Here is a 57,671-nt window from a genome sequence, read left to right on the forward strand (position 1 = left end):
GGAAGATTAATTCCATCCAGTGCAGTCTACGAAAAGCTAAAACTTGTGTAGATACCAATGCCCAGTGGGAGAGTGAAATGACTTAAGCCGAATCATTCGTGTTCAACTGCTTAGTGCCCGATGGCTGATGGGCCCAACCCAATGATCTTCAATGCGCCAAATGTCTGATCGAGAAAGAGCACCATGGTGTGCTTAAGAAAAAAGCCCTCAACGGTACATTACCGTTGAGGGCCTAGCAGGTTCAGAAGTCTTATGCTTTGGAACGGGATTCGCAAAAGCGAAGGTGACCGTCTTGGAGCGAAGTCTTCTATAAGGTTACTGGTTCAGGGCTGTATCGATGACTTCGTTGCTCGCTCGAGTACCGAGGGCTCCCCAAAGGCCGTAAGGGCTTTTCGATCCTGGCGCCGAGCCTGGATGCGAAGTGTTGATCGCGGTGTTGTTGCGAACGGTTGGGTGACGTGAGTCGCCTGCTTCCACCGAGTCGGTCATAAAGACGACAGCGCCGTCGCCCATCAAGACGTGGACGCCGCCTTGGTGACGACTGCTTGGGGGCAGGACTCCGGTATCGAAGTCGCCGCCGCCGCCGATGCAAACCTCGCGGTTCGGTCCCAACATGGTGGTCATGCTGGTGTAAGTGGGGCAGGAGTCTGTCCAGCGGTAGCCGCGTTTCCAGCCGGTGCTAACCAATCCAGGGTTAGACGTGTTCCCAACCGAGGGGTCCCAGAATCGGGGGCGTTCTGGATCGATCAGGTTTGCGTCTTGGCAGGCCGAAGGATTGTCGTGGATGTTCGTCCAGCCGATGTTGAAGTAAGGCTCGGTGCGGACGTCGCGGTCACCGAGGCCGGTAGCGATTTCGCCGGCCGCGATCGTGTTCGACAAACCGTCAAGTACGTCGCGGAACTTCATCGCTCGTCGGTTGTAGAAGAAACCACGGTTAGATGCATTCGCTTGAGCAATATGGCCTTGGTTCCAGGTGTTGTTTTCCCAACGCCAGAATCCGTGATTCACCCAGTCGGTTGCATCGCCGATACATGCGGCGTAGTTGGTGCGAGCCAGTCCGGGAGGCGAAACGCCAGGATCCGATGGGCATCGCAGCGTTGGCAATTGAGTTAGCCATGGTTCATAGGTGCCGTGCCATGGGTGGGGGCCCATCGCGGGAAAGTCAAGCGTTCCGTCGCCGTTGGCATCGTATGACGAGGAAATCTTGTCCCAGATACCTTGCTGCTCCATAAACGGAGTCAAGCCAATCAGCCAGCTCAAGCGGTGCCGGTTGTTCGCTTGAAGGTCGGTGCTGCCGATTTGCCCGTTGGTGCCAAGGTGGTAGGTACCACCGGCCTGCTTCGGAAGGCTTTTGTAGGCCGAGTGATAGTTATGAAGGGCAAGTCCAATTTGCTTGAAGTTATTGCTGCAGCTCATGCGGCGGGCTGCTTCGCGAGCGGCTTGGACGGCAGGAAGTAGCAATCCTACAAGGATGCCGATAATTGCAATTACAACTAGAAGTTCAACCAGGGTAAAGCCGCTACGCGACTTACTTAGTGGAGTTTGTGCCATGCAAACATGTTCTCCGGGGAAAGGGAAAATTAGTTAAAAGGAAGGGACGGAGTATTTAACTTAGGTGTAAAGTATTTGGCCTATCCTAAATGCTCCAGTTCACTTGCGAATTCCTCCGAAGTTGTTCGCAGAGATCGGTCAGGCACGTTCCCACAATGGGGAACGAAGATCCCTTGCCCACCTTTCGAGAATCGAAAGACCCTGACTAGTGGACCCTCCTTTGGCGGTCGCCTGAAATTATGGCGTTCAACGGAACCGCAAAGCCCGATTGGGGTTCAACTGTTTAAACAGCCCCTTATTTTCATATCGCGTCACCTATGCTCTCTGAGACCGTAAGCCAATCGCCAAGGATGGTAGAAACACTGCTGGCATCACTTTATCTGCCGCGGTGGAACACTTCGATGCAACTGATCGGGAACGGTGAGACGCTAAAGATCCCAGTCGGAACCGCCGGGTTGGTCGTTGTCCAGGGCGGCGAGGTGACGGTTTCGTTGGCCGGTTCCAGCGAGTCGATTAAACTGGCGGCTGCCGATCACGCCGTCTCAACCGGATCTCAAGATGCCGAAATCCGTCCTGTCTCGGGCGCGGCGAAAGTTCTTGTGGCAACCTTCGATGCGATCGGCTTGGAACACAATCGCATTGACAAGCTTTTGCCACCGCTGACGTTGGTTCAGTCACGGGAATACGAAAGTCTGATGCGCACCAATGGGTTGTTGGAAAACGCAACCCGCTCGGGGCTAAACGCTGACAATTGGGGCGACCAGCTGATCATCAGCAAGCTGGCCGAAGCGATCTTGTTGCAAGCGCTCGCGACCGAACTAGATCGATCGATTCCCGATCTTTATGACATGCCCCAGGAATTGATGGAGGCATTGTCGGATCGCAATATCGGGCCGGTGATTCGAAAGATCTGGTCTGACCCTTCGTTGCCGTGGACCGTTCCAATGATGGCTCGGTTGGCGAGATTGTCGAGGTCGACGTTCGCCGAACGCTTCCGTTCCCTTGTCGGCGAGCCTCCGTTGCGCCACCTCACGGAGGTGCGGATGAAGCTCGCGTGTCGCTTGTTGTCCGAAGGCGGGCTTGGCGTTACCGCGATTGGCCGGATGGTCGGCTACGAAAACGGTTCTTCGTTCAGCAATTCGTTTAAGAAGTGGTCGAATCTTTCTCCACTCGAGTTTCGCAAACAGGCGCATAATGGCGCAGATGAGAAGGCCGTCGAGGGGGCGTCCGAACCGGACGTGCCGTCAGGGCAGCCAGCATACTGAGGTGTGTCTCGCCCCGTCACTCGCTTCTAACGGGCGGTGTTTCAGAAACCGATTAGCCTGGTTTGGAACAAGGCTCGGACCTAACGGAATCAGCGTCGGGCGTTTGGTCTCTGCATCGCGGTTCCGCCGAGGCGAGGGCCAGTCGGCGAAACCTGAACAGCAAAAGCAGGGCGGAACGAACGTGAGTGTTCGTCGTGCCTGTTACCGAGATTGGGTATCGCTACTTGAGTGTTCAATCGTTGTAGCGGTCAAAGGTTGAGGAGCAGGGGCGACCAACGTTTCTAAGAACGCGATGATTGCGTCACGCCCGGGTTTGGGAAGCGACAGAAAGCGGTCGCGTGTCGCGGCGGATTCTCCTCCGTGAAGGGTGATCGCTTCAAGCAACGTTTCGGCGCGTCCGTCGTGCATGTAGGGGGCCGAATCGGCGACGCCCCAGAGCGGCGGTGTTCGCCATTCTTCATTAAACCGTGTCGGTTCGAAGCGAAGTCGAAGATACTTATCAAGCCAAACCGAGGTGGTCGTCGTATCTTCGAATTCACCTAATAGGTCTCGTGAAATTCGCATGTTCGACTCTCGGCTGGCGACGCCACCAATATTAATCCTCTCGAGGTTCTTCGTTTCGCTTGTTTCATGAATCTTGTCCGTCGATCGTGGCGCAAGCAAGACCATCTGCGACGGGTAGTCAGGAGCTTCGAAAGATAAGCCACCGGCAAGGTTTCGGCTCGACACGGGGGTACCAGATCTGTTGCGTGACGACCTCTGGTAGGGCGAGTAGCCTCGGGTGCCGCGGCCGTTGCCTGCGCCGCTTGCCGCTGGGTTGAAGTCAACCGACATTGCCTGTTCGAGGGTCTCGCTCTGGATTTCTGTCGAAGGTCCGTAGTAAGCCCCCATGGATGTTTCCAGGCCGGTGCCTTGACCGCTGATCCGCCGAGTTTCCGAGAGTCTTGGGCTCGTTTCAATCGTTGCCTTTCGGATGTAGGGTTCGGCATGGTTAAGGTCCATCAAGCCGGAGCCCATTTCGTGGAGCAGCAGGTCCGTGTAGGCGCCTTTTGCGGGACCGAGGTCCGGCACATGGCAGACGGCGCACCCGACAGATGCGAACAACTGTTCGCCTTGCAAGACCACCTGTCGGTCATCGGCATCCTCTGGGATTCGGCGGGTCGGGACCGGAAGTGCGGCAAGGTAATCACGCATCGCAAGGACTTGTTCGTCGCTGATATCGACTGACGGATTGCGATAGTTCGGGTCGGTGGGGTCGGTGGGTTGGGGGCGACGTTTCGTTTTCAAACCGACTTCGTTCGCGCAAGCTTGATCGGTAAACTCTGCGAGTGACGCAAGGTTGGCTCGCCATCCGAATTTCCCATAGCGTCCGTCCCGAAGCGTCGAGGGGCGGCCACTGATTTCCGGATGCTTTGACTGAATGGAGACTTGTTGTTTAAGTACTCGGTCCGGGACTTGATCGAGCAGTCCGGCGCCAAATAGTGCGGTGGTGTTGCGTTGATAAAGTCGGGCCTGAGCGGTGATGGTGTATTCGCCAATTTGGTTTTGGATCTGAATCGGATACGCGTTGGCGAGGCGTACCTCGGCGGCATTTTTCAGGCCGCCTTCGTCCGCAAACTTGGCGGGGAGCAGTTCAATCAATTTTGTCCTGCTGGAATCATACGCAGACGTCCCACCAAAGTGAGAGATCGCGCAGGTGTTAATGATTGTCCCGTCGGACAAGCGAAAGCCCGGATGAAGTGACGTGATCATGGTTGCCAATACATCCGGTGTCACGCGACCGCCGTCGATTCGCATCTTTTCAATCCCGATGGTCTTGGCATTGAATCGTGCATCACCGCCACCGCCTGCGCCGCCTTGGTGATGGCAGCCGACGCACGAACTTGCGTTGAAGAGCGGTCCCAGGCCATCGCTACCAAGCCGAGGGTTACCGCTGGTCCACTGATGCTCAAACAGTCGTTTACCTTGAACGATGTTGGCTTGATGCTCTGCGACCGGAACATTCGCCGCAGGCGATGCGGCATCGGACGCGGCGTTTGGAACCAATAGTGTGGCGCAGCATGCCACCCACAACGTCGTCTTCATCAAGATTCGCCTCACGTTTGAAGATTTACTGAGAAAGTCATCCTGGGACACAACCAGGCTGAGGCGTCATAGGAGGCATTTGACGCGTACTGATTTGGCTGGCTTTCCCCATCCAGCAGTTTCGCTGAACGCCGAGCACAATTTCACTTTAGGGGGACGGCACCCCCGTGTCAATGAAATTGCCGGCGTATTTTGACCGGGCGGTGAATATCACAAGCGGATCGTTTAGGTGCCTCAGAATTTCTTTTTTTCACCGGTCCAAAAGTGTTTGCATGATGGTGTTTGCAGGCCGGTGATCTACCCGCAATGCTCGCTCCGGTTTGTGGCTAATGCTTCGTTCCAAGTCGGTTTTAGGATTCGCCGTATGGCGTTGGCCATGGCGTCGTCGCAATCACCGGGGCGAACGCCAGTCGGCTGATGAGCCGAACTCGTTTTTTCGAATGGAACGAAGTACTTGTTGTCGGCCGAGTGGCTACGTTCGCAGTGTCAACAAAAACCGAAGCGTTAGTTCGGTCCCAAGTCCTGCAAGGCTGAGTTGATGTTACCGACATAGACCATTGCGATCCGCATGATGAAGAACACGAGTAGGCCCATCACGGAGATCCAAATGACTCCGGTGACAATGCCCGATATCGTTCGCATCGCCATTTGTGAACGGGCTTCGTATTCATCGGCAATATGCTCGATCGATTCGCTTTCGGTTCCTGACAGTTCGGATACTTCGACTAACTGCAAGAATGTATCGGGAAAGATATCTGTTAAACGCAGCGCTTCGGACATCGTTGAACCGCGTTCTTGGATCGCTACCTTCACTGTTTCGGCGCCGCTTTCGTAGTAATCGCTGCCGGTGCTCGCCAAGGCAAGCTTGACACTGCGGATCGGATCCAGTCCGGCCCCGATCGCGATCGCAAGGATGCGTGTGAATCTTGCCAGTGTGATCGTTTGAAGTGCCGGGCCAAGTTTGGGAATCAGGTAGAACACCGGGACCAGATTGTGCACGCCGCCGAGGTTTTGCCGAAACCCATAGATCACCGCTGCGATGATGGCGGCAAAACAGGCGATGTACAGCCAGAACACCAGCACGCCCGATGTGCCACGTAATCCCAGCCCGAGGATGTCGGTCAGTTCTCCGCCGCCGACAGGGGTGAGGATGCCCATGATCCAGATGACGATCGAGAGCACACCGATGGCAAGGACCAACTGAATCACCGGCCATGCGATCGATGACATGAACTGTCGCCGCAGTTTCACTTGTTGTTCGTAGTGTTCGGCTAGCGTCAGAAACGTCCGCTCGAGTTTGCCGGTTGACTCGCCGACATGAGTCATCGCGATCATCAGCCGAGGAAAAAAATTGGACTGCTTCTGCATCGCTTCGTGGATTTGGAAGCCCGATTTGATCTCTTCGAGCAACTCTGAAAGTGCTGCTTTCTGTCGGGGAGAGCCATACTTGGTTTCCGCTTCGAGCAACATCAGTAGGCTCGCGCCTGCTCGCAGTCCGACGCCCAGTCGTCGACAGAACGCACCGGCGGCAGAGATCGGCATCTTGCTAAACATTAGGGACGTTTGGTTGCTGGGGCATGGTGATGCCGAGTCGTACGAGTAGCGGCATGGCGTGGATTGGCATCGTGTTGCTCGCGGTGTGATCGCGTCGAGGCCCACGGGTTACGACGGCTCTCCGCCGGGGGCCCATTGTCAACGCGAACGCCGCAGCGACAATGGCCAGGGGGCGACATTCACACCAGTTTTTCTGCGGGCTTTTGATCGCCGAAGCGACATGTGCAGAGGGGGCGGGTCGCAGCGATTTATTGATCAAAACGGGACGCAACGACGGAATTTTGCTGATTTGATTATCTACCGATCGCTCCGGTGGTTGTTCGAATGCCGTCGAACGACGAACATGCCTGTTCAAGGAACGACCACCCCACTTTCCTCCATTTGACCAATCATGACTTCCTCGTCTGAATCGGGGCCCGCGGATTCGTTCGCCGGTCCCTGCGCGGTCGTGCTCGCGGCCGGCAAAGGCACTCGCATGAAGAGTGATTTGCCGAAAGTTTTGTGCCCTGTTGTCGATCGCCCGATGATTCATTTTGTGATCGACGCGTTGGAAAAAGCCGGCATCCATCGGCAGATCGTTGTCGTTGGCTATGAAGCTGATGCGGTAAAAAAGGAGCTTGGGTCGCGGCCGGACTCGAACATAGATTTCGTACTCCAGGCGGAGCAACTGGGCACCGGTCACGCCGTTCAGTGCTGCCGGGAACAACTTGAGCATCAGTCGGGGCCGACGATCGTCGTTGCCGGCGACTCGCCACTGATTCAGCCGAACAGCCTTCAGACGCTGCTCAATCATTTTAACCAGACCAATCCCGCGTTGCTTTTGGGGACACTTAAAAAGGACGACCCAACCGGTTTGGGGAGGATCGTTCGTAGTGCAGATGGACAATTCACCGGGATCGTCGAACACAAAGACGCGACGCCCGAGCAATTGGAAATCTGTGAAGTCAACATGAGCACGTACCTGTTCAACACCCCCGATTTGCTCGAGTCGCTGGGACGGTTGAAGAACGATAACGCTCAAGCGGAATACTATCTGACCGACTGCGCGCGATTGCTTTACGAAGCCGGTCGACCTGTGGAAGCCCTGCCCGCACTTCAACCTTGCGAGTCGCTTTCGATCAACAATCCGGACGAGTTGCGTCTGGTCGATGAAACTATGCGGAAGATGGGATATGCGTGAGCTAAAGATTTTCAGCGGCCGGGCCAATCCCGAACTGGCGATGAAGATCTGTCGCCACTTGCACTTAGAGCCCGCTGCGATCTCGCTGGGGAAATTTCCCGACGGTGAGAATTTTTGCAAGTTGGATGAAGACGTTCGTGGTCGCGACGTTTTCTTGGTCCAGCCGACGTGCCCGCCAGTCAACGACAACTTATTCGAGTTGTTGGTGATGATCGATTGCTGTAAGCGTGCTAGCGCCGAGCGAATCACCGCGGTGATTCCATACTACGGGTACGCTCGCCAGGATCGCAAAGACGAGGGGCGAGTGCCAATTACGGCCAAAATGGTCGCCAACCTAATTACCCGGGCCGGCGCCGATCGTGTTCTGACGATGGACCTACATGCCGCTCAGATACAGGGTTTCTTCGACGTTCCTGTCGACCACTTGTACGCCGCACCGGTGCTCAATGAGCACTTCTCCGGTCGCGGGCTGACCGACGACAAGATCGTTGTGGTCAGTCCCGATGAGGGAAGCATCAAGCGTGCCGTCGGTCACGGTAAACGCCTCGGTGGGCCTTTGGCGATCGTCGACAAACGTCGGACCAATGCCCTGGAAGTTCGGCAAAGTACGATTATCGGTGGTCCGATCGAAGGCAAGATCGCGCTGATGTTTGACGACATGATCAGCACGGCCGGTTCGATTTGCGGGGCGGCAAAGCTGGTTCACGAAGCCGGGGCCGCGGAGATTCACATCGCGTGTACTCATGGCGTGCTATGCGGCCCTGCCATCGAACGACTTCGTGAAGCTCCGATCGATTCACTCACCGTCACCGATTCGATCCCAATCCCGTCGGATAAGATGTTGCCCAAGATGGTCCAGTTGACCGTCGCGCCATTGTTGGCCGAGGCGATCAAGCGGATCCACCACGATCAGTCGATCAGCGAACTGTTTCGCGAGCGGTAGCGAACGTTGAAAAACGGCGGCTTGTTAGCAGCCGCCAATGACGGACCGCAACAGTTCTAGCCGCATTGGTAGGGACGTATCGCACTGCTTCGTCAGTGGCAGTGTTACCGAGCCATCGGCTCGAAGTGTCGTTGCCGCCGAATGGATTCCGGGGCGACCTGACGGTAGGAAGCAACGCGCCAATTCCGGGCCGGGGTCAATCCCGCCGATTTGCAGTTTCACCTGGGGCGGCTCATTCGCCAGGTGCTTGCGGTGCGGTGATCCGATCCGAATTTCGGGAGGCAGCTCAGTCAACGTGTCGACAAGCGACTGGTTGCGAGCCCACAGCATCACGGCAGCCAGGTTGCTGTGTGCAGTTAAATTCACCAGGACGGCTCGGCGAAGTCGACGTTCATCGATTGCGGTGTTGGATTCGGAAATGAATTTGACGAGCAAGTCCGCCGCTGCTATTGCTTCGCCCTCGGCAAAAGGTGCATCGGTCAAGATGACTGCAAGCGAATTGCTTTGCAAAATTGTTTCCTGTTCAGCCGATGTCAAACCAGCGTCGTGATCGATTCTGAGATCACGATTGCGGCGATTCTCGATCAGTCCCGCGATCATTGAGGCGGATACGGACGCCGATTGAATCAGCTGACCAGCGGGCCGTTCCAGTTGCCGAGGCAGTCGTGTCCAGCGCGACTCGCATTCCCCGATCAGCCATATCGTTTCGGCGTGCGTGCGAATGTCTCCCAAGGTTGCCGTGACGACTCCGTCACGCGAGATTGTTCGTGCGGCCGCGTGGAGTTCATCGAGAGGGCCGTCAGCGGCGAAACGCACCAAACCGCGTTCATGCCAACTTACAAGTTCTTTTGATTCTTCGATCGTTTCTTGGTCAAACGCGACTACGGGGGCCGCCGATAGTTTGAGCGTCTGTCGAAGTGAAGATAAGTCGAGTTCCGAGAAATCAAACGCCGACGTATCGATCCGAGGCGGCATCGGGTTTCGCGCCGCTTCAAGCTCGGTGGCGGCCACGGGGCACTGGAGTTGTGGAGATTCGTTTGAAGTTGTGGACGAGGTCTGCACCGGCCATTGCAGATCATCGCAGCACAGTGGGCAGAACGGACAAACGAAGGTGGACGCCACGAAAATTGGCCTTACGGGCTGAAGTTGTTGCCGGGGAGATTGCAAATCCGTATCACGGTCAAGCTTTGGTGGTTGATCCAGATTGATTGCGGATCCAGCTGCGGTGCGTTCGTCGAGGTTAAGGTGCAATCAACGTAGCCAACGCCATACGAATGATAACCGTGGCTAACGCCGTAGGGCCGATGAGGCACAGGCTTTCCGGCGTCGGCGCTGGTCCACCTTCCCGCGTGCGGGAAGGTGGGGGAAGCAACATCGAAAGTTGCACTAGGCTTTGGGGGCCTTGCGAAGGTCCAGCCATTCGGTGTGGAAGGTGCCTTCTTTGTCAGTCCGCTGATAAGTGTGGGCACCGAAGTAATCGCGTTGGGCTTGCAGCAAATTGGCGGGCAAGCGTGCCATCCGATAACCGTCGTAGTAGCACAACGCGGTGCTGAACGCCGGAACGGGGATTCCCATGACCGATGCCAACGCCACGACTTTGCGCCATTTCTCCTGGCAGTTTTCCACGGCGTCCTCGAAGTACTTGTTGAGCAACAAGTTTTCCAAGTTCGGATCTTCGTCAAATGCTTCTTTGATCCGATCGAGGAACTGGGCGCGGATGATGCAGCCACCACGCCACAGCAATGCGGCCGCACCGTAGTCAAGTCCCCAACCGTGTTCGGCTGATGCGGCTTGTAGCTGCACGAAACCTTGAGCGTAGGAAACGATTTTCGAAGCATAGAGTGCCTGACGAACCGCTTCAACGAGTTCAGCTTTGTTGCCGGCGAGCGACTTGGCGATCGCTTGCAGTTCGGGGTTGGAGGCAGCAGCGGGGCCGTTGAGTTTCTCACTGGCGCGAACACGGGCTTCCTTTTGAGCCGACAAACCGCGGGCGAAGACGGCGGTGGTGACCAGGGTGCTCGGGACACCCAAGTCGAGTGCCAGTTGGCTCATCCATTTCCCGGTGCCCTTCGCGCCGGCGACGTCAAGAATTTTGTCGACCAGGAATCCGTCGCCGCCTTGATCGTCCTTGACGCTGAAGATGTCACGGGTGATCTCGATCAGGTAGCTCTGCAGTTCACCGTCGTTCCACTGCTCGAACACGTCGTACAGTTCTTCGTTGCTCAGGCCGCCAAGTTCGCTCAGCAGTTGGTAGGCTTCGCAGATCAACTGCATATCACCGTATTCGATGCCGTTGTGAACCATTTTGACGTAGTTACCGGCACCACCACTACCCAGCCATTCGCAGCAGGGGATGTCGTCATTGGGACCAACCTTTGCGGCGATCGATTGGAACATTTCTTTGATATGCGGCCATGCGTCGGCGCTTCCGCCGGGCATCAAGCTGGGGCCTTTGAGGGCGCCTTCTTCGCCACCACTGACACCGCAGCCGACATACAGCAGGCCGGCTTCTTCGACCTGTTTGACGCGACGTTCGGTGTGTTCGAAGTATTCATTGCCGCCATCGATGATGATGTCGCCGGGTTCACAATGGGGCAACAACTGCTCGATGATCGCGTCGACGGCGGGGCCGGCTTTGACCAGCATCATTAGTTTCCGTGGCCGTTTGACGGATTTGACGAACTCTTCGATCGAGTGGGTTCCGACAAAGTTCTTGCCTGCCGCGCGACCGTTGATCAAATCATCCACCTTGCTGGTGGTTCGGTTGTACACAGCGACCTTATAACCGCGACTTTCGACGTTCAGGGCCAGGTTCTCGCCCATGACCGCCAAGCCAATCAATCCAAAATCGCAATCGCCGCTCATCTTTGTGCTCTTCAGGCAAATAGGTGTGAAGTTATCTGTTGGCTGCAAATTCTACGGCGTGCCAGAAAAACCGAAAGCCGGGGGCGCGAACACTAACGGGGAGCTAAAATAAATGGAGAGGCGGTACAGGTTTTGCATCAACGCGAAAACGCCAAAATGCCAAACCGAGCCCGGCCCGGTGGAAATCGTCTGATTTCCGCCGGTCACTGTCCGCCGAACGCCCCACGCTGGCTGAAACGCCGTTCTCGTCCGATTTTTCGCTCGCAATTGCACGCATTCTTGGCTGATTTCGGCTTGTTTCTTGCCCAGCGGCTGCTGACTAATTACTGTCACAGAACTGTATCTTCTCTTTCCCACGCTCCGAATCTTCTGGTCGCGACCTTGAAATTGGTTTTCCCGATGAATCGTCCTCTCCGCGCCATTCCCGTCGTCCTGGCTGTTTTACTGTTCTCGGTCCCCTCTGCCGTGTTCGGGCAGGACAATGGTGGCGGCACAGGCGGCGACACCATTAACTTTGGCCAGCCCATCGCGGGTGTCGATGTCGACGCTGCGGGGGTGTTAAAGGTTCGTACATTTGATCCCCGCGTCGCGCGGCAACGCCTGATGGCCGCCCGCCAGATGCGTGACAACGATCTGATGCGTTCGAGTGAACTGCGAAAAGTCTCGCTACAGCGACTCGAAAAAGCGGTTCAGGAACAGCTGGCGAACAAAGGCGAATTGAGCGACGACATAAAAGGCTTGGCCGGACTGACCAGCGTTCAATACGTGTTCTACTACCCAGAAACACAAGACATCGTGCTCGCCGGACCTGCCGAAGGTTTCGTCGCTGATCCCACCGACCGGCTGGTAGGAATCGAAACTGGCAAGCCCACCGTGCTGCTCGAAGACGTCGTGACCGCACTGCGGGCCTTTTCCCCCCACGGTCAGCCAACCGGTGTCATCAGCGTTTCGATCGATCCAACCGCCGAAGGCCTACAGCGTATGCAGCAATTTTTGGCCTCGGTTCGTGGTCGTGTGCGTCCCGGCGACGCTCAGCAACTCGCCCATGGGCTGAAGAACAACCTCGGACTGCAAACCGTTTCGATTCGCGGTATTCCTAATGACACCCACTTTGCCCGCGTTCTCGTTGAAGCCGATTACCGAATGAAATTGATCGGGATCGGACTGGAACAATTGCCCGTGCCGGTGAAGAGCTACGTCGAGCGTGCTAATCCGGCCGCAGTCGCTGCGAACGCGATGGAACGTTGGTATTTTCAGCCGACCTACGACGGGATTTCGGTCAGCGAAGACGGTCTGGCGATGAAAATCAACGAACGTGGCGTTCAGCTAGTCGGCGAGAACGAACGAGTCGCAGGTGGCAACCGAACGATTACCAAACGAGTCAACAAGGCCAGCCAAGCGTTCTGCCAAGACTTCACCGAGAAATTTCCCCTGATCGCAGATCGTGTCCGGATCTACGCCGAACTTCGGCAGTTAATGGACGTTTCGATCGCCGCCGCTTACATCCAGGAGCAAGACTTTTATGGTCAGGCAAATTGGGGGATGCAAGTTTTGGGCAGTGAAAACAGCGTCGCAGTTCAGACCTACACCGCGCCTGAGCAAGTCGAAACGGCCGTCAACGCAATCTGGCGTGGTAGCACGCTGATGACTCCTCTCGGCGGTGGCGTTCAAATGCAACCGCGCAAAGCGTTGACCAGTAAGAATTTGGTCGTCGATCGCGACGGAAAAAACAACGCAGTTAAGCAATCGGCTGGCCCTGCTAATCTGGACGATGGTCAGTGGTGGTGGGACTGATTCGCTTTTCAGCCATCTGAACCCTAAACTGGTCAGTGAAGGTTTCTCCTTTGCTGGCCAGTTTTTTTATGGATCGAGAGCACACGCCCATCACTCCGCCTTCGGCAGCGGCCGACGACTCGCAGGTTCCCGCTTGCCCGACAGTGGAATCGTCCGGATCGATCGATGTGAAAACGCCATCTGCTTCGGCAAACACCCCGATGGTGGTGATATACAACCAAACACAAAGTTGCCCCTACTTGGATGGGCAAGTCGCTCGCATGCCGTTGGAGCATCCCGTCATGCGACTTGAACCGGCGGGGTTGGACGATCTGCTTGTCAACGGATACCGCCGCACCGGGCCTTTTTTCTACCGGACACAGTGTCCGAGTTGCCGCGAGTGCATTCCGGTGCGTGTCGACGTAAACCAGTTTCGATTTTCATCTTCGATGCGGCGGATCATCAATCGCTGTGACCGTGAGTTACGTGTCGTTTGGGGAACCGCCAAGGCTGACCCCATTCGATTGGATCTGTTTAACCGCCATCGTTCAAAGCGAGAATTGACTCAGAACGGGCCGAGCAGCCTGGCTGACTACCACGAATTCTTAGTGGCGACGAGTGTCAATACCGCAGAGATCGCGTTGTACCGGCAGGAGAAGCTGATCGGGGTGGCGATCACCGACGTCGCGGCGAACTCACTCAATGCTGTTTACACGCACTTCGACCCCGATTTCGCGAAGTACTCCATCGGAACCCTGGCGATTCTGTTGCAGTTTAAGAAGGCTCTCGAAACCAACCGCCGGTATGTCTATTTGGGGTTATACGTGGCCGATAACTCGCACTTAAACTACAAACGCCGGTTCCAGCCTCAACAGTGGCGGGTCGATGGTCAGTGGGTCACGATTGCGGCAAAATAATACAGGTCGTGTTGTATCAAATTGCAACGTTGGCAATTGATTCGGGCGCCCACTCGAAAAAAATCCTTTGGCACAGAAATTTCACGTCAGTCCGATTCATCCCTCAAGTGATCGGCCAACCGGCTTGTTCAAATCCCCCTGCGATTGGAGCTTTCGATGATGCGTTTTGCTCGCTGGCGTATAACACGTAGCGTTTGCTCGCTGATGATCGGCATTGGCGTAGGGGCTTGTGGCATTGTTGTCAGTGCAGATCCACCGGACCCAGAGCGTGCCATCGCATCGGGCGAGTTTGCGATCGCTAAAATGTTAGTGTCGGGAGCATCTGCCAAATCGGGCTCTGGTTCACAAGTCAACGCGATTAACGGGGCCGAGCGGCGTGACCGCTGGTTGGGGCAGGTTGCTCAGTCACAGCACCGACTCGGGGACGCCGAGGGGGCCTTGGCGACGCTTTCCCAGATCGATTCCCCTCAAGTGCGGCGGAGTGTCGCCAGCGAAGGGAACGTGTTTTTGGGCGAAAGTGGGCCGAAGTTTGGTGGGGGCCCAGGCAACCCGAACAGTGCCGCCGGCGGTGGGGCGTTCGCAGATTTCGATAGCCTGATGCAACTGATTCAAACAACTGTCGTTCCCGACACGTGGGAAGCACTTGGCGGAAACAGCACGATGGCTCCGTATCCTCAAGGGATCTATGTCGATCCGCGAGGCACCGTCTCGGTCGTCACTCGATCGCAAGCGGGCGCAGACTTCGGGAGGAATCGCGGTGACGGTGACCACGGCGAACTGGCGAATCTCAAGAGTCGGCTCAGTCAATCGCCACGTCATGTGACCGCCGACTGGCGATCGCCCTCGACGATGAGATGTGTTTCGTTGCGACGGCTGCGCGACACCATTTCACGACGCCGACTACTCGGTCAGGAACTTGGTGAAGTCGTTCTGCATCTGGCCGGATTGTCGCGAGCAGAGTACGTCGTTCTTACCGAAGATGACATCATCGTCGCGTCTAGGGTCGGTGGCATCGATGACGTGGGCGGATGGTTGGTCGATCGTCAAACAGGGATGGTCACCATGCGGTCCGATTTTTTGGCTCGTTGTCTGAAATCGACGTTGTCCGATTTGCCGTTCGGTTGCACCATCGATCCGACCGCCGAGGGGCTGCAGGCGGCAATGCGAATGGCCGATGAGATTCAGGGGGGCCTGCGTCCGATCGCAACCTCCGCCGATTCGATGGCCTCGGCACTCGGCATGCAACGTGTCGAGGTCTTCGGTGCTCCCGGAAACAACGCGGCCGCATTGCTGATGGTCGAAGCCGACCGACACATGAAGCAGCTAGCCCTGGGAAAGCATCCGATGCCCGAGGGCGCGATGAATTACTTGGATGCCGTCGATCGCTTGATCGCTGATGGCCCCCCAAAAGATTTGCTGTTGCGGTTATGGTTCACCGCCGATCCGATGCGGGTTCGATGCGATCATGATCGGCAGGTCTTCGAACTTTCCGGAACTCCGATCAAGTTAAGTCGCGAAAACCAACAAGCATTGGCGACGGGACAACGCGGTGACGTGATCGCCGATCCGCGAAGTCAGTTGTTCGTCGAAGACTTTAACCGCAACTGGACTCGACTTCGTGATCAGTATCAACTGTATGGCGCACTGGAGTCGCTTTATCATGCCGCCGCGGTTTCACAATTGATACGCCAATACGGAACGCTGCCGATTCACCGACACTTGGCTGAGAGCTTGGCGGCCGAAGACGAATCCGACGATTGGAATTTACATCCTCCGCAAGAAGTCGCTTCGATCGCCACCCGTCATACTGTCCGGCATGGCAAGCAACGGCATCAGATTATCTTAGCTAGCGGTGGCGTCTTCGTTGAATCCAAGTCGCTGCTCGAAGCCGACGCGGTGACCTACGCGACGCTTGGCGATCAACACGACCATCTTGCATTGCCGCCGGTTCAAGACGATCGCTGGTGGTGGGACCTTCGCTGATCATGCGTCAGAACGTTCAACGAACGTCCTTGATACAGAGACGCGCGGAATTCAGGGCGATGGGGTAATCGTTGTGCCAAGGATGTCGTCGAGTCGCCGACGGATGATTTTGGCCCACAATCGATAGCCATCTTCGTTCAGGTGAAGTTGGTCTTTGATGAACAGCTCTTTGCGAGGTGTCGCGTCGGATCGAAGGTAGTCGCCGGCGGTAGCGATGAAGTAAGTGTTGGGGGTCGTCAACGCAATTTCTCGCAATCGTTCGTTTACCTTGCGGATCTTATCCCATGCTTTAAAGCGGCTGTGCGTTGGAGTGATTTCGATCAAAAAAAATGGCGTGTTGGGGCGGTGTTCGTGGGCCGTCGCAACGATTTGCCGAGCTAACGATTCAATCAATTCTGGTGAGTGATCGTCCGGCTTTCCGGAGACCCCGTTACCGACGAACATCACGATCGCGCGATATTGGTGTGGCGTAATCAATCGCTCGGCAAACACGGCCATGTCGGTGAATTTGGCGCCGCCGTATCCTCTTCGAATGGTCTGATAGGGCGCCATGTCTTGTTCCATGGTCTTCCACAACCGAATGCTGCTGCTACCAATGAACAAAATCGCATCCTCTGACGGCTCGATTTGTTCGTTTAGTCCATCGAATGCGGCAATGTCCTTTTCCCATCGCTCGGTCGCTGCGGCTCGGTAGGGCCCGAGCAAGTCGTTAGCGTCCGATTCGATCGTATTCGATTCTTGTGCGGGGGCTGTCCCGGCGCCCATCGACGCGATCATCACAAGCAAGCAGCAACAGCGTAGCCAAGAGTTTCGAGAATCCATGATTCGTCTAAGCCATCGAAGGGGTCGGGGAGGTGGTGGGCTGGTTTCCGTCCGGTTTGTCCGTGCGATCACGGTGCACCAGAATATAAACGCATGGTACCAGCAACAACGTCAAGATGGTGCTGACAACCATTCCGCCAAGCAGGGCTCGGGCGAGCGGGATCATCGCTTCGTTTCCCGGTGCCAGCTGGATTGACAGTGGCAACATCGATGCGACAAGGGTGAGCGACGTCATCAAGATCGGTTTCAAGCGGACGCCCGCGGCGGATAGCATTGCATCTTTGACACGTTGACCGACGGCTCGTCGTTGATTGGCAAAGTCGATCAGCAAGATCGCATTGTTAACCACCACACCGACCATCATCAACGTTCCCATCAAGGACTGGATATTTAGTGTGGTGCCGGTCGCATACAAGACGACGACGATCCCACCAAGGCCGAGTGGGACCGACAACATGATGATCAGCGGATCGACAAACGATCGAAACTGAGCCATCAAAATCAAATACACCAGTAGCGTCGCGACGGCTAAACCGATCCCGAGCATTCCCAGACCGGATCGCATTTTTTCTACCGGGCCTCGTAGCGTTACGCCGACACCATTTTCAAATTCCATCGTCGCGAGGACCGCTTCGATGTCGGCAGCGACCGAACCGAGGTCGCGCCCGTCGACATTGACATGCACGTCGTTGACTCGGGAAATGTTGTAGTGGGCAATCTCACCGGGGATGTTGACTCGCTTGATGGTCGCAATATTTGAAATCGGTATCGTGACCGGACCATCAGGTGTGGCCAAAGAGATCGGCATGTTTCGGATTTCGTCGAGCGAATCGAACCGATTCGATTCGTATTGCACGCCCATGAAAAAGTCGACACCGGTTTTCGGGTCGATCCAAATCGTTGGGGCATAGCCGACGCTGGAACCCAGTGACGTCAGAATCGTTTTGGCAACGTCTTCTTGATCGACCCCCAAATACTTGGCGCGGGTACGATCGACTTGTACATCCAATTGCGGATAGTCAAGCGACTGGGCAATTTGAACGTCCGCGGTTCCGGGAATTCGCTGGACCGCTTGTACGATTCGTTCGGCCGCGTCTCGGCATTGCCCTAGTGTTCCCGCGGAAACTTGCACATTGATCGGAGTCGCCACGCCTTCGTTGAGCGCCATGTTGACGATCCCACCGGAGACAAACAAGAATCGCTCGAGAGGATACTCATCGGCCAATCGTTCGCGGAGCCGACCGATGTACTCTGACGTCCCGGTCGTTCGATTGGCCTGTTTCAGATTCACGATCAGGTAAGCGGTATCGGGCCCCGAGTTGCTACTGAGCACCGTCGAAAACCCCGCTCCCTTGCCGACGGGGAGGCCGATGTTAGCGATCAGCGTTTCGATCTGTTCCTCGGGAATGACCTCTTTGATGGTGTTTTCAATACGCTCGACGAGGCGTTCCGTTGCTTCCAGTTCCGTCCCCGGGGTCGTTTTGATTCGCAGTTCGAATGAACCCGAATCAACGCTCGGGAAAAGTTCCGTGCCAACTTGGGGTAGCCAATAGAAACTTCCGGCAACGACCGTGATGATGGCGATCGATGCGATCGCCGGTGATGCGAGCAAGCGGGACAGCAACTTGACGTATGCACCTGATCCTTTGGCGGTCTGCCGAGTCGGTTGGGTAGGATCGGTATCAGGCAACGCCGAGTCGCGGACAAAGGTGGCACAAAATGCTGGTACCACGGTCAACGCTAGGACATAGGACGCGCCGATGGTCAGGGTCGCGGCGAGCGAAAGCGGGGTGAACAAGTATTGGATCATGCCGGTCAAAAAGACCGCCGGCAGGAAAACGGCCAGCGTCGTCAGCGTTCCTGCGAGGATCGCACCGGACACTTCCGACGCGCCATCACGAGCGGCATCCATCGGCGTTTTTCCCATTCGCTGATGACGAACGACGTTTTCGACAACGACAATCGCCGCATCGACGACCGTTCCGATCGCAAGTGCCAAACCACCCAAGGTCATGACGTTGATCGTTTGACCAGAGTACGCGAACCCGAGACTACCGATCAGGACTGCGAATAACACACTGAGTACGATGATCACCGTGGGGAGGAAGCGTCTTAAGAACACCACGACAACAATCGCGACTAAGATCGAACCGAGACCGATTTGTTTGTAAAGATTCGAGATCGCATTGCGGATGTAGCTGGATTGGTCCGATACGAGCGTCACCTCGGTGGCTTCGGGGATGTCGCCCCGCTCTTTCATCTTTGGAATTTCAGCTCCGATGCCTTCATAGATCCGATCGACCACCGCGATTGTGTTTTCGCCGGGTTCGCGAAGTAGCGGGCAGTAAACGCTTCGTTTTCCGTTGACTCGAACGATGTTGTACTGCAGTGCCGCATCGTCTTCGACTCGGGCGACATCGCGAATGAAAATCGGGTGGTCGTCACGGACGGCGATGGCGATCGATTCAATTTCGTCGATCGTCGGCAGGGTATTGCGTGGATGGATTTGATAGTCGGTCCCGCCCATCCGCGCCGTCCCCGAGGCGAGCACCAGATTGCTTTTCTGAAGCGCGTCGACGACGTCGGTCGAGTCGAGGTGATACGCCTGTAGCTTCGCCGGATCAACGTAAATCATCATCTGGCGAAACTTGCCACCGAAGGGGTGCGGAATTTGGACCCCTTTCAGCCCGCCCATTTTGTTCCGAACGGCGTAGTAACCGATCGTGTAAAGCTGTTGCTCACTCAGACCCTCGCCCGAAATCGCGGCCAGCACGACCGGCAAATTGGCGGGCTCACTTCGCAGCGTAAACGGCCATTCGATCCCAGGCGGCAAGTGGAACATATCACTCGCTTCCAGATTCACAATGTCGTTCATCGCCGAACTTGCATCGGCCCCAGGTTGAAAAAAGACTTTGATTACCGCGGCACCGGGAACCGTTCTTGATTCCTGGTGTTCGATCTTGCCGGCCAACGTGAGCGCCCGTTCGACGCGACTGGTCACGGATTTCTCCATGTCCATCGTTGGCAGCCCCGGATAGGAAAAGAAGCTGACGACGACCGGCTTTTTAAAGTCTGGCAGGATGTCGATGGTGATTCCCGGAATGACGGCGACGCCGAGCACACCGAGTGCGATCGTTGCGGCGAGTACCGCAAACCGATTTCTCAACGAAAACTGAATCAGGCCCATGGATGATGACTAAAAGAAGTGAGCGTTGGTTGATTGGGTCCCCCGAAAAAGAGACTGCTAGTTCAAGACGTTGACGGATTGACCTTCGACGAAACGATTTAGATTCGCATCAATGACTTTCGCCCCGAGTGACAACCCATCGACGATTTCGATCATGTTTCCGTTGTCCGCGCCGGTTCGGATGGCGGCAATCTTGACCGTGTTTTTCTCGTCGACGACGTAGACCTGTGCGTTACCGTTTTCGTCAAAGTGAATCGCCCGTGATGGCAAAGTCTTCGCCATCGTTTTGGATTCAATGGCGATCGTTGCTTGTCCGAACATTCCAGGCAGAAGTCGACCGTCGGTGTTGTCTAAATCCACTTCAACCGGCATCGTTCGTGAATCGCGCAGCAGGTTGGATGAACGCCGCGAAACCTGGCCCGACAGCGGGGCTTGATCGGGAAAGGATGGAAAAGAAATCGAAACCTCGTCCCCCGGATTAACGTGCGAGGCATCCAATTCGGGGACGGGGATTCGAATCCGAACGCGATCGATTTGGCTGACTACCAGTAGCGGTCGGTTCGATGGTGAGACGCTTGGTCCGACTAGATTCCCCGGTTCGACATGCCGTTCGGTGACGACACCATCGATCGGAGCCTTGATCGTGGCATAGCCAATCATGACATCGATTTCTTCGAGTTCGCGACGCGCAATTTGAGTTTCGGCTTGGGCGGCGGCCATGTCTGCCTTCGCCGCAGACCGTTTTGCTTCGGCGACCGTGACCTGAGCTTTGGAGGATTCAATCGCCGACTGTGCCGACCGTCGCGCGGCCGATTCGCTATCGCGTTTCTTGCGAACTTCGTCGAGCACCCGTTGTTGGAGCGAACCACGCTGGACGAGGTCTTCGGTACGGCGGAATTCTGACTCAGCTGCTGCGAGCGAGGCATCGATTTGGTCGAGTTGGCTTTCCGCTTCCGCCAGACTTGCTTTCGCGGATTGAACCTCCGCGTTCGCAAGCTCGATTCCAGCGGACGACCGGCGTTCGGCAGCCCGTCGCCGGGCGATCCGCGCCTCGATCACTTCGCGTTGCTTACGTACCTCGGGGATATCCACCACCAACAAAGTGTCGCCTTGTTTGACAACGTCACCGATGTCGACTCGAAGTTCGCTGACATAGCCGCTTACCTTGGGGCGGATGGTACTTTCGAAGTAGGCATGAACCGTTGCCGGCTGGACTGTCGTTCGCGAGAGTTCCGTCTGGACCAGCGCCACCGTCCGTACCGATGGAATGAAGCGGTCTTTGTCCAGCAGTTCGACTTCACGCTGCGAACCGCAACCGGCACCGCAGACCGCGATCATCCAAGACAAGGCGAGCGAAGGGATGTGCTTCGTCATGTTCAAAAAAATTGTTGGTTCAGTGGTGGAGGCAATCTTCGGAATAACCGGCACAATCGTTACCGGTCGCCGTGTTTGCCCGATGCGTGCCTGCATCATAGTTATCACAACTCGTCTTTTGGATCACTCGATTGACATTCTTGGCAGTTGCGATCGGTTTGCCCGCTATGTCCCCTCCCTTCGTTTGCCGAAGCATGATCCGTAGAACCGTCGTTTCCGGAAGTCAATGGAGTGTGAGAGACAATGGGAAAGCGAATTGCAACGATCGGATACTTAGGCCTTGCCGGGGTGGTTGCCGCCGGTTGTTCGGTGCCAAACCTAAGTCTGCCGAGTCGCGATCGCTTGTCGCGAACTGCCCTGGCCGAACAATTGCACGTTCCCGCCGAGCAACCAAGACCCGGACAAGCATCGAACCGGAATATCGGCCCGGCACCGACCGCAACGTCGGGACAGATTCACACGGCATCAGCCGCGGCGGTAATGCCAAGACAGTCGCCCGTCCAAATGGCGGCGGCGTGGGAGGATGACGTGGCGGTCGAGATCGCAGCGATCAATGCCGCTACCGCAGAAGCGCCCAACAAATTGGCGGATCTGTTGGAGGCACCGTTGACGAATGCCGCGGAATCGGCCGTTGCAGATCGTTCGCTCACCCGAATCGCTGGCGTTCATCCGCTCGCCAGTCAATCGGTGCTCCTCGGCGGCAACGAAGCAGTCCGTTCGGACATCGATGGCAGTGTCCGCGAAACTGACGCCACTGCCGCGACGGGACTCAAGCTGAATTTGCCCTCCGCTCTGGCGATGGTGTCGGCCGGTCATCCCGTCGTCGGGCATGCCCGCTGGAGAGTCCAGCAGGCCTACGCGGAACTCGACCAAGCCAAAGTGCTTTGGTTGCCTTCGATCCAAGCGGGATTCTCCTTTCACCGACACGATGGGAACTATCAAGCGAGTGATGGCTCGATTGTCGATGTCAACCGGAACTCCTTTCAGTACGGATTGGGCAATCGCGCTACCGGGGCCGGGACGACTCCGAATCCTGGCATCATCGCCGAGTTTCACTTTGCTGATGCGATCTACCTACCACGCGTTGCCGAAAAAACAGCCTGGGCCCGTGGGCATGCCGCCGGTGCGGCGCTCAACGACACACTTCGTGATGTCGCCGTTGCCTACACGGATCTCGTCGAAGCTCAGCAACTGGTCGCGATCCTTGAATCGACCGGTCAGCGAACGGATCAACTGGCAAAGTTGACCGGCGACTTTGCCGACGCCGGTGAAGGTCTGAAAGCCGATGCCGATCGGATGCAAACCGAGTTGGCTTTGGTTGAAACAAGAATCGCGGAAGCGAAGCAGGAGGCGGCAATGTGTTCGGCCCGACTCGCGCAAGTGCTCAGCCTCGACGACACACGTTTGATTGAACCGGCAGAAATTGGCATGATTCCGCTCGACTTGAACCCTGCGGCGTCGTTTGAGGATTCATCCGGCCGCGGTCTGTTGGTGGCGACGGGGCTTAGTTTAAGGCCCGAGTTGAAAGAGTCGACCGCACTCGTCGCCGCGGCTTGTGAAGCATACCGGCGCGAGAAGTACGCGCCGTTGGTTCCCAGCGTGTTGCTTGGATTTTCGACAGGAGGATTCGGCGGTGGTTTGCGGGACGAACTCGACGATATCGACAGCCGCTATGATTTTGATGCCGCGATGAGCTGGCGTGTTCGTAACCTCGGTCTTGGGGAGCGTGCGGCGCGGCGTGTACGGTCGGCGGAGGTTCAGCAAGCGAAGTACGAACGACTTCAACGGATGGATCAGGTCGCACGCGAAATTACGCAAGCGTATGCCCAGGTAAAACACTCCCAAACTCGACTCGCGACGACGCGGCGGGCGATCGAAACGGCGACCAGTAGCTACGATCGAAACCTCTCCCGGATCCGTGACGGTGAAGGGTTGCCGCTGGAAGTGTTGCAGTCGGCCCAAGCGTTGGAAACCGCCAACGTCGCCTACTTGCGATCGGTCGCCGATTTCAACCGATCGCAAGTTCAGTTGCAATGGGCACAGGGCTGGCCCGTAAACGCCCCGCGGCAATCAAGCACTGCGCAGTGATCGTTTATTTGTGCGAGCAAAACTATGCGGTATGTGCTTAAGTTCACCGAAGCAGATTTGGACCGGCCGCCTTCCGAACCGGAGAAGATGGCCGAAATCGCGAGATGTTTGACGGCGAAACGCCCGTTCGGACGATGGACGTCGCCGAAAGGAAAAGCTGGATCAGCCAGGACTAAGAGAAAGCCAAAGCAACACCGTTTTGCCAAGAAGCGAGCCGCTACACGTCTCAGGTTGAGGGGCATGAACGCATCCTGGCTGACCTCTAAGCGAAGTTTGAGCCAGCCGGAATTGCGACCAACGCGTTGCGAGAACGCTTGTTAGAAATCGAAGATCGCTTGCTCGTACCGTGAAAAGCATGCAGCTGGACAACCCTGATCGCTATTCATCTGGCCGTTAAAACTTGTCGATTCGTCGGGCGTAGCAACCTCGGCGATACGGCAATCAAACGTCTCCTCCAACCCCTTTGAACTTATCCACAAACGCTGAGATCCTCTGGAAAACGCTTTGCTTCTTCGTGAGGTACTGAGGATTGAGCGGACTCATTTTTGGCAAGATCGCATTCAGTTCCGTGCCATTTTCACTGGCGTACTCCCGTCTGAGCGAGATGCTGATATACCGCTTTGCCGCTTCTTCGTTCAGGTTCTCGTCAGTAATAAGTTCGCCGGCTTCCCGCTGCTGTTCGGCCCGAGCGAAACCGAAAAAAGCCTCGATCACACTGGCTTTGTCAGGAAGTCCATCCAAGTCGGCCTGGTTAATGAAGTCGACGAACGAAGAAAGGGGATGTGAACGAAGAAAGGGGATGTGAACGAAGAAAGGGGATGTGAACGAAGAAAGGGGATGTGAACGAAGAAAGGGGATGGGAACGAAGAAAGGGGATGGGAACGAAGAAAGGGGATGGGAACGAAGAAAGGGGATGGGGGTTTTAAAGAACATCTGGAGCCGAGGAAGACCGTTGCGCGTTCCATCAGAACGACTAGCCAACATCGTCAGCTACGGTACACATCGAATCACGAATGCTGTCGCGGAAGGCATCAACAGTAAGATCATGTCGATCAAACGCTGGGTAGGCGGCTTCCGAAACATCGGAAACTTCCAAACCGCGATCTTCTTCCACTGCGGTGGACTGGATCTTCTCTACCCACGATCATCCCGGATGGCCCCAAACACCTCTCGATAGGCGGCTACCAACAAAAATTTCGTAAGCCTACGCTGTAAAACGGCTGTACAATTCGTATGTGCTCCCTCTATCCGCTCCTAGGAAGTTGCGGCGGCAAGGAAAGCGTTAACTAATGCAATGCCAAATGGCCACTACGAAGAGTAAGACGCGATACGTACGGAACACGCCACGCATTGAGCTCACCTTAAACGGCCGCACGGACCGAGAAGTGATCCCGGTCGCGACAGTGTTTGGTAGTCGAACGCTCATCGATCGGAGTTAACGATCGATTATTCCCCCCTTCCCCTTTTCTCGTCCGGCCAACCGTTTGACCGAGAGATGCGGATGAGCGTTTGGGACAGGGTAATTCGTTGGATTGATCGGTTTCGGTGACTATTCGGAAAGCATTCACTGACTGTGCACAATTGCCGAGGTTCCTTCACCGTTCGTGATCAATTAAACAACATCCAAACTTACTGAGGTTCACTTCCGATACTTCTTGAAGTTCTCAGCCTGCTCGTAAATTTCTTTGTAGACCTCGTCCCGGTCGACGGGTGGGTAGCCGTGGTCGGCTAGGACGAGGATGAGATCGACTTTGAGTTCGGCTTTGATGTCATCACGCCTGCTCCAGTCGGTGTATTTGACTTTGTCATCGACGACCAGCTTTACGGCTTTGGATAGTTCGATCAGCTTGTCTTCGGGGTAAGTGAAGTCGTACTTGATGGCGAGGGCTTTGAGGATGTCGTAGAAGGCTTTTTCTTCGAGGTTGATCCCAAGGTCGTCACCGGCATCTAGTTCTCTTTTGAGTTCGCCAATCAAATCGACAATCTCATCTGAGAAGTCATCGAGTACGTCGCTGACCAGAACGCTTTCTTCATCCCGTTCGTTGTAGCGATCGACCAGTGATTGGAACTTCTTACTGAACTCGATCCCCTTGGAGCGATTTGTCTTTTTGAAGTCCTCAATGGCCTTGGCCAACAGTTGCTGGAGGATCTTGATCTTCGTGTTCGGCAGCTTGATCTTCTCGATCTTCGCGAGGTAGTCATCGTCGAAGATGTCGATGCCGTCGACCGTGCCCATAGTGAAGATCTCTTCGACTCCGTCGCTCTTGAGTGCTTCGGCGATCATGTCGCGGACTCGTGCATTCATCTGAGCGGCGTCGGGGGCGTTACCTTTCGTCAGCTTGTAGACGATCGAGCGAACGGCCATATAGAAGTGAATGTGATCACGCTCGCTCTCGGTTAGGCCCTCGCTGCCACAACAAATGTCGTAGGCGGCTTTCATCCGCTGAACCAAAGCCATGAAACGCTTCTCGATCTTGTCCGTAAGCATGACGTATTCGGACGCACGATTGAGGCAAGCAAGCTGGCTGACAGAATCGCCGTTGAAGTAGTCCGAAGTGTCGAACTTTTGAAATAGCTGGCGAAGCAGGTCCAGGTGGTCTTTCACGGTCACGACGGATTGTTGGATGTCCTCGATGTTCCGCTCGTCGGCTTTGTTGTAGTGAGCCATCGCCAGATTCATCTGAGACTTGATGCCGATGTAATCGATCACCAACCCTTTTTGCTTCGATTCAAACTTGCGATTCACGCGGGAAATCGTCTGAATCAAGTTGTGCCGTTTGATCGGCTTGTCGATGTAGATGCTATCCAGTTCGGGCACATCAAATCCGGTGAGCCACATATCGACCACGACCGCAATCTTGAAGTTGGATTTCGCGTCCTTGAACTGGCGTGCAAGTTCTTCGCGATACTCTTTGCTGCCCAGCAGATCGTACAATTCCTTGTCGTCGTCTTTACCGCGAGTCATGATCATCTTGATCCGCTCCATCGGCTTGATCTTCTTGCGCTCGGCCTCGGATAGCACAATCCGACCGCCGATTGTCGCTCGGATCTCCGAGCCGTCAGCGTTTTTAGGCGACGCTATCAACTTGGAAAGTTGAGCGACATTGACGCCTTCGGCGCACTCGCGGACTTCGTTCCACTCCGGACGCAGGGCGATCACTTCTTTGAAGAAGTCCCAGGCGATCTCGCGTTTGCTGCACACGAACATCGCCTTGCCTTCAACCGTGGCGCCTTCCTCGACTCGTTTTTCGTAGTGAGCCACAAAGTCGGCGGCCAGAGCCTTGATGCGGTCGGGATTGCCCAGGATGGCGTTCATCTGGGCGGTGGCTTTCTTGCTTTCCTCGATCTGGTAATCACTCGCTCCTTCGTCGGCACAGCGCCCGTAGTAAGCTTCGATCTCCTCCAGCTTCTTGTTGTCCAGCAATACCTTGGCCGCGCGGCCCTCGTAGACGATTGGCACGGTGATCTCATCCTTCACTGATTCAGACATCGTGTACGAATCGACCACTTCGCCGAAGACATCCAGCGTGGCATCGATCGGTGTTCCAGTGAAACCGACGTAGGTAGCGTTGGGCAGCGAATCGTGCAGGTACTTGGCAAACCCATAGGTCTTCTTCACACCTTGTTCAGTGACTTTGACCTTCTGATCCAGTTTGATCTGACTGCGGTGTGCCTCGTCGGAAATGCAGATCACGTTGGAACGTTCAGTCAGCAACTGAGCGTCTTCGGTAAACTTGTGAATCGTCGTCAGGAATACGCCGCCGCTCTTGCGTCCGGCCAGCAACTCGCGGAGCTTCTCGCGGCTTTCCACGCTCACGACAGTTTGATCGCCGATGTAGTTCTTGGCGTTGGTGAACTGTTTCGACAGTTGATCGTCCAGATCCGTGCGATCGGTGATCAGCAGGATCGTTGGGCTCTCAAATTCAAGGCTCTTCATCAACAGCCGCGTCAGGAACAGCATCGTAAAACTCTTGCCGCAGCCGGTGGCCCCAAAGTACGTGCCACCTTTGCCGTCGCCATCGGGCTTGCGAGCCTTGAGGATGTGTTCATACAACTTGCACGCCGCGTAGAACTGCGGATACCGACAAACGATCTTCACTTCCGCCTTGGAAACATCCGGAAAGTAGATGAAGTGCCGGATCACCTGCCGCAAACGTCGCTGGTCAAACAAGCCATGCAGCATCGTATGCAGCGAATTGATGCCGTCTCGCGTGGCGGATTCTTCGCCTGTGATCTTCTGCCATGTGTAGAAAAACTCGTAGTCCGCAAACAACGAGCCCATCTTGTTGTTCACCCCGTCGCTGATCACGCACAAGGCGTTGTACTTCATCAGTTCGGGGATGTCGCGAGCGTACCGGATCGTCAGTTGTTTCCACGCGTCGTGCAAGGTCGCGTTCTCGCGGATCGCACTCTTAAACTCCAGCACCACCAGCGGCAAACCGTTGATGTAGAGAATCCCATCCGGAATTCGCAGTTCGCGGCCTTTGATCTCCAGTTGGTTGACGATTCGGTAGATGTTGGTGTCGTCGCCAGGAACCTGGTAGGCAGCAGGAGCCTCGGCTGCGAGCGAAGCTTCTTCGTAGCCGGAGTCGCCAGACTTCGGGCTTTGGACGTGGGATGCCTGAACACTGGCGAGTCCAGCTACGTTGTCATAGTCGATCAATTGGATGTAGAGATCCTTCTCGTCGCGGTCTTCGCGTTTGAGCAGGAAGCCGTCCGAGACCCATTTGCAGAGCGTTTTGTTCGAGTCGTAAAGATCGGCGGCGTTGAGTGCGTCAAGCTGCCGAAGGATCGAATCGATTTCGTTCGCCGTGATGTTGTCGGCAGCGTAACGCTTGGCCAGATAGTCGCGCAGATCGCTGCGGATCAGGACATCGCCGGGCTCGCGATCGATCTCGGTGCCAAGTGTGTGCGGATAGCCTTGCTCACCCAGCAGGCGGATGATGGCTTCTTCGAGTTTCGCTTCGGTGAATTTCACGATCGACCTATGTTAATTTCAACGCAAAGTCGCGAAGGCGCAAGGACGCAAAGGGGATGCGCTCGCCGTGAGTGAGTTTTCTTTGCGACTCTGCGTCTCTGCGTTTTCATAATTCATTTACGACACGGTGAATTCCGTCTTTAACGAGTCTCTCGCCAAAATTGATGACCAGCCCCAGTTTGAGGTTCTTTAACCGCAGGTAAGTCAGAAGCTGGGTGGCGAAGATTGCATTGTATTGCGTCACCGCCTTGCATTCGACAATGACGAGGTCGTTGACCAGCAAGTCGATCTTGAGTGGCGTAGCGAGGGTGACGTCTTTGTACTGAATTGGAGACGGCACTTGTCGACGGACGTTGCAGCCTTGTTGTGTCAACTCGTAGGCAAGGGCTTCTTCGTAAACGGATTCAAGCAAACCAGGCCCGCCGAGTGTTCGGTGCACTTCAATGGCAGAAGTGACGATTGTTTTGCTGATCTCGTTTTCGGTCATGTGCTTCTGCTCGGTAATAATTTTTTAGCGCAAAGTCGCGAAGGCGCAAGGACGCAAAGGGGGAGCATTTCTACCTACAGTCTATTCTTTGCGACTTTGCGACTTTGCGCCCTTGCGTCTCTGCGTTTTCTTTGTCCGCCCGCATCATACGTTGTCCGCCACCAGTTTTTCAGCCTCGGGAATACGAAGTTCACCTGAGAGCAGTTTGGGGAGCAGCGTGTCGCGTAGTTTGGCGAGTGACTTGGATTCACGTTTGAGAGCCGTGATTTTTAAAGTACGCGGTGCCGGATTGGTCGTACTGTTCCAATACCTCTGTTTCATCCGGCAAAGCCAAGAAGTACGTTTCAAAACATGAGCCTTGAACTCGCTGTCGACCAGACGACCCAACCATATTCGCAACACCATGCGCGCGGAAGTTTTCGTCCCGTACAAGCGCAGCGATGAATGGCATTCCGACTCCATCCTTTTTCCGCAACACATTGAATTCGGTCGATCCGAACCCAATTTCTCCGTCATCCAAGAAGTCAACAACTCCGGCCTTTCCGTTCTCAATGCATGGTGTGATTCGAGCCATTAGCACGTCGTTGCTCTCGAACTTTGTACCGCCCGAATACGCCTTCTCAGTGATCCCACCGACCGCAAAGCCAGATGTTGGAAGCGCTTTCATGTCTGCGTACTTCGCAACAGTTCCCTTCTTCAAACTAACCGTTGGATTAATCGACATTGAGTCTTTGACGGAAGTTGCCGTCCATCCCTCAGGGATCCAGCCCATTTCTTCATCGAAGGCGAAGGTGGCGGGGAAGAGGCTGCGGAGGTTCTCTGGGAGTGGCTTTCGCTCGGGGCCGAGGGCGCGGCGGGTTTCGGCTCGGGCGGCCAGTGGCTCGGGGATGCAGTGGCCAGCGGCCAAGGCATTGTCGATCACCGGATCAAAATCCACAAACCAACTCTTGAACAACGCCCGCGCCATCGACTCCAGCGTCTCATTCATCCGACGATTCAACTCGATCTTGTCATCAAGCGTCCCGAGGATGTGGGTGATGGCTTGTTGCGTCGCGGAACTTGGCCACAACACAGGAATTGGGTGAACGTGGTTTCTATTCAGCGTCGGGTTGGCAGCCCCAACATCCATTCGCTTGAGTTCATGAGCAATACTCTTAAAGAAGTAATAGACGAATCGAGGACTATTGCCTTTGAAATCCTTGACCCACAAAGTTGTATCGTGAGGCCAGAAATTCTCCTCCACGTAGAACACAGTACCCAGAGTCCCCTTTCGCCCAAGTACGACTCCAGGTCCGTCTACTCTTGATCCATTGTGGGAGCTTGACGTTCCACCCGAGGAAAAAACAGGAACTTCTCCGGGTTACTGTTGCTTCTTGGTTATGTCGAACCCTCTTTGAAGCGTGACTTCTGAACCAATTGTCGAATCTACGAAATCACTCTCCATAGCCAAGCACCTCCAGATTTTTCCGGATCGCTTGATCTAGCTTCTCCGCTTGTTCAAACAAATTCAAAACGCAAAGACGCGAAGGCGCAGAGGCGCAGAGGCGCAAAGATTTTGTTCTTGCTGTCTTGCTTTGCGCCTTTGCGACCTTGCGTCTTTGCGTTGAAAGCTACTCCCCATAACCAAGCACCTCCAGATTCTTCCGGATTGCTTGGTCAAGCTTCTCCGCCACTCCCATCTGCTCGTACAGCGTAGCGGTCAAGTCAGCCATCTTCGTCTCAAACGGAATGCCGTCGTCTTCCAGCGGAGCCGCGCCGACATAGCGTCCCGGTGTGAGGACGTAGTCGTTGGCTTTGATGTCTTCGAGGCCTGCGCTTTTGCAAAAGCCGGGTTTGTCTTCGTACTCGCCGTCCTTCGATTCGCCTCGCCAAGCGTGATAGGTTCTCGCGATCTCGGCGATGTCGCCTTCGGTCAGCTCTTTGCGCGTGCGGTCCACCATCGTGCCGTGGTTCCGCGCGTCGATGAACAACGTTTCGCCGTGTCGGGCACGGAGGTCGTTTCCGGACCGGCGGCTAGCGCCTTGCCGCTCACCTTTATTCTTGGTGATGAACCACAGGCAAACGGGAATCTGGGTCGTATAGAACAACTGGCCGGGCAGCGCGATCATGCAGTCGATGAGGTCGTTTTCGATCAGCTTCTGGCGTATCGCTCCTTCGCCGCTGGTGCTGGTGGACATCGAACCGTTTGCGAGCACAAAACCGGCGATGCCATTCTCGGACAGCTTCGACACCATGTGCAGGATCCAGCCGTAGTTGGCGTTGCCGGTGGGCGGCACTTCGTAACCGCTCCAGCGAGGATCGTCGCTCAGTTCGTCCGCGGCTCGCCACGCTTTCAGGTTGAACGGCGGATTGGCCATGATGTAATCCGCCTTCAGATCCGGATGCTGATCCTTGAAGAACGTGTCGGCGGGTACGTCGCCCAGGTTGCCCGAGATTCCACGAATGGCCAGATTCATCTTGGCCAGCTTGTACGTGGTGCTGGTTTGCTCCTGACCGTAGATCGAGATGTCTTTCTGGTTGCCGCTATGGCTGGTGACAAACTTGACGGACTGGACAAACATGCCGCCGCTGCCACAGCAGGGGGCGTAGATCTTGCCGCTGTAAGGCTCGATCATTTCCGCGATCAGGTTGACCACGCACTTGGGCGTATAGAACTCGCCGCCCCCTTTGCCTTCGGTCGCGGCGAATTTGCCGAGGAAGTACTCGTAGACGCGGCCGACAACATCCTCTTTGGAATCGGCAATGGTGTTGATGTTGTTGATGCTGTCGATCAGCGCCGCCAGCTTAGCAACATCGATGCCCATCCGCGAGAAGTAGTTGTCGGGTAGTGCTCCCTTGAGCGATGGATTGTTCTTTTCCACGGCATGCAGAGCACTGTCGATGCGAACGGCGATGTCGTCTTGTTTGGCTTGGGCCACGATCGTCGACCAACGCGAGTCTTCTGGCAGATAGAAGACGTTCTTCATCGTGTAGAACTCGACCATGTCCACATAGTCGGCCTTGCCGTCGTCGATGATCGTCTGCCGCCGCTCCTCAAATCGATCGCTGACGAATTTCAGAAAGATCAGCGAGAGGACAACATGCTTGTACTCCGACGATTCAACCGTGCCGCGCAGCTTGTCGGCGGTGTCCCAAAGCGTTTGTTCAAACGACTTCTTCGACTCGGTTGCCTTCTTCTTGGACGCGGTTGATTTCTTTGCCATGCGGGTCGATCGGATAACAGAAAAGACTGAGCTTTGAATACTTGGATGAAGGCGAAGAGTTTAGCAATTGGAGTTGTTCTTAACACGACCGGTTGCTCATTCGGCGTGCCCATTCATTGAATTCGGATAGGCAAACATCCAATGAGACCAGCGCGATTAAGATCGCTTGTGGTTTTACCATTCGGAGGCTGTTACTTGGGCGACGCAGTCAAGCCGGATGCTTGTCTTATTGGGGCGGTTTGCCGTTTAAAAAGTTTTCGGAATAACTCGAACACAGCGCTGGATGTGTTTCCGAGACAGAGGTAACTGTGTGGTCCCGTTGGCCAACGCGGAATAACGCGAACCCCAAACAAACGGAAACACGAACATGGCTACGAAGAAGACCGCCGGCACGACCAAGACCGCCCCCGCCAAGAATGCTTCGGCAAAGAAACCGGCCGCCAAGAAGCAGCCCGCGACCAAGACCGCCAAGACAACCACGGCGAAGAATCCTGCCTCGACGAAAACCGCCAACCAAAAGATGTCGCAGATCGACGCGGCCTTGGCGGTTTTAAAAAAGGCCCGCAAACCCATGTCTTGCAGAGAGATGGTCGAAGCGATGGCCAAACAAAAGCTTTGGACTTCCCCAGGCGGCAAGACACCGGACGCGACTCTCTACGCCGCGATCCTCCGCGACCTGCGAAAGGGCACCGACACGCGCTTCAAGAAGGCAGCGTCCGGCCGGTTCACGATGAAATAGGCCGTAGGGTGAATGCCCGCTGAATGGCGTGCGCGTAGTGGACGAGGTAACGAGTCCCTCACGTTCAGGACTCATGGCTTCGTCCACTACCGCCTACGGTCTCGCTAGTTCTACGAAGAAAACTTGCCGTTGCAAACTTCGCAGTAACCTAAGCCCCCGGTGTCCAGCCCGGACGCGGTGTGGAATGGATTTTGGGCGGGTCGTTTCCGGCGATCGCTTCGATTCGATCACGGGTTTCGTTGATCGCGGCGGCACCGCTGAGCGGTTCAAGTGAAATGCGAAAGCAGATCGTTTGCTCCGGTTCGATCGGAACGACGCGATTTTGCTGGGCTTCGAACGAACGGTTGTTTGGATAATTGGTTGCCGGTTCGAGCCCGGTAACATAGCCGTCTGATAGGTCGGCGGTGTTCTTCCAAATGATGAAGCGTGGCAGGGTTCGCGTCGAACTGGTCACCGCCAGTCCCCGATCGGCGTCCTTGTTGTGCAGCATCACCGTGGTTTGGTCCAGGTCGTCGCTGCGCAGCTTGGCGAAGTACACCCGTTCGGCATAGCCGGATTGTGGGCCATCGTACTCGTTCCAGCGATCGATTTCCCCGGCGGACAGCTTGTCCTTGGGCGCGAGTTCTTCGACCGGCATGACGACTTTTGCGCCTTCTTCCAAGACCGGTTGGCCGACGTTGATGTGGTACAGCAATTGAATCGTTGTCGGTTGTGATCCATCGTTGGTCACGTCATCAAGGATGTCGACCTTGGCGCTGCCCGCATGGACTCGGATGCGACTGACCATGCGAAGGTTGGCGAAGAACAATCGGCTTTCGCGAATCTCGCCGATCAATTCCAGACGTCCCGCCACTTCGTCATACTCAATGGCCAAACCATCGGCCGGCAGGTTGCCGATTCGACCATGCAGCGGGTATGCCAGCTTTCCCGAATCGTCGTGTTCGGGCGCACCATTGCTTTGCAGGCCACAGCGAGTCAACAGTTCGTCGAAGCCCTCGAGCCATCCGAGTCCGCTTTGGTCATCGATCGGCACCAATGACGGGTGGACCGGTCCATCAACCGGGGAGTCCCATCCGTACCGGGTGTCACGCGAATCGATTTTCCAAATCGCCATGCCGCGGGTCGGGAGCACATCCATGACGATCGCGCCAGTGTCGATCCGCACCACTTCGACACCGTCGGCGCGCCCACCAACAAAACGCCCGTGTTTGGTCGTGATCGTCGCCTCGGGAGTTTCGACCGAGACTGACAAGGGCGACTTGTCGTACCAGACGATGTTCTGAGAGCGGTCGTCGATCACTCGAAGCGTTCGCGTTTTCACCATGGGGGAATTCGTCTCGTTGTAAGAGCGGAAGAGAGTGCGGTCACACGGTGTGTGTTTCCGAACGTCGTATCGTTCACATTTCCGGGGCGAATCGGATCTCGCAAAGAGTCCAAGCTTCGGCGGAAGCGTCCCAGTGTCAACGATCAATCGGTCGAGTTCTAGGGCCTGCTTCGAGTTCGGCCGTTCGCGGCGACCGAAATCGACACCGCCACTCCGTTTCATGCCACTAAAAGGCGGGTAGCACAAACCGTCAAAGGTGTGTTCCGGAGGCAGGATTTCCTAGGCTGAACGTCACCAAGCGACGATTCGGCACGAATCGCAATCTGCTCAGAAGGGCATCCTCTGCCGAGATGGAAGCGGGATCTGTGAGAATCGCAACGGGTGCCAATTCGGCGAGATCTGAACGGGGGCGGTCTGATGTGCGACAAGTCGTCACGATGGGAACACTCGGTGCAGTCTCTCTGGCCTGAGTGACCGAATCGACCGATGCTTTTTCGGCGTCCTGCTCGATTCGAGGCGTTTCTTGGACGCTTTGCCTTCCGAGCATTCTTGCCGCCGCCGCCAGCAGTCAATACAACATGCGGGCAGACTAGCCGCCGCAAACACGCGAAATTTGGCACCCGCATTTCCCTCCAGAACCTCAGTTAGTCACCATCTATGACTCAAGTAAAGCTCGATGAAGGTCTCATCAAAGGCGATTCGGTCACGTCCATTCTCGATTCCGCGATGGATGCCGGCGGCGGCTTACTGCGGCTGACCCCGACCTGGGTCCCTCGATCATTTCTGCACCCCGGACGGCGCATCAAGTTGCACCCCGGCGATTACTATCGCTTCGGTGCCGACCGCGGCGGGATCGACGAACGTTGGTTTGGCAGCACGACCGATGCGGCTAACGACGGACGTGTTTGGCACGAAGGGCAAAGCTTCTGCTTGTTCGAAGGCCAAAAGTTCATGCTCAAAGACGCGGTCGCCGAGCGCGGCAATGATCTCGTCGGCGAAGCGATTTTTGGAAAGTACAACCGTTGGCCGGTCTACAGCAAATTCTTCGATAACATGGGGCCGATTCCCCATCACATGCACCAGTCGTACGAAGACGCGGCTTTGGTCGGCCAGGAAGGCAAGCCGGAAAGCTACTACTTCCCGCCACAACTGAACAACGTTGACAATAATTTTGCGTACACGTTCATGGGGCTCGAACCGGGCACGAAGCCCGAAGACGTGCGTCGTTGCTTGGAAAACTGGAACGAGGGTGACAACGGGATCTTGGACCTCAGCCGCGCTTATCGTCTGAAACGTGGGACCGGTTGGTTGATCCCGCCGGGCGTCTTGCACGCGCCGGGATCGCTTTGCACCTACGAACCGCAGTGGGGGAGCGACGTTTTCGGTATGTATCAATCGATCGTCGAAGGCCGCTATGTTCCATGGGAATTGCTGGTCAAAGATATGCCCGAAGAGAAGCACCAAGACCTCGATTTCATCGTCGGTCAATTGGATTGGGATAAGAACGTCGATACGCACTTCAAAGAGAGCAACTATCTGGAGCCGATCGTTGACAAAGATCGCAGCGGCGATGGCTATACCGACAAATGGATCGTGTATGGCACGGTCGACGGCGAACAGCGTTTCAGTGCGAAGGAGTTGACGTTGCAGCCAGGTGCGAAGTGCACCCTTCAAGATCCCGGCGCGAGCAGTTGGATCACCGTTCAAGGTCGCGGCCGGATGGGCGCACTCGATTTACAAACCCCCGCGATGATTCGCTTCGGTGAAAACACGACGGACGAGGTCTTTATCTCGCACGTCGCCGCGACCGGTGGAGTCGAAATTGAAAACCTGGGCAGCGAACCGTTGGTTGGCCTGCGCTACTTCGGCCCCGACACGCACAGCAACCTTCCTAAAGCCGGTAGCTGATCGACAGCCACTGCTTTCTTTCTCCCGATTTCCAGTTCGACATTTAAAGCGACCGAGAACGATGAAACTGCATAACGCCATGTGGCCCGGTTTGGTTGGTAAAGGCGACGGCCCCGATCAAGAGCCACCGATCAGTCTGGAACATATGCTGGACTTGACCGCTGCCGCCGAAGTTGACGGACGAAAGTTCGACGGTATCGATTACTTTTTGTTTTTACCTCACACCGACCCTGATGCGAGTGATGATGAGCTTCGGAAAATCGCCGATCTGATTCAGTCGAAAGGGTTTTCGGTCGGTTCGTTGGTTGCCCCGATTTGGCCCGGGACGGTGGGCGATTCGGCGATGGGAGAAAAGGAGCAAACTGATAAGTTCCTCTCTGCCGTTAAAATGGCCTGTCGTATCGCCGGTATCTTCAACGAGCATGGCGTTCGTCAGTACGGCGTGATCCGGATCGACAGCGCCGAGTTCGGTGTCGAAAAATGGCGAGAAGATCCGGAAACGAACACCAAAAAAATCGCCCAGACCTTCCGCGAAGCCGCCAAGATCGCCGCCGATCATGGCGAACGCTTGGCCGCCGAGGGTGAGATCTGTTGGGCGGGGATGCATAGCTGGAAAGACATGCTGGACTTGCTCGAAGAAGTTGGCATGCCGGAAACGCTCGGGTTCCAAGCCGACTTGGCCCACACGTACCTGTACTTGATGGGCTACAACGCTCCCGAGCACGCTTTGCTTAAAGATGGTTACAGCGACGAGGAATTCTATGCCGCCTACGAGCAAATGACTGACAAGTTGCGACCGTGGACCATTGATTTTCATGTTGCCCAGAACGACGGCGAAGTCCACGGGGCTGGTGACCACGATAAAACCGGAAAGCATTGCCCCGCCGATGATCCCAACGGCAAATTGGACATCGTCCGCTGTGCCCAGTACTGGCTGAAAGATGCCGACCAACGTGGCATCAAACACATCTGCTGGGACGGGTGCATGTTCCCCAACGAGACGTTGGAAAAACCAGAAACTTGGAACACGATCTTGGATGCGATGATCAAGGTCGATCAATCGATTTCCTGATCAAGCGTCCTTTCTGGTCCGAATTCGCGACGACACTCATCCACAACACCGAACTCTCTCGCCTATCGCAATCGAATGAAAACTTTGAATATCGGAATGGTCGGCTATGGTTTCATGGGCCGCACCCACAGCAACGGTTACTCGCAAGCGAATCACTTCTTTGATCTCGAATACAAGCCCGTCCTGAAAGCAGTCTGTGCTCGGAACAAGGACAAGGCACAGGCGTTCGCCGATCAATGGGGCTATGAATCGGTCGAAACCGACTGGAAAGAGCTGCTCAAACGGGATGACATCGACGCGATCGATATCTGCACGCCCAACAACTTGCACGCAGAAATCGCGATCGCTGCCGCCGAAGCCGGAAAGATGGTGCTTTGCGAAAAGCCGCTGTCAATGGATACCGCCGAAGGCATCAAAATGTGCGAGGCGATCGAGAAGGCCGGTGTGAAGAACACCGTTTGGTACAACTACCGACGCGTCCCCGCAGTGACCCTGGCCAAACAGCTGATCGACGAAGGACGCCTTGGCAAAATTTATCACTACCGAGCCAACTTCTTGCAGGACTGGACGATTTCCGAGGATGTTCCCCAAGGCGGTGCGGCAACTTGGCGTCTCGATGCCGATGCCGCCGGAAGCGGTGTGACCGGCGATTTGCTCGCCCACTGCATCGATACCGCACTCTGGCTGAACGGTGAAATCAGTGACGTCTCTGCCGTCACCGAAACGTTTATCAAACAACGCACGCACGCCGAAACCGGCGAGAAAAAGGAAGTCAAAATCGACGACGCGTGTGCCTTCCACTGTCATTTCAAGAACGGATCACTTGGGCTGTTCGAATCGACCCGCTATGCCCGTGGCCATAAAGCACTCTACACGCTGGAAATCAATGGTCAGAATGCTTCGATCCGCTGGGATCTGCATGACCTTCACCGTCTGGAGTACTTCGATCATGGCGACGATTCGATCGTTCGTGGTTGGAGAAGCGTTCATATCAGTGATGGCGACCAGCCCTACATGGGCAACTGGTGGGTTCCGGGGCTGAATATTGGCTACGAACACACGTTTATCCACCAAGTCGCCGACTTCCTGAAATCCCTCGAAACAGGTGAACCCTGCGAGCCGACATTCCGCACGGCACTGGAAACACAAAAGGTCTGTGATGCCGTTCTAAGCAGTGCTCAAGAGCGAGCCTGGAAGAACGTTTAGTCCAACGTCGGCATCGGAAATATGAATCTGCCGAATGGTGCTAGCCCCGGCTGTGTTGTCATCGCCGAGGCCGACGCGCGACGAACGATTCTAGGATTAGTCGTATGGTGTTAGCCACGGCTACGTTTCGGCAACCGGGCAAACGCCCGTCGGCTCAAACGTGACGTCTGGATCTGGGATCACACCGATGGTGATGTTCACGGTTGCGTTGGCGTGACCAACGCGAGTGCACTTCGGCGGACACGCCGGACCCAAATTAGGTGGATACGAGGCAACTAGCTCACAAGGCAGCTGTCTCAAAAGGCAGCTGCGTTCAACTCCATGATTCTTCGATAAATCGAAAGACGCGCCTTGGGCTGACGATGCCGAGTAGCTGTTCATCCATGTTGACCACAGGCACGTGCCGATGGCCGGCGATCGCGATCGCGGCAACGGCCGACGCAGACGGGTTTTCTGAGTAGACGATGGTGGGGGCTGCGGTCATGAAGTCTTCAACCGGCAGGCCACGCACACGTTCGTAGCGTTCGGCAACCTTCTCGAGCACATCGCGTTCGGTAAAGATTCCGATCAGCCGGTCCTCACGCGTTACCAGCAAGCTGCTGACGCCCGTCTCGTGCAATTCGGCGATCGCATCTTCGACTGACCGTTCGGCATCAATTGTCAGATAGGGCTGACTGCAGATCTCATCGACTTGGTGTTCGGCGAGGAACTCGGCGGTCGAGTCGCGGTACTCCGGAGGATCAAAATTGCTGAGTGGATCTGGGATGCCGACAGCGCCTCGGCCAGCAGGTGATTTGGGCGGATCCATTCTTTGGTAACTGCTCATTGCTCACGCACCTTCTCTCTGTAACATCCATGGCTTGCTACCGAGTCGCTGTACGGCGACTTGGCGGCCATAACAATCGCACAAGTAGTCCGCCAAACTGCGTTGGCCGGCTAGCCCGATCAACTGGCCGTCTTCGTCCGTGACGCAGACAAACCGAACCCCTTCGTCCGCAACCGCGTCCCAGACTTCACGGATCGGGGCCGAGCGTTTGACACAGCGAAACGCGCTGTCGCAATACTTCGACACCGGTGTTGAATCGAGGGAAGCTCGTTCGTGCAGCAGCCGAATAACGGATTGCTCGGTAAAGATCCCGCTCGGTTCCCATTCGCGTTCCACGATGACAGAACAACCCAAATCGTGAGAACGCATCAGAGCGATCGCAGCTCGGGCGATCGTGTGGCGGTTAACGACGATCGCGTCGCGGAGGGGAAGGTTCTTGACCGGTTCCGAATTTAACTCGTCTAAAAATCCCATGGCGTCGTCTCCTTAGCCAACATTGTTCGACGAAACAGCACTGAGAAGGTTGCATCTAGTGGGCCAAAGTTCGACGGGCACGTCCCGGTTGGTCTCGCCACCGCCAATAAGGACGCAAAGGCTATCCGCGGTCCGCTACCTGCCAATAACAACCGTTATGGGGCCATAAGAGAGGTGTGCGGATTGCGACCTAGTGAGGTTTTTCTCAATCAGGTGTCATTCGTTGCCAGAAGATTGTGCAAAAGTCTTGCGAGCAATGCGCGGGGAACGAGCGAGTCGAGCTTGATCGTTTAAAACATCCATGCACGACGTCGCTAATTGTGCTCGCCTTTGTTTTACTTGTTTTGAATCTTTAGCCAGCGAATCGGTATGTCGCCTCCTCCGCTAGACAGTCTTCCCAAGACCAGACGCCGTTGGACGCGGGCCATTGCAATCGGGTTAGCCGTTGTGTTGGCGTGTTCATTCATGATGTCGTTTGGCTATGCGTCGTTGGAACGACTGGGAATGCAGCCTCCCGCGTATGTCGCATTAGGAATCTTATTGATCGCGGCCGTTTTGTGGATCACCGAAGCGATCGAGTTGTTCGTCACTAGCTTGATCGTGCTTTGGCTCGCCGTCGTTTGGCTCTCGCCGGTGATGTCCGCTTCGGGGCTATCGGTTGATCGCGCCGATTTTTTCTCCCCTTTTTTTTCTGATGTCATCGTTTTGTTTTTGGGCGGATTTGCGCTCTCAGCGGCGCTCCGTACTCGGCGACTCGATCAATGGATTGCCGGTACGATCTTGTCTCGAACAGGTAGCACTCTTCCGAGTCTGTTGTTTGCGATCATGGTCGTGACGGCATTTTTATCGATGTGGCTTAGCAACACCGCGACGGCTGCGATGATGTTGGCGATGGTGTTGCCGATCACTGCGAATTTGGACAGTGGTGATGATCGGGGAAAAGCGTTGTTGTTGGCTGTCCCCTTTGCCGCCAATATTGGTGGGCTCGGTACACCGATCGGAAGTCCACCGAATGCGATTGCGATGCAATACATGAATGCATCGGGCATCGCCCCAAGTTTTGCTGGTTGGTTAATAATCGGCATCCCCGGAGTCGTCGGAATGCTAGGTCTCGCGTGGGCCTATCTGTACTATCGCTATCGCCGTGATGGAGAGTCGTTGCCAATGGTCCACCGACAGGTGTCGGTCGAAATCGATTGGCAATTCTGGCTGATCATCGCGACCGTGATGGTCACGATCGCCGGTTGGATGACAACCACGATTCATGGCCACTCTTCGGGAACGGTGGCTTTGATTCCGGTCATCGTTTTTTTCGCGACCGGGATTTTGAGGATTAGCGACCTTCAACAGATGTCCTGGGAAGTGCTGTTGATGATGGGAGGTGGACTCTGTCTGGGCGCGGTGATCGGTGCAAGTGGATTGGCGGATTGGATGGTCGCGCAGCTTCCCGTCACCGGTGTGAGTCTTTATGCGCTGACGTTCTGCTTCGCGGCGATAGCCTGTGCGATGTCTTCGGTGATGAGTAACACTGCAACCGCGAATCTGTTGTTACCGATTATCATCGGCATGAACCTGGACAGCCCCGCAACATTGATGATCGGCACCGCGTTTGGTTGTTCGCTCGCGATGCCGTTACCAATCTCGACGCCACCGAATGCGATGGCGTTTTCATCGGGCAAGATTCGGGTAAAGGATCTGGCCGTGCCCGGTTTCCTTTTGTCGGCGATCGGTGTGATCCTGTCGCTGACGGTCGGTTATTGGTGGTGGCATGTCAGCGGAATCGTCCACTAATAAGTCGAACCCGGCCATTTGGTCTAGACGAACCACTAGGCGTCAACTTCGAAGATGCCTTCGATTTCAACGGCGATCTTGCCAGGCAAGCTGTTCGTTCCGATCGCACTGCGCGCCCCGATCCCATGGTCTTCGCCAAAGACGCTTCCGAATAGTTCACTACATCCGTTGATGACTGATGGCGAATCGGGGAATCCGTCGACACATTGAACCAAGCCCAAAAGCTTGACGACCCGTTTGACTTTATCCAGCGAACCGAAGTGCGATCGCAGGGTCGCCAGCATCGCCAAGCCCGTCTGACGCGCCGCGTCGTAGCCCGCTTCGACATCCAGGTCCAATCCTAGTCGACCGGTGATCAAAGTCTTGTTCGGTAGAAGCGGGCCATGACCGGACAAGTACGCCATCCCGTTAACAACCACGACTGGTTTATAGACGCCGGCAGGTTTGGGAGCGGGGGGAAGTTCCAAGCCGAGGGATTCGAAACGAGCTTCGTTGGACATGTGTCAGACTTGTCTTTCAAGTTCGGGAAAGGTTCAGACAGAGAGACCGGCGATACGCTGTCGCTGCCGGCACAACGCCCATCAGTCTGGCCTGTTTCTATGACCGATACAAGATGATGCACCGTCCGGTCAGATTGGTATATTAACGCCCAAACCAGTCTGGCAGTTTTAAACCATCTTCGACTTGCTTCCCCGCATTATGAATTCACTTAAAGGTAGGCATGCATTGATCAGTGGAGGCACTCGCGGTATCGGCAGCGAAATTGCGGTCGCCGTCGCAAACGCCGGGGCCGATGTGCTGCTGATCGGGTTGGCCGATGATGCCCATGCGCAAGCGACGCTCGAGCGATGCAGGGCTGCCAACGTCCGAGCGGAACTGCTTTGCTGTGATCTGTCGCGATCTCCGGAAACGTATATCAATGAACTGGCCGGCGAAGTCGTTAAACGAATGCCAGAAGTCGACTTGCTCGTCAACAACGCGGGAACTTATCTCGATGTTTCATACTTCGAGATGGATTTCGATCGCTATATCAGGACCATGCACCTGAACGTCAGTGCCGGATACTTCTTGACTCAAGCGATCACAAAACGCTGGGTGGATTCAGGTATCGCAGGGCGGGTTGTATTCACGGGGTCAATCAATGGCATACTCTCGGAACCGAATCACACCGCCTACGACACAAGCAAAGGCGCGGTCGCGGCAATGGTACGCAGCCTCTGCGTGACCCTGGCCCCCCACGATATTCGTGTCAACGCAATGGCACCCGGCTTGGTGCACACCCCGCTGACCGGTCCGGCGATCGACTCGAATAACTTGCGACGTTGGATGGAACTTCACACGCCCAACGGCAAAGTTCCACCCGCCGACGTGTGCGCCGACACGGTGGTGTTTTTGCTAAGCGATGCGGCACGTCACATCCATGGACAAACGATCTATGTCGATGGGGGAATGAGCGTTTGGCAACAACCCGACGCACCGGGAACGTTCTGACTTATCGGGCGACCGCTTTTCAGGCGGCGCCAAATTTTTTCTTCAGGTGATCGCTATTTAAGTGCTTGATCACATCCAGTGGTTCGCAACTGTTGTCGTCCCCATAGTCGATGTCGACCCGGCCAATCGCTTTTGCGGCTTTTAGGGCCGCCTGGTGAAGTCTCTTGTTGCGTTTGCCGATTCCCATGAGCGCGGTGTTCATCGATTCGCGAACCCACATTTGTTCGTCATGAATCCCGGCACGGATTCGATCGACCAGCGCCAGTAAGAAAGCGTCGTCCATTCCCTTGGGCTTTTTCTTCGTTAGCTCATAGATCAGGCCGTACCCACATTGTCGACGGATCGGATCATCATGGTCAATCCATTCACATGCTAGCTCGAACGCAATCGGAGCCTTGGCAAGTGTCGCATCGCAAGACGCGAACACATGGGTGAGGTAACCTCCGCGCAGATCTTCGACCTGCCGTTCGGCTTGTTCTTTTGTAATCTTTTTTGGTTCATCGATCAGCAATCCGACGACCTTAGCGTCGTAGTAGTCCGACTTCCACAGTTGGATCGCCAACTCATGGTCGCGGCCGATTTGTTTTGCGAGCTTGCGCAACTGAGTCAGGCCGATACCGTAGCTCTTTAGGTTGGAGTCTTTCTGCCCCCGTTTATTCCAATGGGCGATCCCACGCTCGTTGGCATTTTCCTTCAGCAGTTTGAGAACGTCGCTTTTTTTCATGGCGGTGTTTCGGAGCAAGGGGAACGGACTCGAAAGACGCGTCGTTGGGGACCGGAGCAAAAACCGGGGCGAACGCCCGGCGGCTGACAAAACCGGGGCGGCTGTTCAGTCACACCCGGTTGTCCATTTTGGGTTGAGCGCACGGCGTGTGAACCGCGAAGAAAGAATTACACGCAAAATTGAAAAACATTCCAACGTCAGCGTGCCATCGACCGTCAGTTATTGAAACTCCTTGATTCCAGATTTTACCGTGTTTTACGGGATGAGAGTATCAAATTCGGAGGCCGGAAGTTGGATTGGCGCGCTCGATGCGTTATCAGATCGACCGTCCGGGGCACGATCGCAAAGGATACAACGATCGTGGCCTTCCCACCGGACCTTCGCAGGCTTCGCACGGTCGAACGAAAAACAACCGCGCTGCCTGACTGTCTCTCCTTGTTGAAGGATAAAGGAATGAAACGTTTAAGCGTCCAGGCTTTGGAAAGTCGTAAATTATTGGCCGCTGATATCGGTATGGTCGACTCGACGTTGCATATCGAAGGCACGACCGGCGATGACATTGCCGAAGTTTACACGGTCGAAAGTTCTGTTGTCGTAAAACTGCAGTCGTTTGATGCCGAAGGTCAAGTGGCTCATTCGAGCGAGCAAACATTTGATGCGGCTGAGATCGATCAGATCATCTTCGAAGCCTTTGCCGGCGACGACCTGTTGGTCAATGACACGTCAATCGATTCGATCATGCGGGCCGGCGGAGGAAACGATGTCGTGATGGGAGGATCCGGAAACGATATCTTGGTCGCCGGAGCTGGGTCAGATACTTTGCTCGGCGGTGGTGGTGATGACATCCTTCTCGGCGGGACCGGCGAAAACGTTGTAATCGACTCCGAACCGGGAGCGGACGCAGAGGCCGATGGCGACCAACCGGTTGCCGATTCCGGCTCAGACACCGATGCAGAAAACAATACCGATGATTCGGCACCTATCGCCGAAGATGGCACCGCCGTCGATGACACAAGCGATACGCCTCCGACGGCAGGTGAACCGGTGACCGAGGATGAGTCAAGTAGTGAATCGGACGCCGACGAAACGCCCGTCGATATTCTTGACGACACCGTGACCGATGGTCAGGCCTGTGGCGACAACGCCGCGACGACGCCGACCGAGGAGGTGACCGATGACGGAGTGATCGATGATGCGGTTTCCGACACTGTCGCCGACGCTGACGTCGAATTCGAAGCCGACCCGATCGATGAACCGGCCATTGATGAACCGGCCATTGATGAACCTGTCGCCGAGGCCGTTGAGCAGGCTGTCACCGAACCCGGAGATGAAACCGACTCGGAGGCTCTCGGCGATTCGGTCGTTGTCGATGATGCAGCGGTTGTCGAGGAATTGGTCGCTGAAGACGATGCCGTCATGGTCGAAACCACCGACGACGCTGCCGATGAAACACTGACATTAACCGAGGATCAAACGCCCGTTGCCGAAACCGTCGAAGACTTGATCGATCAAAGTGCGATTGATGTTGACGACGCGAACGCAGGCGAAGCTGATACACCGGTCCAAGAAGCCATCGGTGACGAAGCTGTCGTTGACGAAAGCACCGAAACGGTTAACGAAGATCAGGCCGAAACCATAGGTGAAACCATCGACCAGCCGACCGCGGTGGATGACACCAGCGGTGAAAGCGTCGATGAAACCAACGAAGAAATGGTCCCTCCGCCGAGCGATAACCTCGATCAACCCGAAGCTGAAACCGGCGCAACGGTCGGTAATGACACTGAGGACCCGCAAGACGAAACCATGAACTCCGACGATTCAAGCGCGCCCGTCGGCCAAACCGAGGATGAAAGCGACGATGACGTGATCTTCGGCGGAGCGGGGAACGATTGGATCTTTGGCGAAGGTGGTGATGACACCGTCTTCGGAGGTGATTCGCCACTTAGCGAAGACGCGTTGGCGGCGCTACTTGCCGACCGCCTCGCCTAAGACGCTTTGCGTGTCTTCACTGTTTTTTGCTGGCACGGCAGGGAAGCCGATTATGCCGGATCGTACGCGCCGCTACCCAAGCCGGGGCCGCGTGGAATGAAGTGACACATCAAGATCCCAAGGAAGTACAAGAACATCAATGGGATTGCTAACGCGACCATGCTGGTCACATCCGCAGGCGTCAGGATCATCGATAGAAAAAAGATCACCAAAATAGCGATCCGCCAGCTACCCACATATGCGGCCGTTTCGATCAACCCGATCCGTTGAAGGAACAACATCACCAGAGGCAATTGAAATGCCAAGCCGAAACCGAGCGGCAATAACAACACAAAATTGATGTAGTGTGTCAGGCGCGGTTCCATTTCCACATCCATGCTACCGTTGAACGCCAACAAGAAATTCAGCACATAGTGCAGCACGAGAAAGAATGCTAACACGACTCCGCTGACAAAAAGTGTGACGCTGACTGGCAGGTAGATATAAACGTATTTGCGTTCATGTTGATGAAGGCCGGCCGCGATGAATTGCCACAGGAAATAGAACACCGCCGGTGACGAGATCACCGCCCCGACGATCAGACCCGCCTTCACCCAAATCATAAACGACTCTTCCACCTTCAGCGTGGTCAATCCAGTCGTATCTCGAATCAATTGCACCTTCGGGAGCAACTGTTCGGGGCTGGGCAGCGAATGAAGCAGGGCGCTCAAATCGCTTGGATCGACGATTTGACCGTCGGCGACTTGAACTGTTTTCAACGTGTCGTCTTTGACAGATTCTGTTTTGGTTTTGTTTTTGTCACCGTCGGATTGGTTCGTTTGTGGATCGGCCGGCGGTGGGGTGACGATCGGAGACGCTGGGGTTTGGAACTCACGAGGAATCTCGTAGACAACTTGCCACTTCAGCGACTGCTTGATCATCGTCGGCAGTAGCGCCTTGACTTTGGGATCATCGAGGTCTTCGTAACCAAGCATGGCCAGGTTCTTCTTGGCGTTGAAATCCAAGATTGCTTCTTTGAGCGGTTCGGAAACGTAGCGGACCACCTTGTTTGCGACGGTCAAACCGATTCCTAGCCCGATCGCTAACGCAAGGATTGCCCGGATCAGACAATGGCGTAATTCTTCGAGGTGCTCGCCGAAAGTCATCGTCGAGTTATCGAACAGGTCATCCTGATTGCGGCTTCCTCGATTCGTCATGTTGGAATGTTTGGCGGCGGAGTCCACGGCGATTCAACCTCTGGCGGGGAATGACTTTGTCTCTTTAACAGACTCGGTCGGGAAGCGATCGATTGAGAAACGATGCGTTCGAGTGATGGAACGAAAACAATGGTTAACCAAAGTCACCCACGGCAGTTTCCTGACCGAACCTGGCGTTCATCCAGAACATTAACGCTGAACACGGGATCGATGTAGAACGCTGGTCCGGGGCCGGGTGACGGAAATTGAACTGCCAGATAGAATGCCACGGCGGAGGGGGTCGGCGTGACAGCTAGCAGCCTAAGCAAACGTCTGTAATAGAGCAGACGCTCCGAGAGCACGACCGGCGTCCGACGACTGCGTTAGACCCGACCGTGAGGATCGCTTCACCTACATTAAAACCAAACAAGCACTGGTTTGTCACCAGTGAATGTCATTTTTCACGACCATTCTCCGATTTTCAAACATGACGCACGCTGACGCCTATCCCCTGCGATTTCGCCCGTTGATCAAGCAGACGATCTGGGGCGGTTCGAAACTCGGGACCATGCTAGGAAAACCCATCGGAGGCAACGGCAATGACGCCGAAAGCTGGGAGATCGTTGACCACGGGAACGACCAAAGTGTACTCGAAAGCGGACCACTCGCTGGCAAAACACTGGCCGAGCTGATCGCGGACGACCCGGTTTGGCTGTTGGGGAGCAAGCATTCCCAGTCAAAGAACCAATTTCCACTGTTGCTGAAGTATTTGGATTGCAATCGTGTCCTTTCGGTACAAGTCCATCCCGATGACGCTTACGGGGCCACCATGCCGGTGCCCGATCTTGGCAAGACAGAAGCCTGGTATGTTGTCGATGCCGATCCTGGTGCGGTGATCTACGCCGGGTTGAAAGCGGGCGTCGACCGCGGACAGCTCGCCGAGGCCGTCCGCGCCGGCGAAACCGAACGCGTCCTGCACTCGTTTGCTCCCGATCCCGGGGACTGTGTTTTCATTCCGGCCGGCACCGTGCATGCCTTAGGAGCTGGGTTGGTGATCGCAGAAATACAGCAATCGAGTGACACCACATTTCGACTTTTTGATTGGAATCGTGTCGGTGCCGATGGCCAACCTAGGCCGCTTCACATTGAGCAATCCCTTGATGTCACGGACTATGAAAGTGGGCCCGTGCCGGCGAGGAAAAGCCACAAGAGTCAGTCCGGATGGCAAACGTTGGTGCAGTGTGACAAATTCACGCTTGATGCTTTGGAGGCGGGCAGCGATTCCGTCGGCGGGGACGAGCACTTTCACATTTTGACCGTACCTAGGGGCTCGGCCACGCTCCAAGCAGGCAATGACACAATCAAACTCGCGCGTGGCCAATCGGTGTTGTTACCGGCAGCAATCGAGACATGTCGAGTCACGGTCGAGAGCGGGGCAACTGTCCTGCATGCGGGGCCACCGTCGGAGTAGCCACCGAGTGCGACTGAGTGGCGCTCGGATTGTCGTTTATCGGATCGCTCCGCGTGCACCGCCCAATGCGACTGATTGGGCGCGGTGTATTAGCCTAGCCAACAACCGGTGTATCCGGTGACTGCGCCGAAACCGTGGCTAACACCATTCGGCTGATCTGCGTTGCAGACGTGAATGTAACACTCGCCCGCGCCGGGACTGAATTCCCGACGTGGGATGCAATGTGTCGATCAGTCGAGCTCGTCGGTGAGGACAAACTCGTGATGGGGCACCTCGCTCTTAACACCGTTGGGTGTCATCACCGCTTGATAAACTCGGTAGTCGATCGATTCGGTGATTGAACGAACCGAACCATCGGCCATGCAAGTGTTGACCAAGCCCGGGTGCATTGATGATGGACGAGCCAATTGTCGGCAATTGGTATAATCCATTTCCATCACGTCAACTCGATCGGCTGCGGCGCTCGATGCTCCGCCATTGATTTTGTGGACCGGAGCGACGGCGGGATAGGTCCCGATGCCGGCGTCGTCTTCGAGATGCCAGATCATACCGGTGGTGAATTTGCCGCGTAGCATGGCCTGCAGCATCGTCGGTGCGCCGCTGCTGCTTGCATTGGTCCAGTTCAGGTTGCCCGAGGCATCAAAGTCTTGCAAGTCGGCCGGCGTTAAGTAGCCAGGCGCGAACCACGCTTCGGCTTGAACGTTCTCACCAAACATGGCCGTGTTCGTTTTGCCGTCACGGATATCTTCGAGCGTCATCTCTCCGCCGACGGTAAATCCTCCGGCAGGTGTCCCGACGTAGCCAAGATTAAACAGGCCATTGCTTTTGTCTTCCGAGCGTGCGAACACGGCTGCGGCACCGGACGTCGTGTAGTTGTCGATCGCGTTGGCAATGAAGGACCCTGGCGTCGAGCTTCCTTTGCCGTTGACGAAACCTGAATCAGTCGAGCCGGTGTTCATGACGTAGGTATTGAATCCGCGCGGACCGTTCTCAACGGTGCTGCTTGGGCATCGCAGAACCGAAAGCGTTGGCCCCGACAGATCGCTGTAGCTGGACCCGGTTGCATCAATAATGGGGTACTTCGCTTGTTGCCAACGGTCGGCAAGAGGCTGATTGTCGAGGTAGGCAAGCAATGGAACCGCGTAGCCACCGATCTTGACGTGCGGTGGCACGGGACTTGGGGAACCGGAATCATCGGCCGGATCGGGAAGACCTGCTCCGGCAAAATCAAACACGCCGTAGGACGTGATGTAGCTCGGCAGGCGTTTCTTTGAGGTGTGAAAATTGATCGTGGCTAAGCCGAGTTGTCGCATGTTGTTTTGACAACTGGCATTTCGCATCGCTTCGCGCGCCGCCTGGACTGCCGGAAGCAGCAACCCGACCAAAATTCCGATGATCGCGATCACGACCAACAATTCGACCAACGTAAAACCAAGTCTTTGACGTTTCATTTGCTCGCACTCCGGACAAAAAGAAGAGAAGAGACCGCAACCCGATCATCAGGTCGATGCATGCGCGAACTCGTCGTCACACTGGCACTTTTTTGTTACGTCGGCATCCATTTTCCTTCACGGCCGCCATTATCGCCGTAAAAACGCTTTCTTGCAAATAAGAAATACGACACCTCTGATCCCGCCCGAATGTGGGGGCTCTTGGCAATTTAACCAGAAATGCGAAGCTGTAGGAATCACGGAAAAGTCATCCGACTTTCACGCCAAGGGTGTTGCGGCGAAGATTTTCGCCGTCGAGCGACTATTCTGTCCTGTTCATCAATCCTGTTCATCAATCCTGTTCAGTCCGGGGATTTGACCTCGTACCATCCCGCAGCTTCGCAACTCATCACTGGGACCCGCGATCGGAGTGTCACTGCTATACCTAGATTATAATCGGACAACGCCTTTGGCCCCGTCGGTGCTAGAGGCGATGCAGCCGTATTGGTCGACGCATTATTTGCTTCCCGGCCAGCAGCACGCCCACGCCCACGCGGTCAGTGAGGCTTTGGAAAACGCACGCGAGTCGATCGCCGCGATGGCAGGTTGTGAGTCGTTTGAAATTGTTTTTACCAGCGGCGGCACCGAAGCGAATAATTTGGCGATTCTGGGGGCGGTCGGTGTGGCCGAACCCGGGCACTTACTCGTCAGTGAGATCGAGCACGAATCTGTACTTGGCCCGATTAAAGGGCTCGCCCAACGCGACCCGCGTTGGCAGGTTGAGGTGATCCCGTGTCGCCCCTGTGGAACGATCGACCCCAGTGTGGTCGAGTCGATGCTGCGTTCAGACACTCGATTGGTTTGTGTCCAAGGTGCCAATGCGGTCCTGGGGACGATTCAGCCGGTGCGTGAAGTTGCTGATCGTTGTCATAATCACGGCGTGCGACTTCATTGCGACGCGACCCAGATGTTTGGCAAAGTTCCGGTCGATATTAAATCGCTGCGCGCCGACACGGCCGCGATCAGCGGGCACAAGTTCTATGGTCCCAAAGGTTCTGGCGCGGTCTATATCCGCCGCGGACTTAAATTGGATCCGATTACCTTCGGGGAACCTCGGGAGATGGGCCTGCGTCCCGGGGCGGAAAATGTCCCGGCTTGCATTGGGCTTGGGGCTGCGGCCAGTTTGGCCGAGCGGTTCTGTTCAAGTCCAAGCGATCAGCTTGCCGGTCTTCGTGATCAACTAATACAACGCCTGTACGAATTGATGGGCGATCCGCCGATTGTGCTCTGTGAAACGACCGAACGCCTGCCCAATACGGTCGCATTGGAATTGCCCGGCGACGCCCGGCGATTGGCCGAATCCTCGCGAGAGTTGGCCATCGCGTCAGCACAAACCAGTTCACCGCCGGATGAGTTCACCCGAAGCCTTCGGGCGATCGGGCGAAGTGAATCAGAAATCGGACGTACGATTCGAGTTTCCGTTGGCTGGACGACCAGTCGCGAACAAGTCGATCGCGCGGCCGAATTGATTGCCACCGCCTACGACTGTTGAATTGTTCGGCTGTCAATCAATACAAGCAGGTGCTTGGGGCATAACGGCCGTGGCTAACGCGAGTCGGCTAGGCCTAACTTTAGAAGTTGGCGAAACACTCGGTTTGAATTGGGGACGAAGCATCATGTGAGCGTTTCGTTGGGGCGGCAGTCGTCTCCTTCGGGAATGCCGACCTCCAGTTCCGGGCCGACTTCCAGCTCGGGGGTCAAAACTGGCGAGGCGTCGATATCGCGAGCGTCCATCAACTCCACGATTCGGTCAAGCGATTTGCTTAGTTCGAGACGTTCTTGCTCGTCTAGCGACTCGAGTCGCGCCAGAAACTGTTCGTGCAGCGGTTGCGGCAGGTTGTCGAGTCGGTTCCATCCCTGGTCGGTCAGTTCAACGCAGACTTTGCGGCGATCCCTTGCCGCACGCTCACGCTTGATGTAGCCGGCTTTCTCGAGTCGATCCAGAATTCGCGAGACCGTGGGGGCAGACAGTTGGACCGTTTCGGCGATGCTGGCGACGGTGGTTTCTTTCTCTCGTGGGGCTTCTGCGATTGAACGCAGGCACAGCATCTGCGGAACGCTGACTCCTGCTTGTCGGCCGACGTACCGCGAGTGTTCGGAGGTTCTCCGGATGATCCGGCGAATCGCTCGCAAAATGTGAAACCCGATTGGTTCGTCTTTATTCACAGAACCCGCCGTCACTCGTCCTACTTTGATTCATTCGATTGGACAACCGCGTCGCCATCGACGGTCACGGTCATCGTTTGCCCAAGAGTCGTTCCCGGGGTAATAAAAAATATCTCGACCCAACGAGTCGAAATCGTGTTCGGCTGTGCCATTCGCTCACGCTCGATTCTTCTTGCAGGGCGGATCACTTGTTTTCCGGATTCGCCCCGCGATTCACAGTGTGGATGCTAGATGATTGGGCAAAATTCGCAACTTCAAAATCTGCAGCCCGGGGGGTGTGTGCCCCGTTTTCCGATCACGCTAACCAGTTTCCGAATCCGAGGCTTGGGGCAATCGATGCACTTTCCCGATCGGAAATGGTGCTTTACTGCGGTTCGTCATTACGTCTAACCGGACCAAGTTTGCCTCGGTTGAGCCGTCATAACCGTGGTGAACTTCCTTCGACCGATGTGTTGCACCCAGGCGACGAGTCGGAACTAAGCGTTAGTTTAGCGTCGATGACGCAATAGTGAAGATTGTTTCAGTAGCAATGTTTGCTATTGCAATTATTTCAGCAGCACGTAACCTTGGGGAGAGCATCACTTCTCGATTAGTCCTGGCGCCCGCAAAGGAGTTGGCGGCGGCACAGGGACGTTGGTGTTCGGTCGACTGAACTTGCCTGTGGGCGAGTTTGTCTTGCGCCGGGCTCGCCTCGCGAGTCGGTCCCTCTGTGGCATAGGTTTCTGTGTTGACGGTGCGGCGGCGTCGGTGGAGTCGATCTCGCGCGATCTGCAACTGTCGGAGTCGCGATCTCTTGAGCGCAGTCGGTTTGCGCTCTTTCTACGAAGTACACGCACTGAGGTTATCTCATGACGGAATTCACCGAGATGAAGACGTATGACATTCAACAAATCGGTGACGCGGGCAGTGTTTTGGCAACCATTCCCATTGACGCGATCAGTGGAGAAGCGGCTGCAAAGCAATTGAAGTCGGTGGAACGCGGGACTGAAAAGATCGTCGTCTGTCTGGACGGCGCCCCGATGAATGAAATGGGAGTCGATTATTGGCAAAAGCGGGTTCGGCGTCGTTAGTGATCAGCGGCCAATGCTTGAAGGCAGCTCCTTGAAGGCAGCGGCGGTACACCCGAGAGACGTGCAATTCCACAGGTGAATGAACGGTCCGTTGCGGCGATGTTTTCTGCGAAGAGAGCTTGTGCCCTGCCCGAGAGATTCAATTTGAGGTCATGCTGACATACAAAAAACGCCGGCGACAGTTTTTCGTCGCTTGGAAGCCCATGGCAAAGTTCTTCGCCGTTATCGTCGCGATCGGACTAGCGGCAGATTTGAAAGCGAACGCAGATTCCAAATCGACAGAGCCTGGTGGGGCGGCTTCCCCGTTCGACTTTGTCGACCTGCCTTCGTCGCCGGCCCGCGAAGGATACGTCACGCTGTCCTGGGAACCATACGAGGCCGCGTCTCGTTATGAGGTGGTCGACGGTGGCGGAAAGGTCATCCACTCGGGTGTATTTCCCCAAGCGTTTATTTCTGGGTTGTCCGATGGCGAATATCGGTATCGCGTTCGTGCGGTCAATGCGTCAGGCGAAATCCTTGTGCAGTCCGCGTCGACTGCGACGATCGAGGTTTCGCATTGGCCTGCGATTTATGTCTGGCCGCTACTAGGAGTCGGGTTCTTCGTCGTCGCCGCAGTTGTCTTTGTGATTGTCGCCGGTGAGCGTTGGGCGAGCACGGAGGAGGTGTCACGATGACGATTGCGCAAGTTTCGGGTGACACCATCTTGACCGCCCAGGCTGGCTACATTTTGCTCGCGATCTTCAGCGTCTTGTGGGTGAGCCTTGGGTTGTGGTGGGGCCGCAAGGCGAAGTCTTATGACGGGTTTTCGGTAGCGGGGCGAAATGTTGGACTTGCGTTGGCCACCGCCACCGCCGTCGCCACATGGATTACTTCGAATACGACGATGTTGGCGCCGCAATTCGCGCTGCAACTCGGAATTTGGGGGGCGCTCGCTTACTGCACGGCCAGTTTCGGGCTGTTCGCGTTTGCGCCGATGAGTGGGCGCATTCGTAAGCTGATGCCCAATGGGTTCACGGCGGTCGAGTTTGTGCGTCAACGTTACGGCCGGCTCGGGTCGATTCCGTTTTTGATCATCTCATTGTTTTATGCCATCACTTGGTTGGTTTCGATGACGATGGCCGGGGGAAAGCTGCTCTATGTGCTCTCGGGAATCCCCTATGAAGTTGGAATGACGGTGGTATTGGGCGTCTGTGTTCTCTACACGCTCTTCGGTGGAATGTATGCGGTCATCGGAACCGACTTCATCCAAAGCTTGATCATCTTGATTGGCTTAGTGGTCGTTGCGATCGCGGTGTTGACGCAGGTGGACATCACCGAAGTTCATCACACATTGCAAGTCGAGCGGCCGATGTTGTTGGACGTGCTTTTCCCAGCCGCACTGATGGCGTTGTTCAACAATATGTTGTTCGCCTTCGGTGAAATTTTCCACAGTAACGTCTGGTGGAGCCGGGCCTTTGCGATGCGTGATGGGATCGGACCAAAGGCATACGCGCTCGGCGGTTTGATCTGGTTGCCGGTGCCGATCGTCGCCGGATTTCTTGGTTTAGCCGCTCCCGCACTTGGAATTGGCATCAGCCAGCCCGACACGGTCGGCCCGCTTGTGGCGGCAACGTTACTCGGGACAGGTGGTGCGTTGATGGTGTTCATCGTGGTTTTTTGTTCGCTGGCATCGAGCATCGACAGCCTGTTGGCCGCGACCGGGGACCTGATCGTCAACGACATCGCCGAACCTCTCAGCCGTTCACCGGTCAACGATTTGATCAAGCGTCGGTGGTCGTCGTATGCGGTGATCGGCCTGGGGATTTTGGCCTGGTGCTTGGCGATTCCTAATTATGGAACCTTGGCGACGGTGTTGTTCTTCGCAGGGCCAATGGTCGGAAGCTGTTTGTGGCCGATCGTCGGCGGTTTGTATTTTCGCTGGGCAAGTCCGATCGCGGCGTGTTCGTCGATGGTGCTCGGCAGCGTCGTCGGTTTGGTTGCCTACTTCACGATCGGTTGGTTCACCGCGTCGCTGATCGGGGCGGCGACCTCGGGAATGGTGTTCATCACGACCTCGTTGATTTGGAAAGACAACTTTAACTTCGCAAGCCTAGCATCCTCGTCGAATTCTGAATTGGCGGGACCAGAGGCGCGACTCGAGCCCGTAGAATGATATTTCCAGTTTGGTTTTTGAAATTGATTGTGCTAGGCGGCATTGCGCTCTGCATCGCAGGTGCGATGGGACTTCTTGTGTTCTTGTTATTCGATATGAAAGGCAAACGGATTTGGTGAGACTGATTCGATGACCGCTGCTTCACATCCTGAAAAACCATTGACTAATTACGCGACCAATTCGAAAGGTCTTTCGGTCAAGCCGAGTGACCTACTTGATTTCTGTAACCACCAAATCGACCGCGAAGCGCTCGCGGCGTTGGCAGGGCAATCCATACTCAATCCGCGTCAGTTCGATCGGCGTACCGTTGTCGCGCTTTCGCAACTCGCCGCTTTGCTAGAGCTACGCAACGTCGAAATTGACAAACCGTTGGATGGGAAAATTGCGATCACCGCTTTTTTCGAAGCGAGTACCCGTACACGGCTGTCCTTCGAAAGTGCCGTGTTGCGTCTTGACGGAAAAGTGTTGTCGGTCCCTGATGGACAGGTCACCGGGATCGCGAAGGGAGAGTCCTTGGCCGATATTGGCGAGATGTTCAACACCTATGGTGACGTGGTCATCATGCGGCATCCGGACACGAACAGCATCGACGAGATCCGCAAGAACCTCCAGCGTCCCTTGATCAATGCCGGCAACGGAAGCGGGCACCACCCCACTCAAGCGTTGATCGATTGGTACGCCTTGTTGAAATGGCGTCCCGAGTTGGTCAGTCCTGATTGTCCGGAAGACCGCAGGATCCATTTGGGGATCATCGGAACTCCGGGCTCGATGCGGGCGGTGAAAAGCTTTCTGCGGATCTCACTGATGTTCGCCGGCGCCGTTCGAAAGATCACGTTGATCTCGGAAATGGCCGATCCGGTCGGCTTGGACTTGACCGAGCCGATCGAACAGTCACCGATCGAACTGGAGATCACGAACGATGTCCAAGAGGTGATACCGGAACTTGACGTCGCCTATGTCAACTCGATCGCGTTTCTCGGTGACAGTTATCGAAATCTCGGCAGTCGTTACAAAATTGACTGCAACAGCCGGTTGAAACCTCACGCGGTTGTCATGCACCCGCTGGCTCGGAACAAAGAGCTTTCGACCGATTTAGACGACACCATTCACAACTTGTACTTTGCCCAAGCAGCCGGCGCGGTCTTCGTGCGCCAGGCGCTTCTAACGGCAGTTCTTGATCGACTGGACCGCGTCAGCGGTATCTAAGTCATCGATCTCTCTTAAGACAACTTTTGGAATAGATTTTCTATGTGTGGTATCACCGGATTTTGGAATCCGTCGCGAAAAAACGAACGGGAAATGCGTTTCGTGCTCGACGGGATGCTGGACGTTCTCGACCACCGTGGCCCGGACGAACGCGGAAGCCGACTGTACGTCGATCAAGGATTGGCTCTCGGGCACACCCGCTTATCGATCGTCGGTTTGGACCATGGCCATCAACCGATCGAAGCGGAAGGAGGTGACTATGCGATCACCGTCAACGGCGAGTTGTATGGTTACAAACGCATTCGAACCGAGCTTGCGTGCGAGTCACTCGAATGCAGTGGAAAGAGCGATAGTGCGGTCGCGCTGCCGTTGTATCTCAAGCATGGATTGTCGTTCGTAGAACGCTTGCGCGGCGAATTTGCGATCGTGTTGTATGACCATCGTGAACAGCGACTGGTGCTGGTGCGAGACAGGTTTGGGATCAAGCCGCTGTACTATGCGATGAACGACGGTGGCATCGCGTGGGGATCGGAAGTCAAATCGATTTTAAAACACCCGGACGTACCGCCGAAACTCTGCCCGAAAGCTGCGATCCATCAGATGATGCAGGTCATGGTACCAGGGTCGACGGCGTTCGAAGGCGTCAACGCGTTGTTGCCAGGACACATGTTGATCGTGCAGCGGGACAGCGATCGATTGATCGCAAAGCAGACGCGATGGTGGGACCTTGAGTTTCCGACCAGTCACGAGTCGAATCCCAACCCCGACGAATACGTCGCCGGCGTGAAGGAACGTCTGATCGATGCCGTCGCGACACGGTTAGAAGCCGATGTTCCGGTCGGATGTTATTTGTCCGGAGGAATCGATAGTTGTTCGATTCTTGGACTGGCGACGACGCTTCAGCAATCTCCGGTAAAGGCATTCACCATCGCGTTTGATAGCGATGCGTATGACGAATCGAACATTGCCAAACTGATGGCCGAACGGACCGGGGCCGAGCAAGAACTGCTGCGACTGACCGAGAAGGAACTTTATGGTCCCGCTTTCGAACGCGCGACGTGGCATGCCGAGCGAACGTTTTACAATACCCTGGCGGTTGCCAAGTGGCACATGAGTCGCCGTGTTCGGGCATGTAACTACAA

44 protein-coding genes and 1 pseudogene (1 of these 45 running past the window's edge) are annotated in these 57,671 nt (G+C 55.6%); 23 read left to right on the top strand and 22 right to left on the bottom strand.

The features are described from left to right. Positions 1 to 315: 315 nt before the first annotated feature. A complete protein-coding gene (locus FYC48_RS15905; protein ID WP_149497725.1) occupies positions 316 to 1,551 on the bottom strand; it encodes a DUF1559 domain-containing protein in 1,236 nt (411 codons plus the stop codon). Positions 1,552 to 1,868: 317 nt separating this feature from the next. On the opposite strand from FYC48_RS15905, the gene FYC48_RS15910 reads away from it, so the two are divergent. Then, positions 1,869 to 2,816 (top strand): helix-turn-helix transcriptional regulator, encoded by a 948-nt coding sequence (locus tag FYC48_RS15910; RefSeq protein WP_149497726.1) that lies wholly within the window; start codon positions 1,869 to 1,871, stop codon positions 2,814 to 2,816. 201 nt (positions 2,817 to 3,017) lie between these two features. Here the strand turns inward: FYC48_RS15910 and FYC48_RS15915 are convergent, their stop codons facing one another. Both FYC48_RS15915 and FYC48_RS15920 read right to left on the bottom strand, forming a co-directional pair. Continuing rightward, on the bottom strand, positions 3,018 to 4,901 hold the full coding sequence (locus tag FYC48_RS15915) for a di-heme oxidoredictase family protein (RefSeq protein WP_149497727.1): 1,884 nt from the start codon (positions 4,899 to 4,901) through the stop codon (positions 3,018 to 3,020). 504 nt (positions 4,902 to 5,405) lie between these two features. Continuing rightward, on the bottom strand, positions 5,406 to 6,443 hold the full coding sequence (locus FYC48_RS15920; protein WP_235034279.1) for a type II secretion system F family protein: 1,038 nt from the start codon (positions 6,441 to 6,443) through the stop codon (positions 5,406 to 5,408). Positions 6,444 to 6,846: 403 nt separating this feature from the next. On the opposite strand from FYC48_RS15920, the gene FYC48_RS15925 reads away from it, so the two are divergent. Together FYC48_RS15925 and FYC48_RS15930 are read left to right on the top strand one after the other, a co-directional pair. After that, positions 6,847 to 7,635: a sugar phosphate nucleotidyltransferase gene (locus FYC48_RS15925; protein WP_149497729.1), complete on the top strand. Its 789-nt coding sequence runs from the start codon at positions 6,847 to 6,849 to the stop codon at positions 7,633 to 7,635. Beyond that, the gene (locus tag FYC48_RS15930; RefSeq protein ID WP_149497730.1) at positions 7,628 to 8,578 is read left to right on the top strand and encodes a ribose-phosphate diphosphokinase; all 951 of its coding nucleotides are present in this window, start codon (positions 7,628 to 7,630) and stop codon (positions 8,576 to 8,578) included. The genes FYC48_RS15925 and FYC48_RS15930 overlap by 8 nt, the downstream gene beginning before the upstream one ends. 24 nt (positions 8,579 to 8,602) lie before the next feature. On the opposite strand, the gene FYC48_RS15935 is transcribed toward FYC48_RS15930, so the two are convergent. Both FYC48_RS15935 and gnd read right to left on the bottom strand, forming a co-directional pair. Beyond that, entirely contained in the window at positions 8,603 to 9,589 is a 987-nt protein-coding gene (locus FYC48_RS15935; RefSeq protein WP_149497731.1) for a hypothetical protein, read from the bottom strand. 375 nt (positions 9,590 to 9,964) lie between these two features. After that, positions 9,965 to 11,443, bottom strand: coding sequence for a decarboxylating NADP(+)-dependent phosphogluconate dehydrogenase (gnd, locus tag FYC48_RS15940; RefSeq protein ID WP_149497732.1), 1,479 nt, complete (start codon positions 11,441 to 11,443; stop codon positions 9,965 to 9,967). A gap of 399 nt (positions 11,444 to 11,842) precedes the next feature. On the opposite strand from gnd, the gene FYC48_RS15945 reads away from it, so the two are divergent. The 3 genes from FYC48_RS15945 (at position 11,843) to FYC48_RS15955 (ending at position 16,116) form a co-directional block, all read left to right on the top strand. Further along, positions 11,843 to 13,237 carry a DUF1598 domain-containing protein gene (locus tag FYC48_RS15945; protein ID WP_149497733.1) on the top strand — a complete coding sequence of 465 codons (1,395 nt, stop codon included), beginning with the start codon at positions 11,843 to 11,845 and terminating at the stop codon, positions 13,235 to 13,237. Positions 13,238 to 13,272: 35 nt separating this feature from the next. Continuing rightward, the gene (locus FYC48_RS15950) at positions 13,273 to 14,133 is read left to right on the top strand and encodes an arginyltransferase (RefSeq protein WP_149497734.1); all 861 of its coding nucleotides are present in this window, start codon (positions 13,273 to 13,275) and stop codon (positions 14,131 to 14,133) included. Positions 14,134 to 14,289: 156 nt separating this feature from the next. Beyond that, positions 14,290 to 16,116, top strand: a complete 1,827-nt coding sequence (locus FYC48_RS15955; RefSeq protein WP_160149566.1) for a DUF1598 domain-containing protein — start codon at positions 14,290 to 14,292, stop codon at positions 16,114 to 16,116. Positions 16,117 to 16,167: 51 nt separating this feature from the next. On the opposite strand, the gene FYC48_RS15960 is transcribed toward FYC48_RS15955, so the two are convergent. Genes FYC48_RS15960 through FYC48_RS15970 form a run of 3 tightly spaced genes read right to left on the bottom strand, consistent with a single transcriptional unit; the run spans position 16,168 to position 21,499 of the window. Then, complete coding sequence (locus tag FYC48_RS15960; RefSeq protein ID WP_149497735.1) at positions 16,168 to 16,938, bottom strand: GDSL-type esterase/lipase family protein; 771 nt, start codon at positions 16,936 to 16,938, stop codon at positions 16,168 to 16,170. A 7-nt stretch (positions 16,939 to 16,945) separates the two neighbouring features. Continuing rightward, a complete protein-coding gene (locus tag FYC48_RS15965) occupies positions 16,946 to 20,125 on the bottom strand; it encodes an efflux RND transporter permease subunit (protein ID WP_149497736.1) in 3,180 nt (1,059 codons plus the stop codon). Between the two features lie 57 nt (positions 20,126 to 20,182). Next, positions 20,183 to 21,499, bottom strand: coding sequence for an efflux RND transporter periplasmic adaptor subunit (locus FYC48_RS15970; protein ID WP_160149567.1), 1,317 nt, complete (start codon positions 21,497 to 21,499; stop codon positions 20,183 to 20,185). Between the two features lie 243 nt (positions 21,500 to 21,742). Here FYC48_RS15970 and FYC48_RS15975 point away from each other — a divergent pair, with 243 nt between their 5' ends. Further along, positions 21,743 to 23,587 (top strand): TolC family protein, encoded by a 1,845-nt coding sequence (locus FYC48_RS15975; protein ID WP_235034280.1) that lies wholly within the window; start codon positions 21,743 to 21,745, stop codon positions 23,585 to 23,587. 441 nt (positions 23,588 to 24,028) lie between these two features. Here the strand turns inward: FYC48_RS15975 and FYC48_RS28420 are convergent, their stop codons facing one another. Further along, positions 24,029 to 24,571, bottom strand: a complete 543-nt coding sequence (locus FYC48_RS28420) for a type I restriction endonuclease subunit R, EcoR124 family (RefSeq protein WP_235034281.1) — start codon at positions 24,569 to 24,571, stop codon at positions 24,029 to 24,031. On the opposite strand from FYC48_RS28420, the gene FYC48_RS28830 reads away from it, so the two are divergent. Further along, positions 24,501 to 24,764, top strand: coding sequence for a transposase (locus FYC48_RS28830; protein WP_390622137.1), 264 nt, complete (start codon positions 24,501 to 24,503; stop codon positions 24,762 to 24,764). The two genes, FYC48_RS28420 and FYC48_RS28830, sit on opposite strands and share 71 nt — an antisense overlap. Positions 24,765 to 25,226: 462 nt before the next feature. On the opposite strand, the gene FYC48_RS15990 is transcribed toward FYC48_RS28830, so the two are convergent. The 4 genes and pseudogenes from FYC48_RS15990 to FYC48_RS16010 all read right to left on the bottom strand — a co-directional run bounded on the left by FYC48_RS15990 (position 25,227) and on the right by FYC48_RS16010 (position 32,255). After that, complete coding sequence (locus FYC48_RS15990; protein WP_149497738.1) at positions 25,227 to 28,565, bottom strand: type I restriction endonuclease subunit R; 3,339 nt, start codon at positions 28,563 to 28,565, stop codon at positions 25,227 to 25,229. A gap of 106 nt (positions 28,566 to 28,671) precedes the next feature. Then, entirely contained in the window at positions 28,672 to 29,052 is a 381-nt protein-coding gene (locus tag FYC48_RS15995) for a GxxExxY protein (protein ID WP_149497739.1), read from the bottom strand. A gap of 247 nt (positions 29,053 to 29,299) precedes the next feature. Further along, positions 29,300 to 30,346: pseudogene (locus FYC48_RS16005) on the bottom strand (restriction endonuclease subunit S); the annotation flags it as partial. Between the two features lie 316 nt (positions 30,347 to 30,662). Then, a complete protein-coding gene (locus FYC48_RS16010; RefSeq protein WP_149497741.1) occupies positions 30,663 to 32,255 on the bottom strand; it encodes a type I restriction-modification system subunit M in 1,593 nt (530 codons plus the stop codon). Between the two features lie 367 nt (positions 32,256 to 32,622). Between FYC48_RS16010 and FYC48_RS16015 the strand changes: the two genes are divergently transcribed. Further along, positions 32,623 to 32,994 (top strand): winged helix-turn-helix domain-containing protein, encoded by a 372-nt coding sequence (locus tag FYC48_RS16015; RefSeq protein WP_149497742.1) that lies wholly within the window; start codon positions 32,623 to 32,625, stop codon positions 32,992 to 32,994. 148 nt (positions 32,995 to 33,142) lie between these two features. Here FYC48_RS16015 and FYC48_RS16020 read toward each other — a convergent pair whose 3' ends face one another. Then, positions 33,143 to 34,318, bottom strand: a complete 1,176-nt coding sequence (locus FYC48_RS16020) for an aldose 1-epimerase family protein (protein WP_149497743.1) — start codon at positions 34,316 to 34,318, stop codon at positions 33,143 to 33,145. A 657-nt stretch (positions 34,319 to 34,975) separates the two neighbouring features. On the opposite strand from FYC48_RS16020, the gene FYC48_RS16025 reads away from it, so the two are divergent. The 3 genes from FYC48_RS16025 (at position 34,976) to FYC48_RS16035 (ending at position 38,504) form a co-directional block, all read left to right on the top strand. Next, positions 34,976 to 36,226: a hypothetical protein gene (locus tag FYC48_RS16025; protein WP_149497744.1), complete on the top strand. Its 1,251-nt coding sequence runs from the start codon at positions 34,976 to 34,978 to the stop codon at positions 36,224 to 36,226. Between the two features lie 61 nt (positions 36,227 to 36,287). Beyond that, complete coding sequence (locus tag FYC48_RS16030) at positions 36,288 to 37,298, top strand: sugar phosphate isomerase/epimerase family protein (RefSeq protein WP_200836625.1); 1,011 nt, start codon at positions 36,288 to 36,290, stop codon at positions 37,296 to 37,298. 75 nt (positions 37,299 to 37,373) lie between these two features. Beyond that, positions 37,374 to 38,504, top strand: coding sequence for a Gfo/Idh/MocA family protein (locus FYC48_RS16035; RefSeq protein WP_149497745.1), 1,131 nt, complete (start codon positions 37,374 to 37,376; stop codon positions 38,502 to 38,504). Between the two features lie 313 nt (positions 38,505 to 38,817). Here the strand turns inward: FYC48_RS16035 and FYC48_RS16040 are convergent, their stop codons facing one another. Both FYC48_RS16040 and FYC48_RS16045 read right to left on the bottom strand, forming a co-directional pair. Further along, positions 38,818 to 39,330, bottom strand: a complete 513-nt coding sequence (locus tag FYC48_RS16040) for a CBS domain-containing protein (protein ID WP_149497746.1) — start codon at positions 39,328 to 39,330, stop codon at positions 38,818 to 38,820. A gap of 3 nt (positions 39,331 to 39,333) precedes the next feature. Next, a complete protein-coding gene (locus FYC48_RS16045) occupies positions 39,334 to 39,804 on the bottom strand; it encodes a CBS domain-containing protein (protein ID WP_149497747.1) in 471 nt (156 codons plus the stop codon). A gap of 369 nt (positions 39,805 to 40,173) precedes the next feature. On the opposite strand from FYC48_RS16045, the gene FYC48_RS16050 reads away from it, so the two are divergent. Beyond that, positions 40,174 to 41,595: an SLC13 family permease gene (locus FYC48_RS16050; RefSeq protein WP_149497748.1), complete on the top strand. Its 1,422-nt coding sequence runs from the start codon at positions 40,174 to 40,176 to the stop codon at positions 41,593 to 41,595. A gap of 35 nt (positions 41,596 to 41,630) precedes the next feature. Here the strand turns inward: FYC48_RS16050 and FYC48_RS16055 are convergent, their stop codons facing one another. Beyond that, positions 41,631 to 42,095, bottom strand: coding sequence for a RidA family protein (locus FYC48_RS16055; protein ID WP_149497749.1), 465 nt, complete (start codon positions 42,093 to 42,095; stop codon positions 41,631 to 41,633). Between the two features lie 199 nt (positions 42,096 to 42,294). Between FYC48_RS16055 and FYC48_RS16060 the strand changes: the two genes are divergently transcribed. After that, positions 42,295 to 43,086 (top strand): SDR family NAD(P)-dependent oxidoreductase, encoded by a 792-nt coding sequence (locus FYC48_RS16060; protein WP_230779005.1) that lies wholly within the window; start codon positions 42,295 to 42,297, stop codon positions 43,084 to 43,086. 19 nt (positions 43,087 to 43,105) lie between these two features. Here the strand turns inward: FYC48_RS16060 and FYC48_RS16065 are convergent, their stop codons facing one another. Continuing rightward, on the bottom strand, positions 43,106 to 43,810 hold the full coding sequence (locus FYC48_RS16065; RefSeq protein ID WP_149497750.1) for a DNA alkylation repair protein: 705 nt from the start codon (positions 43,808 to 43,810) through the stop codon (positions 43,106 to 43,108). A 453-nt stretch (positions 43,811 to 44,263) separates the two neighbouring features. Between FYC48_RS16065 and FYC48_RS28640 the strand changes: the two genes are divergently transcribed. Beyond that, on the top strand, positions 44,264 to 45,799 hold the full coding sequence (locus tag FYC48_RS28640) for a hypothetical protein (protein ID WP_149497751.1): 1,536 nt from the start codon (positions 44,264 to 44,266) through the stop codon (positions 45,797 to 45,799). A gap of 50 nt (positions 45,800 to 45,849) precedes the next feature. On the opposite strand, the gene tatC is transcribed toward FYC48_RS28640, so the two are convergent. Then, a complete protein-coding gene (gene tatC, locus FYC48_RS16075) occupies positions 45,850 to 46,995 on the bottom strand; it encodes a twin-arginine translocase subunit TatC (RefSeq protein WP_149497752.1) in 1,146 nt (381 codons plus the stop codon). On the opposite strand from tatC, the gene FYC48_RS16080 reads away from it, so the two are divergent. Both FYC48_RS16080 and FYC48_RS16085 read left to right on the top strand, forming a co-directional pair. After that, entirely contained in the window at positions 46,994 to 47,188 is a 195-nt protein-coding gene (locus FYC48_RS16080; RefSeq protein WP_149497753.1) for a hypothetical protein, read from the top strand. The genes tatC and FYC48_RS16080 overlap by 2 nt on opposite strands. Positions 47,189 to 47,461: 273 nt before the next feature. Then, positions 47,462 to 48,445, top strand: coding sequence for a type I phosphomannose isomerase catalytic subunit (locus tag FYC48_RS16085; RefSeq protein WP_149497754.1), 984 nt, complete (start codon positions 47,462 to 47,464; stop codon positions 48,443 to 48,445). A gap of 230 nt (positions 48,446 to 48,675) precedes the next feature. Here the strand turns inward: FYC48_RS16085 and FYC48_RS16090 are convergent, their stop codons facing one another. After that, on the bottom strand, positions 48,676 to 49,896 hold the full coding sequence (locus FYC48_RS16090; protein WP_149497755.1) for a DUF1559 domain-containing protein: 1,221 nt from the start codon (positions 49,894 to 49,896) through the stop codon (positions 48,676 to 48,678). 409 nt (positions 49,897 to 50,305) lie between these two features. Here FYC48_RS16090 and FYC48_RS16095 point away from each other — a divergent pair, with 409 nt between their 5' ends. Beyond that, complete coding sequence (locus FYC48_RS16095; RefSeq protein ID WP_149497756.1) at positions 50,306 to 51,427, top strand: cysteine desulfurase family protein; 1,122 nt, start codon at positions 50,306 to 50,308, stop codon at positions 51,425 to 51,427. A gap of 122 nt (positions 51,428 to 51,549) precedes the next feature. Here the strand turns inward: FYC48_RS16095 and FYC48_RS16100 are convergent, their stop codons facing one another. Further along, entirely contained in the window at positions 51,550 to 52,101 is a 552-nt protein-coding gene (locus tag FYC48_RS16100; RefSeq protein WP_149497757.1) for a MarR family winged helix-turn-helix transcriptional regulator, read from the bottom strand. Between the two features lie 20 nt (positions 52,102 to 52,121). After that, entirely contained in the window at positions 52,122 to 52,253 is a 132-nt protein-coding gene (locus tag FYC48_RS28645; RefSeq protein ID WP_261345072.1) for a hypothetical protein, read from the bottom strand. 696 nt (positions 52,254 to 52,949) lie between these two features. On the opposite strand from FYC48_RS28645, the gene FYC48_RS16105 reads away from it, so the two are divergent. From FYC48_RS16105 to asnB, 5 genes are all read left to right on the top strand, one after another. Beyond that, entirely contained in the window at positions 52,950 to 53,171 is a 222-nt protein-coding gene (locus FYC48_RS16105) for a hypothetical protein (protein ID WP_149497758.1), read from the top strand. A 152-nt stretch (positions 53,172 to 53,323) separates the two neighbouring features. Further along, the gene (locus FYC48_RS16110) at positions 53,324 to 53,845 is read left to right on the top strand and encodes a fibronectin type III domain-containing protein (RefSeq protein WP_160149568.1); all 522 of its coding nucleotides are present in this window, start codon (positions 53,324 to 53,326) and stop codon (positions 53,843 to 53,845) included. After that, on the top strand, positions 53,842 to 55,323 hold the full coding sequence (locus FYC48_RS16115; RefSeq protein WP_149497760.1) for a sodium:solute symporter family protein: 1,482 nt from the start codon (positions 53,842 to 53,844) through the stop codon (positions 55,321 to 55,323). Before FYC48_RS16110 ends, FYC48_RS16115 begins: the two co-directional genes overlap by 4 nt. 129 nt (positions 55,324 to 55,452) lie before the next feature. Further along, positions 55,453 to 56,529, top strand: a complete 1,077-nt coding sequence (locus FYC48_RS16120; protein WP_149497761.1) for an aspartate/ornithine carbamoyltransferase family protein — start codon at positions 55,453 to 55,455, stop codon at positions 56,527 to 56,529. A 42-nt stretch (positions 56,530 to 56,571) separates the two neighbouring features. Further along, positions 56,572 to 57,671 carry the 5' portion of an asparagine synthase (glutamine-hydrolyzing) gene (asnB, locus tag FYC48_RS16125; protein WP_149497762.1) on the top strand. It continues 823 nt past the right edge of the window, so 1,100 of the gene's 1,923 nt are visible here — the first part of the coding sequence; its start codon is at positions 56,572 to 56,574; the stop codon falls past the right edge of the window.

The organism is Roseiconus lacunae (assembly GCF_008312935.1).
In the GTDB taxonomy this organism is placed as follows: domain Bacteria; phylum Planctomycetota; class Planctomycetia; order Pirellulales; family Pirellulaceae; genus Stieleria; species Stieleria lacunae.

Excerpts from the sequence above, each read along its gene's own strand:
- FYC48_RS15905 (WP_149497725.1), bottom strand. The coding sequence starts at position 1,551 with ATGGCACAAACTCCACTAAGTAAGTCGCGTAGCGGCTTTACCCTGGTT.
- FYC48_RS15910 (WP_149497726.1), top strand. The coding sequence starts at position 1,869 with ATGCTCTCTGAGACCGTAAGCCAATCGCCAAGGATGGTAGAAACACTG.
- FYC48_RS15915 (WP_149497727.1), bottom strand. The coding sequence starts at position 4,901 with ATGAAGACGACGTTGTGGGTGGCATGCTGCGCCACACTATTGGTTCCA.
- FYC48_RS15920 (WP_235034279.1), bottom strand. The coding sequence starts at position 6,443 with ATGCCGATCTCTGCCGCCGGTGCGTTCTGTCGACGACTGGGCGTCGGA.
- FYC48_RS15925 (WP_149497729.1), top strand. The coding sequence starts at position 6,847 with ATGACTTCCTCGTCTGAATCGGGGCCCGCGGATTCGTTCGCCGGTCCC.
- FYC48_RS15930 (WP_149497730.1), top strand. The coding sequence starts at position 7,628 with ATGCGTGAGCTAAAGATTTTCAGCGGCCGGGCCAATCCCGAACTGGCG.
- gnd (WP_149497732.1), bottom strand. The coding sequence starts at position 11,443 with ATGAGCGGCGATTGCGATTTTGGATTGATTGGCTTGGCGGTCATGGGC.
- FYC48_RS15945 (WP_149497733.1), top strand. The coding sequence starts at position 11,843 with ATGAATCGTCCTCTCCGCGCCATTCCCGTCGTCCTGGCTGTTTTACTG.
- FYC48_RS15955 (WP_160149566.1), top strand. The coding sequence starts at position 14,290 with ATGATGCGTTTTGCTCGCTGGCGTATAACACGTAGCGTTTGCTCGCTG.
- FYC48_RS15960 (WP_149497735.1), bottom strand. The coding sequence starts at position 16,938 with ATGGATTCTCGAAACTCTTGGCTACGCTGTTGCTGCTTGCTTGTGATG.
- FYC48_RS15965 (WP_149497736.1), bottom strand. The coding sequence starts at position 20,125 with ATGGGCCTGATTCAGTTTTCGTTGAGAAATCGGTTTGCGGTACTCGCC.
- FYC48_RS15970 (WP_160149567.1), bottom strand. The coding sequence starts at position 21,499 with ATGACGAAGCACATCCCTTCGCTCGCCTTGTCTTGGATGATCGCGGTC.
- FYC48_RS15975 (WP_235034280.1), top strand. The coding sequence starts at position 21,743 with ATGGGAAAGCGAATTGCAACGATCGGATACTTAGGCCTTGCCGGGGTG.
- FYC48_RS28830 (WP_390622137.1), top strand. The coding sequence starts at position 24,501 with ATGGGGGTTTTAAAGAACATCTGGAGCCGAGGAAGACCGTTGCGCGTT.
- FYC48_RS28420 (WP_235034281.1), bottom strand. The coding sequence starts at position 24,571 with ATGTTGGCTAGTCGTTCTGATGGAACGCGCAACGGTCTTCCTCGGCTC.
- FYC48_RS15995 (WP_149497739.1), bottom strand. The coding sequence starts at position 29,052 with ATGACCGAAAACGAGATCAGCAAAACAATCGTCACTTCTGCCATTGAA.
- FYC48_RS16010 (WP_149497741.1), bottom strand. The coding sequence starts at position 32,255 with ATGGCAAAGAAATCAACCGCGTCCAAGAAGAAGGCAACCGAGTCGAAG.
- FYC48_RS16015 (WP_149497742.1), top strand. The coding sequence starts at position 32,623 with ATGGCTACGAAGAAGACCGCCGGCACGACCAAGACCGCCCCCGCCAAG.
- FYC48_RS16020 (WP_149497743.1), bottom strand. The coding sequence starts at position 34,318 with ATGGTGAAAACGCGAACGCTTCGAGTGATCGACGACCGCTCTCAGAAC.
- FYC48_RS16025 (WP_149497744.1), top strand. The coding sequence starts at position 34,976 with ATGACTCAAGTAAAGCTCGATGAAGGTCTCATCAAAGGCGATTCGGTC.
- FYC48_RS16030 (WP_200836625.1), top strand. The coding sequence starts at position 36,288 with ATGAAACTGCATAACGCCATGTGGCCCGGTTTGGTTGGTAAAGGCGAC.
- FYC48_RS16035 (WP_149497745.1), top strand. The coding sequence starts at position 37,374 with ATGAAAACTTTGAATATCGGAATGGTCGGCTATGGTTTCATGGGCCGC.
- FYC48_RS16040 (WP_149497746.1), bottom strand. The coding sequence starts at position 39,330 with ATGAGCAGTTACCAAAGAATGGATCCGCCCAAATCACCTGCTGGCCGA.
- FYC48_RS16045 (WP_149497747.1), bottom strand. The coding sequence starts at position 39,804 with ATGGGATTTTTAGACGAGTTAAATTCGGAACCGGTCAAGAACCTTCCC.
- FYC48_RS16050 (WP_149497748.1), top strand. The coding sequence starts at position 40,174 with ATGTCGCCTCCTCCGCTAGACAGTCTTCCCAAGACCAGACGCCGTTGG.
- FYC48_RS16055 (WP_149497749.1), bottom strand. The coding sequence starts at position 42,095 with ATGTCCAACGAAGCTCGTTTCGAATCCCTCGGCTTGGAACTTCCCCCC.
- FYC48_RS16060 (WP_230779005.1), top strand. The coding sequence starts at position 42,295 with ATGAATTCACTTAAAGGTAGGCATGCATTGATCAGTGGAGGCACTCGC.
- FYC48_RS16065 (WP_149497750.1), bottom strand. The coding sequence starts at position 43,810 with ATGAAAAAAAGCGACGTTCTCAAACTGCTGAAGGAAAATGCCAACGAG.
- FYC48_RS28640 (WP_149497751.1), top strand. The coding sequence starts at position 44,264 with ATGAAACGTTTAAGCGTCCAGGCTTTGGAAAGTCGTAAATTATTGGCC.
- FYC48_RS16080 (WP_149497753.1), top strand. The coding sequence starts at position 46,994 with ATGTTGGAATGTTTGGCGGCGGAGTCCACGGCGATTCAACCTCTGGCG.
- tatC (WP_149497752.1), bottom strand. The coding sequence starts at position 46,995 with ATGACGAATCGAGGAAGCCGCAATCAGGATGACCTGTTCGATAACTCG.
- FYC48_RS16085 (WP_149497754.1), top strand. The coding sequence starts at position 47,462 with ATGACGCACGCTGACGCCTATCCCCTGCGATTTCGCCCGTTGATCAAG.
- FYC48_RS16090 (WP_149497755.1), bottom strand. The coding sequence starts at position 49,896 with ATGAAACGTCAAAGACTTGGTTTTACGTTGGTCGAATTGTTGGTCGTG.
- FYC48_RS28645 (WP_261345072.1), bottom strand. The coding sequence starts at position 52,253 with ATGGCACAGCCGAACACGATTTCGACTCGTTGGGTCGAGATATTTTTT.
- FYC48_RS16105 (WP_149497758.1), top strand. The coding sequence starts at position 52,950 with ATGACGGAATTCACCGAGATGAAGACGTATGACATTCAACAAATCGGT.
- FYC48_RS16110 (WP_160149568.1), top strand. The coding sequence starts at position 53,324 with ATGCTGACATACAAAAAACGCCGGCGACAGTTTTTCGTCGCTTGGAAG.
- FYC48_RS16115 (WP_149497760.1), top strand. The coding sequence starts at position 53,842 with ATGACGATTGCGCAAGTTTCGGGTGACACCATCTTGACCGCCCAGGCT.
- FYC48_RS16120 (WP_149497761.1), top strand. The coding sequence starts at position 55,453 with ATGACCGCTGCTTCACATCCTGAAAAACCATTGACTAATTACGCGACC.